Here is a 57,671-nt window from a genome sequence, read left to right on the forward strand (position 1 = left end):
CCTGGGCGGCGGCGCGACCCGGCGCGTCGAGGAGGCCCGCCGCCGCCGCCGCGCAGGCCTCCGCCGACCCCGCCGCGAGCGCGGCCCCGGCCGCCACCGCCTCGGCGTAGGCGGGGCCCTCGGCCACCACCGCCGGAATGCCCGCGGCCGCGTACTCGACGAGCTTGGTGTCCGCCTTGACGGCGTTGAACGGCGTCGGCCGGAGCGGCGCCAGGCCGACCGCCCAGCCGAGCCCCCGCATCGCGTCGAGGAAGGCGTCGTAATCGGCCACCGGCGGCCGCCGGGACACCCGGCCCGGGAACGCCTCCGCCAGCGCGGGCGGCATCGCGACGGTGCCGAAGGTCTCGAACCGCAGGTCCGCGCGGGCCCGCATCAGCGCCAGGACCGCCGGGACCCAGGCGGCGAGGTCGGCCTCGTGCCCGCTCGTGCCCATGTAGCCGATCGCGGGCGGGCGCCGGGGCGCGTAATCGGCGAACGGCTCGTGCGCCGCGCAGTAGACCGCGCCGTACACCGCGGGCGCGGGATACCCCGCCCGGCCGAGGCGCAGGTGCAGCGCCCGGGTCGAGGCGTAGATCAGGTCGGCCCCGCGGCAGGCCGCGTGCAGGCTGCCGCGGCGGGCGGGCGCGCCGTGCCGGGCGGCCTTCGCGGGCCCGAGCTCGTCGGGGACCTGGAACAGGTCGTCGTCGAGGTGGACGACGACCGGGCAGGCCGCCCGCGCGGCCTCCCGCAGCACCGGCCCGACGAGGGGACCGGCGAAGCGCGACATCACGACGGCGTCGGGCGCCAGGACCTCCATCAGGGTCCGCAACCCGGCCCCGGCGGCGCCCGGCGGCAGCACCCGCAGGGCGGCCTCGTCGAGGCAGGCGAACCGGACCTCGCGGCGGGCCCGCGCGGCCCGCAGCGGGCGCTCGAACGAGATCCGCCAGGTCGCGCCGGGCCCGTCGGCGAGGCACAGGATCGTCGTCGCCCCGGGCCGCGCGGGATCGAGCGTCAGGAACGGCAGGTCCGCACGCAGCTGCGCCCCGAAAGCGTCCTCGTCCATGCTCCCTCGTCTCTTCCGCCGCGTCTCGGGCCCGGGCGCCGGCCGGGGCGGGGCCGGCGCCCGTTGCCGTTGGGGCATGCCACCGCAGGGGGTAGCGCCGCCGCGCAGGGTTGAACACCCCTCCGGCCGGGAAAAACCGCGCGCGTGCCGCCCGGCCCGGACCTCGCGGGAGCGGCGGGAGCGCGGGTGTGCCGCAAAAGCCCCGCCCCCCGGGGATGCGGGGCTGCGTGGTCCGCCGGCGGTTCCCGTCCGTGGGAGTTTGTCCTAGACAAGGCCGCCTCGGGCGCGGGCACGGTCGATGAGCCATCGATTCCCGCGCGCGGCTCGCGCGGTGCGAGGCCCGGTGACGAGGCGACCGGCGCCGCGGGACGTGTCCGCAATGACGTGCATCCTCGGTCTCGCGAAACGGACGCCCGCGCGGCGCCGGCACCGCCCGGCTGCGCGGGCGCGATCGTCGCTGCTCGACTGTTCCATCCAAGGTTGCGACTGCGACCTGCTTTACGGGAAGCTCAGTGCCGGCCGTGCACGGGCCCCGCCTGATCGGCAATGCCACGCGCTGCGTGCTGGACATCCGGCCAGAATACATCTAGGATGTTCTCGTTTAAACCATATTACGTCAATTCGTCAAGTGTAGTCTTGACCTGGGGCGGGCGGAGATGAAGATCAGTTTTTCAAAGTCACTATTGAGGCGCTTTGCAGGCAGGAATTATTTGATCGTCGAGTCGGCATTTGATCGCGCATGGTACCTCGGCGCCTATCCGGACGTTGCCGAGACCGGGTTGGATCCGGTTGAGCATTATCTCGAATGGGGCGCCGCGAAGGGGCGACGCCCGACGGCCCTGTTCGACGCCGAGTGGTATCTACGTACCTACCCGGATGCACGCGAAGATGGTAGGCTTCCGTTTCTGCACTTCATGCAGAAGGGCGCGCGAGCCGGATGCAGACCCAACCCGCTGTTCGACGTCGACTGGTACGTGACCGAGCACGGGCTGGACGAGAACCAGCGCAGGAACCCCGTCGGGCATTACCTCTCGGAGGTGCGCAGCCGGACCCTGCGGACCTCAGCCATGTTCGACGCGGCGTGGTACCTCGCGCAGTACCGGCATGTGATCCACGATGGGCTCGATCCGCTGTCGCACTACCTCACCATCGGTGAACCCGCCGGCCACGGGCCGAACCCGCTCTTCGACGCCCACTGGTACGCGGACCGCTACGGCATCCCCGGGGGCGCCGCGGCGGCGTTCGCGGATTACCGCGACCACGCCGGCAGCCGGAGCCCGCACCCGCTCTTCGATGCGCCCTGGTACCTGAGCGTCTACCCGGAGGTGGCGCAGTCGGGGATGGACCCGCTCGCCCACTACCTGACCGAGGGCGCCCGCCGGGGCTACAACCCCCATCCGCTGTTCGACACCGCCTACTACCTGGCCCAGGGCGGCGGGCAGGCGCCGCGGGAGCACGAGACGCCCCTCGTCGACTACCTCGCCGACGGGCGCAACTGGAGCAGGCCCACCCACCCCCTGTTCCACGGCGGCTGGTACCTGCAGCACAACGGCGACGTCGCCGCCCACGGGATCAACCCGCTGCGCCACTTCGTGCAGTCGGGGTTCCGGGAGGGGCGCGACCCCTGCGCGCTGTTCCGGACCGCGTGGTACGCCGAGCGCTACCCGGACGTGCCGGCGTCGGGGCGCAACCCCCTCGTCGACTACGTGACCGGCGGGGCCTACGCGGGCCGCGACCCGAACGTCATCTTCGACAGCGACTGGTACCTGCTCCACAACGGCGACGTCGCCGACGCCAAGCTCGATCCCCTGTCGCACTACGTCACGTCGGGCTGGCGGGAGGGGCGCAACCCGAGCGCCCTGTTCGACGGCGCCTGGTACCAGGCCCGCTACCCCGAGACCAACCGGCCCGACATCGACCCGCTCGAGCACTACCTCACCATGGGGATGGCGGCCGGGTATCTCATCCGGCCGGCCGACCGCCTCACGCACGATTGCGACGCGCTCGACATCCCGTTCGAGATCCTGCGCTCGCCCGCGAGCCTGGTCGACCGCGAGGTCTGCCTCCTCGTCACCTACGCGGGCGACGGCCGCGTCGCCGACCACGTCCTGAGCCAGGTCAAGGCGCTGCGCCAGGCCGGGCTCGCGGTGGTGCTGGTCGTCGTCACGGAGGGCCTGAACGAGCCGCTCGCGCCGGTGCTCGACCGGGTCGACGGCCTCCTGGTCCGGCTGAACCACGGCTGGGACTTCGCCGCCTGGGCGACGGCCCTCGCGGCCTTCCCGGACGTCTGGCAGGCCCGCCTCCTGATCCTGGCCAACGACAGCCTCTACGGCCCGACGAGCCAGGAGCAGCTCTGCGCCATCCTGGACGCGGTCCGCGCGAGCGACAAGGACCTGGTGGCTCTGTGCGACAGCCATCAGGTCAAGCGCCACCTGATGAGCTTCTTCACCGCCGTCACGCCGGCCGGGCTGAAACAGAAGGCGCTGCGGGACTTCTGGAACGGGGTCCGCAGCAACCGCGACAAGCAGACCGTCATCAACGAGTACGAGGTCCGCTCGATCGAGCGCTGGGAGCACCTCGGCATCCGCTACGAGGTGCTGTTCCCGGACGAGCCGACGGAGAGCCCGCCGCTCAACCCGACCCTGCACGGCTGGCGCGACCTCCTGGTGCGGGGCTTCCCCTTCGTGAAGGCGCAACTCCTGCGCGAGCGCCCGCACCAGATCGAGATCGACGGCTGGGAGGAGGCCTTCGGCGGCAACCCGGGCCTCGTGCCCGAGATCGAGGCGCATCTCGCCCTGCGCCGCCGGCACGCGGTCGTGCCGATGCGGCCGGTCCCGAGCCCCAAGCAGCGCTTCGTCCAGGGCGACGCGCTCAAGACCTATTACGGCGCCACGACGAGTTGCCGGCCCGCCGAGGAGGTCGACCTCGCCCTTGAGGTGCCGTTCCGCCCCGTCGGCGGCGAGGCGCTCGCGCTGCCCGAGCGCGTGGCCGTGGTCGCGCACGTGTTCTACCCGGATTTCTGCGCCGACCTCGCGGCGCACCTGCGCCACATCCCGGTCCCGGCCGATCTCTTCGTCTCGACCGACACCGAGGCGAAGAAGCAGGAGATCCTGGACGCCCTCGCCGGCTACGCCAACGGCGCGCTCGAGATCCGGGTGCTGCCGAACATCGGCCGCGACATCGCCCCGATGCTCGTCGGCTTCCGCGACGTGTTCGCGCGCTACGACGTCTTCCTGCACCTGCACTCGAAGAAGTCGCCGCACGATCCCGTCTTCGCGCCCTGGCGCGACTACCTGCTCGCCAACATCCTCGGCTGCGACGCGACGGTGCGCTCGATCCTGCACCTGCTCACGGCCGAGGACGTCGGGATCGTCTTCTCGCAGCATTTCGGGCCGGTGCGGCACCTGCTGAACTTCGGCTACAACTTCGAGCGGATGAAGGACCTGCTCGCCCGCTGCGGCGTGGCGCTGTCGAAGGACCTCGTGCTCGAGTTCCCGTCGAGCTCGTTCTTCTGGGGACGCAGCGCCGCGCTCGCCCCCCTGCTGGACCTCGGCCTCGACTGGTCGGATTTCCCCGCGGAGGCCGGGCAGGTCGACGGCACCATCGCGCACGCGATCGAGCGCTCGCTGCTCTACGTGACCGAGCGGGCGGGCCTGCGCTGGGCCAAGGTGGCGCAGGCCGGCCGGGTGCCGGTCGAGACGCTGGTCCCGGTCCAGGGCGCCGCCGACGCGGCGCTGGCCCTCGCCCGCGTGCACCGGCCGCTCCTGCGCAACCGCATCCCGCGGCCCAAGGAGGCGCACCTCGTCTCGGAGATCAACCCGATCGCCACCCGGCGCGACCGCAGCGAGCGGCCCCGCCTCAACCTCCTGATCCCGACGCTCCAGCCCGCCAAGACCTTCGGCGGCCTGACCACGGCGATCCGCCTGTTCGAGGAGCTCGCCGCGGCGTTCGGCGACGCGGTCGACCTGCGCATCGTCAGCGTCTCCGAGCGGATCGACCTGAACTCGATGCTGCGCTTCCCGGGCTACCGCCTGCTCCCGATCTCGACCGCGAGCGACGCTCTGCCGAAAGTCGTACTCGACGCGAGCGAGCGCCAGCGCGGCTACCTCACGGTGCGCCGCAACGACGTCTTCGTGGCGACGGCCTGGTGGACCGCCCACAACGCCTACCAGTTCCAGGACGACCAGGCGATGCTGCACGGGCGCAAGCAGCCGGTCGTCTACCTGATCCAGGACCACGAGCCGGACTTCTACGGCTGGTCGTCGCAGTACGGGCAGGCCCAGCGCACCTATGCCCGGCCGGACGACACCGTCGCGCTCCTGAACTCGGAGGAGCTCGCCAACTTCCACCGCCACCGCTACGGCCTCGGCGAGGCCCGGGTGGTGCCGTTCCAGCTCAACGCCTCGATCGGCGCCGCCCTGTCGCCGCGGCCGCGCGAGCGCATCATCCTGGTCTACGGCCGGCCCGGCACGGCGCGGAACTGCTTCGGCCTGCTCTGCCGGGCCCTCGGCCTGTGGCAGCGCGCGGAGCCGGTGGAGGCCGACCGCTGGCGCATCGTCTCGGCCGGCGAGGATTTCGACCCGGTGGCGGTCTCCCAGGTCCGCAACCTCGAGGTCCGCGGCAAGCTCTCCCTGGCGGAGTACGGCGAGATGCTGAGCAAGGCCGCGGTCGGCGTCTCCCTGATGGCCTCGCCGCACCCGAGCTACCCGCCCCTGGAGATGGCCTACGCGGGCCTGCGCACGGTGACGAACGCCTTCGAGGAGAAGGACCTGTCGAAGCGCTCGCCGAACATCCTCTCGGTCCCGAGCCTGGACGCCGAGGAGATCGCCGCGGCGCTGGCCGAGGCCGTGCGGGCGGCCTCCCCGACGATCGGCACGATCGTGCCCGAGACCCCGCTCGCCACGATCCCGTGCGCGATCCCGCCCTACGATCCGGCCGAGCTCGCCGGGCGGATCCGGAACCTGTTCAGCTAGCGGGCGCGGCGGTCCGCGGGCGCGCCGGCCGGCGGGTTCAGTCCCCGTCCGGCCGGAACACGTAGCCGAGGCCCCGCACGGTCTTGATGAAGCGCGGGTTGGCGGGGTCGGGCTCGACCTTCTTGCGGATGCGGTTGATGCGCACGTCGATCGCCCGGTCGAAGGCGTCGGGGTCGCGGGCGTCGGCGATGTCGAGCAGGCGCTCGCGCGTCAGCACCCGCTTCGGGTTGTCCAGGAACGCCTTGAGCAGCGCGTATTCCGAGCGCGTCAGGATCTGCTCGGTGCCCGCCTCGTCGCGCAGGCGCAGGGTCTCGGTGTCGACGATCATGCGGCCGAAGCGGAACCCGCCTTCAGGGCGCGCCGCGCCGGCGGCCGGCTCGGCCGCCGGCCGGGCCTGGGCGGCCCGCCGCAGCACGGAGCGGACCCGGGCCACGAGCTCGCGCAGCTCGCAGGGCTTGGGCAGGTAGTCGTCGGCGCCGAGCTCCAGGCCCACCACCCGGTCGATCGGGCTCGCGGTGGCGGTCAGCATGATGATCGGGATCGTGCTGCGCGATTTGAGGTCGCGCACGATCGAGAGCCCGTCCTCCTCCGGCATGTTGAGGTCGAGGACGATCAGGTCCGGCGTCACCTCGGCGAGGCGTCGCCGCAGGGAGGCGCCGCCGTCGCACAGGCTGACCTCGAAGCCGTGCATCCGCAGGTAATCGCCCACCATCGCGCGGGCGTCGGCCTCGTCGTCGACCACGAAGATCTGCTGCGGGCTGCCCGTCATGGCGCCGTCGGCACCCGGGCGAGCGGGCCGTTCCCGGGGATCGTGGATCTCCGCCTCACCATCGACTCGCGATCTCGAGCACGCGACCGTCGCCACCCGTCGGACGGTGCGCGACCGACAATGCCGCGGCGAGGACGAACAGTCCATCAGTCGCGCGGCGGATTCGGCCGTCATCCCGGCCCTTTGCGGGCGCGGGAACCGTCACGGGGCCGGTGCGCCGCGGGCGCGCGCGCCGCGGCCGGCGCCTTACTGCGCCAGCACCCTGGCGAGGCGCTCGGCGATCCGCTCGCGCGAGGTGCGCGAGAGCGCGCCGGGCGCCTCGGCCTCGATCAGGGCGGCGATCTGCGCCCGGCTCGGGCCCCGCGGCCGCGAGTCCTGGAGCAGGGTGCGCAAGTCCTCGAGGTCGCCGCGCCAGGGCGCCTCGTCCCGGCCCGGGGCCGCCGCGTCGCGGTGACGTGCCTGGATTGCGTGGAGCATGGTCGCTCTCCCTGTCCGAGCCGATCGGTGGCAACAAGCGCGGCGGTTCTTAGGTCGCCCGTGTTGCATGGTGATTTCGTCCTGATCGCTCCCGTCCGGGATGTGCTCTCGCGCACAAGACGTCTCCTTGCCGACCTGCGGTTCCTTGTCCCGGCCGGCCGAATCGCCAAGATGCGGCCCGGTCCTCCGGGCCGCGCCGTCGCGACGTTTCCCGGCCGGCGGGCCGCCGCAGCTTGTTCCCCGCGGACGAGATCGCCAGGATGCGGGCGCGAGCTTGAGAAGTACCTGCGATGGACGGTCCATGAGCGACGACGACATTCTGTTCCTGGCCGACGACGAGCCCGCCGCGGCGACGGATGCCGCCGTCTGGACGGTCGTGGTGGTGGACGACGACCCGGCGGTGCACGAGGGAACCCGCTTCGCGCTCTCGGGCTACGCCCTCGACGGCGCCCGGCTCGAGATCCTGTCGGCCCACTCGGCCGCCGAGGCGCGCGCCCTGCTCACCTCGCGGCGCGAGATCGCCGTGATCCTGCTCGACGTGGTGATGGAGACGGAGGATGCCGGCCTGCGCCTCGTCGACTTCATCCGGCGCGAGCTGAAGGACGAGACCGTCCGGATCATCCTGCGCACGGGCCAGCCCGGCCAGGCGCCCGAGCGCCGGGTCATCGTCGACTACGACATCAACGACTACAAGGCGAAGACCGAGCTCACGGCCGACAAGCTGTTCACCAGCCTCACGGCGGCGCTGCGGGCCTACCAGCAGCTCAAGCGCCTGGAGGAGACCCGGCGGGGCCTCGAGATCATCATCGACGCCGCCCCGATGCTCCTCGACTACAAGTCGATGCAGCGCCTGGCGGAGGGCGTGCTGACGCAGGTGGCCTCGCTGCTCAACGTCGCCTGCGCGGGCATCCTGGTGCTGCGGGAGAATGCCGGGCCGCAGGACGCCGTCTGCGTGCTGGCGGGCTCGGGCTGCTACCAGCACCTCGTCTCCCGCGATCCGCCCCACCCCCTCGACGAGGAGGTCCGGGCGATCGTCGCCCAGGCCTTCGCGGAGCGGCGCCACACCTTCGGCGACCAGTGGTCGACGCTCTACGTCCACACCGCCAGCGGCAGCGAGATCGTCGCCCTCCTGAAGGCCGACCGCTCGCTCTCCGAGACCGACCGGGCGCTGATCGCGCTGTTCACGTCGCGGCTCTCGATCGCCTTCGACAACGTGATCCTGTACGAGCAATTGCAGCGGGCCAATGTCGGCCTGGAGCAGCGGGTGGTGGAGCGCACCGCCGAGCTGATGCGGGCCAACCGCCGGCTCGCCATGCAGCGCTCGGACCTGCGCCGCGCCAACCAGCTCAAGACCGAGATCCTCGGCACCGTCGCGCACGACCTGAAGAACCCGCTCGCGGTGATCATGGGCCGGGCCGAGATGCTGGGCGACCTCGTCGGCAGCCCGCCCCGGCCCGTGGAGGCGATGCAGGCGCAGATCGGGCACATCCGCGACTCCGCCCGGCGCCTCACCACCATGATCGAGAGCCTGATCGCCGACGCGATGAACGACGCGCTCGACATCTCGCTGCGCCGCGAGCCGGTGGATTTCGCCGCCCTCGCCCGCGAGGTGTCGCAGGCCAACGGGCCCCTCGCCGACCTGAAGCGGCAGACCCTGCGCTCCGAGATCCCCGACAGCCTCTACCTCTGCGGCGACGGCGAGCGCCTGCGGGAGGCCATGGACAACCTGATCTCCAACGCGATCAAGTACTCCCCGGCCGGCGCCGAGATCGTCGTCACGGTCGCGCAGGACGCGCAGGACACCGTCTACGCGGTGCGGGATTTCGGCCCCGGCCTCTCGCCCGAGGATACCGGGCGCCTGTTCGGCCGCTTCCAGCGCCTCTCGGCCAAGCCCACGGGCGGCGAGGGCTCGACGGGGCTTGGCCTCTCGATCGTCAAGCGCATCGCCGAACTGCACGGCGGCCGCGCCACCGCCGACAGCCACGCCCCGAACCCGGGCTCGACCTTCGCGATCCGGCTGCCGAACAGCGCCGTCGAGGTGATGTGAGCGCGCCGGCCGCGGGACCGGCTCCCCGCACCCTACCCGGCGTCGCTCGCCCCGAGCCCGCTCTCCTGCGGGTCCGTCACGGCGTCCGGGATCGGGCTCTTCGCCCGGGGCACGTCCGTCAGCGCCGTCACGACCAGCGGATCGAGGCCGTGATCGGCGCGGCCGGCCTGGGCGCCGAGCTGGTCGCGCATCCGCGGGGTCCAGAACGCCACGATGTGCTTGTGGATGCCCGCCACCGCCTCGTCCTCCGGATAGGACCGGAAGAAGGCGGCGATCTGGTTGGCCATGCGGACGAGCTTCTGGTTGGGGTCGGCGGCGCTCATGACGGGGCGGTGGCTCTCCAGGCTCAGGCGGGGGCGAGGCGGTCGCGCCCCGTGAAGACCGTGACCGTGTCGTGGCGGGCGATGGCCGCCAGGGTGAGGCCGTGCAGGCGCGCGCGCTCGACCGCGAGCGAGGTCGGGGCCGAGATCGCCACCAGCACCGCGGCGCCGTAGCGCGCCGCCTTCTCGACCATCTCGAAGGAGCAGCGGCTGGTGATGACGAGGAAGCCCTGGTCGGGCGGCGTGCCCGCCCGCATCAGCGCCCCGATCAGCTTGTCGAGGGCGTTGTGGCGGCCGACATCCTCCCGCACGGCGCCGATGGCGCCGTCGAGCCCCGCCCAGGCGGCGGCGTGCACCGCCCGGGTCTCCTGGTTGAGGACCTGGAGGTCGCCGAGGGCGTCGAGCGCCCGCGCGAGGGCCGCGGGCGCCACCCGCACCCCTGCGGCCGCCCGCGGCTCGGCCCGCGGGATGTCCTTCAGGTCGTCGATCCCGCAGACGCCGCAGCCGGTGCGGCCGCTGAGCGCCCGCTTGCGGGCGAGGTGCTCGCGCAGGCGCCCGGGCGCGAGGTCGACGAGCAGCCGCAACCCGCCCTCCCCGGGCTCGATTGCGGCGCCCCGGATCTCCCCGGCATCCTCCACGAGGCCCTCCGTCAGGCTGAAGCCGTACGCGAAGTCGACGAGGTCGGCTGGCGTCGTCATCATCACGGCGTAGGGCACGCTGCCGTAGACGAGGTTCACCGGCATCTCGACGGCGAGCGGGCGCGTGCCCGCCCGGTCCCCGGGCTCGGCGTAGGCGATCACCCGGGTGGCCGCCGGGACGCTGGTCCCGGCCGCCGCGCCGCTACTCGGCGGCATCGAGGGCCTGGGCGATGCGGGTGAGGGAGATGTCTTCCTCATAGAACCGGGCCTGCCAATCGGATGGCCGGTTGGTACGCCGAACCTGCACCGCCGTCACCTTGTACTCGGGGCAGTTGGTGGCCCAGTCGGAGTAGTCGGTGGTGATGACGTTGGCGCCGGTCTTGGCGTGGTGGAAGGTGGTGTAGACGATGCCGGGCTGCATCCGCTCGGTGACCCGGGCCTTGAGGGCGATGTCGCCCGACCGGCTCTCCAGGGCGACGAGGTCGCCGTCGACGATGCCGCGGGTCTCGGCGTCGAAGGGGTGGATCTCGAGGACGTCCTCCGGGTGCCAGAGCGAGTTCTCGGTGCGCCGGGTCTGCGCCCCCACATTGTACTGCGACAGGATGCGCCCGGTGGTGAGGACGAGCGGGAACTTCCAGGTCGTGCGCTCGTCGGTCGGCACGAACTCGGTGATCATGAACCGGCCGAGGCCGCGCACGAAGCGGTCGACGTGCATCATCGGGGTGCCGAGGGGCGCCGCCTCGTTGCAGGGCCACTGGATCGAGCCCAGCGCCTCGAGCTTCGCGTAGGACACGCCGGAGAAGCTCGGGGTCAGGGCGGCGATCTCGTCCATGATCTCGGAGGGGTGGGTGTAGCGCATCGGGTAGCCGAGCGCATTCGAGAGCAGCACCGTGCCCTCCCAGTCCCCGTAGCCGCCGAGGGGCGGCATCACCTTGCGCACGCGGCTGATGCGCCGCTCGGCGTTCGTGAAGGTGCCGTCCTTCTCCAGGAACGAGGCGCCGGGCAGGAAGACGTGGGCGTACTTCGCCGTCTCGTTGAGGAAGAGGTCCTGGACGACGATGCACTCCATCGCCCGCAGGCCCGCCGTGACGTGGTGCGTGTCGGGGTCGGACTGGGCGATGTCCTCGCCCTGGATGTAGAGGCCCTTGAAGGTGCCTGCGACGGCCTCGTCCAGCATGTTGGTGATGCGCAGCCCCGGCTCGGCCGCGAGCTTGGCGCCCCAGAGCGCCTCGAAGGTCTCCCGGGTGGCGTCGTCCGAGACGTGGCGGTAGCCCGTGAGCTCGTGCGGGAACGAGCCCATGTCGCAGGAGCCCTGCACGTTGTTCTGGCCGCGCAGCGGGTTCACGCCCGCGCCGGGCTTGCCGATGTTGCCGGTCGCCATGGCGAGGTTCGCCATGCCCATCACCATCGTGGAGCCCTGGCTGTGCTCGGTGACGCCGAGGCCGTAGTAGATCGCGCCCGCGCCCCCGGTCGCGTAGAGGCGGGCCGCCGCCCGCACCTCGGCCGGGTCGCAGCCGGTGATCTCCGCGACCGCCTCGGGCGCGTGGCGGGGGTCCGCGATGAAGCGGGCCCAGCCCTCGAAATCGTGCAGGTCGCAGCGGGCGCGCACGTAGGCCTCGTCCACCAGGCCCTCGGTGACGACGACGTGGGCGAGGGCGTTGACGAGCGCCACGTTGGCGCCGGGCCGCACCGGCAGGTGGTGGGCGGCCCGGATGTGGGGCGACTTCACGAGGTCGATCCGGCGCGGGTCGGCCACGATGAGCCTGGCGCCCTGGCGCAGGCGCTTCTTCATGCGCGAGCCGAAGACCGGGTGGCCGTCGGTCGGGTTCGCGCCGATGACCAGGATCACGTCCGCCTGCTCGACGGACTTGAAGTCCTGCGTGCCGGCCGAGGTGCCGAGCGTGCTCATCAGCCCGTAGCCGGTGGGCGAGTGGCAGACGCGCGCGCAGGTGTCGACGTTGTTGTTGCCGAAGGCCGCCCGCACGAGCTTCTGGACGAGGTAGGCCTCCTCGTTGGTGCAGCGCGACGAGGTGATGCCGCCGACCGAGTCGCGGCCGTGCTCCGCCTGGATGCGCCTGAACGCGGAGGCCGCGTGCGCGATCGCCTCCTCCCAGGTCACCTCCCGCCAGGGATCGGTGATCCGGTCGCGCACCATCGGGGTCGTGATGCGGTCCTTGTGGGTGGCGTACCCGTAGGCGAAGCGGCCCTTGACGCAGGAATGGCCCTCGTTCGCCCGGCCCTCCCGGGAGGGCACCATGCGCACCACCCGGTCGCCCTGCATCTCGGCCTTGAACGAGCAGCCGACGCCGCAATACGCGCAGGTCGTGATCGCCGCGTGCTCGGGCTGGCCCATGGCGACGACGGACTTCTCCTGGAGCGTCGCGGTCGGGCAGGCCTGCACGCAGGCGCCGCAGGAGACGCACTCGGAGTTGAAGAAGTCGGTCGGCCCCGCCGCCACCCGCGAGTCGAAGCCCCTTCCCGCGATGGTGAGCGCGAAGGTGCCCTGCACCTCCTCGCAGGCCCGGACGCAGCGGTTGCAGACGATGCACTTCGAGGGATCGTAGGCGAAGTACGGGTTCGAGTCGTCCGTCGGCAGGTACAGCTCGGAGTTCTTGCTGACGTGGTTGGCGCCGTCGGCGCCGTAGCGCACCGCGCGCAGGCCCACGGTGCCGGCCTGGGTCTGGAGCTCGCAATCGCCGTTGGCCGAGCAGGTCAGGCAGTCGAGGGGGTGGTCGGAGATGTAGAGCTCCATCACGCCTTTGCGCAGGCGCGCGAGCCGGTCCGACTGGGTGTGCACCACCATGCCGTCCTCGGCCGGCGTGGTGCAGGAGGCCGGCGTCCCGCGCCGCCCGTCGATCTCCACGAGGCAGAGGCGGCAGGAGCCGAAGGGCTCGAGCGAGTCGGTGGCGCAGAGCTTCGGGATCTGCGTGCCGGCCCGCATCGCCGCCGCCATCACGGAGGTGCCGGCCGGCACCGTCACGCGGCTGCCGTCGACCGTCAGCGTCACGCTCGTCGGCGAAACGCGGATCGGCGTGCCGTAATCGACGTCCTTGATCAGGGGCAAGGGTGCCTCCTCACTCGGCCGCCAGCGGCATCGCTGCGCCGCGGCCGGAAAAATCGTCCGGGAAATGGGTGAGCGCGCTCATCACCGGCACGGGGGTCAGCCCGCCCATGGCGCAGAGCGAGCCGTCGGTCATGACCTCGCAGAGGTCGGTCAAGAGCGCGAGGTTCTCCCGCGGCGATTCGCCGGCCAGCACCTTGTCGAGGGTCTCGACGCCCCGGACCGCGCCGATGCGGCAGGGCGTGCACTTGCCGCAGGATTCCGCGGCGCAGAACTCGAAGGCGAAGCGCGCTTGGCGGGCGAGGTCGACGGTGTCGTCGAACACCACGACGCCGCCGTGCCCGAGGAGCCCCTTGCGGGCCGCGAAGGCCTCGTAGTCCATCGGCGTGTCGAACAGCGCCTCGGGGAAGTAGGCGCCGAGGGGCCCGCCCACCTGCGCGGCCCGCACGGGCCGGCCCGAGAGGGTGCCGCCGCCGAACTCCTCGATCACCGCGCGCAGCGTCAGGCCGAAGGCGGTCTCGATCAGGCCGCCGTGCCGGACGTTGCCGGCGAGCTGGATCGGCAGGGTGCCGAGGGAGCGGCCCATGCCGTAGGCGGCGTAGGCCGAACCGCCGTGCTCCAGGATCCACGGGATCGCCGCGAAGGACAGCACGTTGTTGACGAGGGTCGGCTGCCCGAACAGGCCCTTGAGGGCCGGGATCGGCGGCTTGGCCCGGACGATCCCGCGCCGGCCCTCGAGGCTCTCGAGGAGCGAGGTCTCCTCGCCGCAGATGTAGGCGCCGGCCCCCAGGCGCGCCTCGAGGTGGAAGGCCTGGCCCGAGCCCATCACGTCCGGCCCGAGGAGGCCCGCGCCCTCGGCCGCCGCGATGGCCTCGTTCAGGGCCGCGAAGGCGTGCGGGTACTCGGAGCGGCAGTAGATGTAGCCCCGCGCGGCGCCGACCGCGAGGGCCGCGATGGTCATGCCCTCGACGAGGGTGAGGGGGTCGCCCTCCATCAGCATCCGGTCGGCGAAGGTCCCTGAATCGCCCTCGTCGGCGTTGCAGACCACGTATTTGCGCGGCGCCTGCGCGCCCATCACGGTGGCCCACTTGACGCCGGTCGGGAAGCCGGCGCCGCCCCGCCCGCGCAGGCCCGAGGCCTTGACCGCCTCGACCGTGGCGGCCGGGCCGAGGCGCAGCGCCGCCGCGAGCCCGCGGTAGCCCCCTTGCGCCCGGTACTCCGCCACGCTGACCGGGTCGATGACGCCGCAGCGGGCGAAGGTCAGGCGCTGCTGGCGCGCGAGGTAGGGGTGCGCCTCGGGCGGCCCGATCCGCAGTGCGTGTGCGCCGCCCGCCAGGAACCCGGCCTCGAACAGCGGCCCGACGTCGTCCGGCCGCACCGGGCCGTAGGCGATGCGGCCCGCGTCGGTCGCCACCTCGACCATCGGCTCGAGCCAGAGCATCCCGCGCGAGCCCGTGCGCACGATGCGGATGTCGAGGCCGCGCTCCCGCGCCGCCCGGGCGACGGCCGCGGCGACCCGCTCCGCCCCGAGGGCGAGGGCGGCCGCGTCGCGGGGGATGAAGACCGTGACGCTCACGGCCTCGGCTCCGCCAGCGCGTCCTCGAGCGCCGCGAGGTCGAGGCGCCCGACCGGCACGCCGTCGACCAGGGCCGCCGGCCCGCAGGCGCAGAGCCCGAGGCAGAAGACCGGCTCGACCGTCACCGCGCCGTCGCGCGTGGTGCCGTGCCAGGCGACGTCGAGGCGGGCCAGGATGCCGGCGTGGAGCGCGTCCGCGCCGACGGCCTGGCAGGCCTCCGCCCGGCAGAGCTTCACGGTGCGGCGGCCGGCAGGCTCCCGGCGGAAGTCGTGGTAGAACGTGATGCAGCCGTGAACCTCGGCCCGCGAGAGGTTGAGGGCGTCCGCGATCAGCGGCACGGCCTCGCCGTCGACGTACCCGAACGTCTCCTGGAGCGCGTGCAGGATCGGCAGGGTCGCGCCCTCCCGGTGCGCGTGGTCGGCGATGATCCCGGCCGCCCGCGAGGCGCTCCAGGGCTCCTGTCCCAACATGGTTTTTCCGCCCGAGACCGTTGTCGTTCTAAGCTGGAGCCTGGGGAGTCCGGGACCGGGAATCAATCGCGCGGATCGGTGGGACGACAAGGGATTTTTGTCGAAACGGCGTGGTGCGACGCGAAAGGCGGGACGATGCGCGGCCGCCCCGGCCTCACAGGGCCGCCACCTCGGCGGCGAGGGCCGGGGCGATCGCCCGCGCCTCGGCCAGGAAGGCCGCCACCAGCGGGGTCATGGGATCGCGCTCGGGCACCACCAGCCCGATCGTGTGGCTGACGTCCGGGTCGGTGATCGGCACGGCCCGCACCTTCTCGGTCAGCCGGAAGGTCTCCGCGAGGGCGGCCGGCATGATGCTCGCCCACTTGGCGGTCCGCACGTGGGTGACGAGGACGATCATCGAGTTCGACTCGAGGAGCGGCGCCGGCTCGGCCCCGGCGGCCCGCAACTGCCGGTCGATGATGCGGCGGTTCTGCATGTTCGGCGTGAGCAGGCAGAGCGGGATACGGCCGACCTCGGCCCAGGTCACGCGCTCCCGGCCGCCGTAGATGCCGTCGGCCGCGGTGAGCAGACGGTACTGCTCGCGGTAGAGCGGCAGGGTCGTGACCCGCCCGAGGGGCTCGTTCTCGAGGTAGGTCAGGCCGGCATCGAGCTCGAGGTTGGCGATCTGGCGCCCGATCTCGTGCGAGGTCGAGGACTGCACCGTGAAGCGCACGGCGGGGTGGCGGGCCCGGAACGGCGTCGTCAGCGCCGCCACCATCGGGGTCGCAGTCGGGACCGCGGCCATGCGCAGCATGCCCGAGAGGCCGCGCCTCAGGGCCGCCACCTCCTGGCGCATGGCCCGGGTGTCGCCGACGATGCGCCGCGCCCAGTCGAGCACGCGCTCGCCCTCCGGGGTGAAGCCCTGGAAGCGCGAGCCGCGCTGGACCAGCAGCACGCCGAGCCGCTCCTCGAGCTGCTTCACGCCGGCCGAGAGCGTCTGCTGCGAGACGCCGCACGCGAGGGCGGCGCGGCCGAAATGCTGCTCGCGGGCGAGGGCGAGGATGAATTCGAGGCGTTCGATCATGGCCGGGCCGCGGCGCCGGTCCGCCGGCGCCTCTGTGCGGAATCATTCGAGCCTCCGGACGAATGTCCAGTGCCCGCAGGCGGATCCGGGCGCGGATGCGACGCCAACGCCGTTGCGCTTGCGTCCTCGTTGTGGTGAGAGACGCCGACCGACCGGGTCTCGGCCGGGTCTCGTGTCGACTGGATCTCGGGCGGTCCGGCGGCCGGCCGGCTCAAGCGGCGCCGGGACGTGACGCGGCTCCGCCACGCGGAGCGCGCACGGGCCGGCGAGCCGCCTCTTTGGGAGCATCGAGGGCATCATGGGGATGGCGAGGGCGCAACATCGGCCGGCGAGCCGGGGGGTCTGGGGGCGCGCCGCGGGGCTGGCGGCGGCCGGCCTCGCGATCGCCGGCCTCCTGGGCGGCGCGACGGCCGCGAGCGCGGCGGGCATCGGCCAGCCGGTGCCGTGGCAGATGGACCTGCAGCAGCCCGTGACCGAGGTGGCGACGGAGATCTACAATTTCCACCACCTGTTGAACTGGATCATGCTGGTCATCGTCCTGTTCGTGCTGGGGCTCCTGATCTACTGCATCGTGCGCTTCAACGAGCGCGCCCAGCCGACGCCGTCGCGCACCACCCACAACACCACGCTCGAGGTGGCCTGGACCATCGTCCCGGTGCTGATCCTGGTGGCGATCGCGATCCCGTCCTTCCGGGTGCTGCGCACGCAGCTCTCCGACCCCAGGGCCGACCTGATGGTCAAGGTCATCGGCCACGCCTGGTACTGGTCCTACGAGTACCCGGAGGACGTCGGCGGCTTCAAGTTCGACGCCAACCTGCTCGAGGGCGAGGACCAGGTGAAGTCCGGCCAGCCGAAGCTCCTCGCCACCGACAACGAGGTGGTGGTGCCGGTGAACAAGATCGTGAAGGTCCAGGTCACCGCCGCCGACGTGCTGCATTCCTGGGCCCTGCCGTCCTTCGGCTTCAAGATCGACGCGATCCCGGGCCGCCTGAACCAGTTCTGGTTCAAGGCGGAGCGCGAGGGCACCTATCACGGCCAGTGCTCGGAGCTCTGCGGCCAGCGCCACGCCTACATGCCGATCACCGTGAAGGTGGTGAGCCAGGAGGCGTTCCAGGCCTGGACCGCCGAGGCGAAGACCAAGTTCGCCCGCACCGACGGGGCGTCCCGGTTCGCGGACGCGCGCTGAAGGAGCGCGCCCGCAAAGCGCGGCCGGGCTCCCGCCGGGCCGCTTCACCCCTTGAGAGACAACGCGAACACCCCTCGAAGAGGCTGACCCAATGGCTCAAGCCGCGACGGCCGGGCACGACGACGCCCACGCCCACACGCCCCCATTCTTCCAGCGCTGGTTCAACTCGACCAACCACAAGGACATCGGCACGCTCTACCTGCTGTTCGCCTTCTCGGCGGGCATCGTGGGCGCCTTCCTGTCCTTCGGCATCCGGATGGAGATGGAGCAGCCCGGGCTGCAGTACTTCTCCAACCCGCAGACCTACAACGTGTTCGTGACCGGCCACGGCCTCATCATGGTGTTCTTCATGGTGATGCCGGCGCTGATCGGCGGCTTCGGCAACTGGTTCGTGCCGCTGATGATCGGGGCGCCCGACATGGCGTTCCCGCGCATGAACAACATCTCGTTCTGGCTCACCGTGGCGGGCTTCGCGAGCCTCGTCTGCTCGCTGTTCGTCGAGGGCGCGCCCGGCGCGGTCGGCGCCGGCACGGGCTGGACCGTCTACCCGCCGCTCTCCACCGTGGGCCATCCCGGGCCCGCCGCCGACTTCGCGATCTTCGCCCTGCACCTCGCCGGCGCGGGCTCGATCCTCGGCGCCATCAACTTCATCACCACCATCCTGAACATGCGCGCGCCGGGCATGACCCTGCACAAGATGCCGCTGTTCGCCTGGTCGATGCTGGTGACGGCGTTCCTGCTGCTGCTGTCGCTGCCGGTGCTCGCCGGCGCCATCACCATGCTGATCACCGACCGCAACTTCGGCACCACGTTCTTCGATCCGGCCGGCGGCGGCGACCCCATCCTGTACCAGCACCTGTTCTGGTTCTTCGGCCACCCCGAAGTCTACATCATGATCCTGCCGGCCTTCGGCATCGTCTCGCACATCATCTCGACCTTCTCGCGCAAGCCGGTCTTCGGCTACCTGGCGATGGCCTACGCGATGGTGGCGATCGGCGTCGTCGGCTTCGTGGTCTGGGCCCACCACATGTACACGGTCGGCCTGACCCTGCAGACCCAGTCCTACTTCGTGTTCGCCACCATGGTGATCGCGGTCCCCACCGGCGTGAAGATCTTCTCCTGGATCGCCACCATGTGGGGCGGCTCGATCCGCTTCACCGCCGCCATGCACTGGGCGGTCGGCTTCGTCTTCCTGTTCACGGTCGGCGGCGTCACCGGCGTGATCCTGGCCAACGCGGCCGTCGACCGCTACCTGCACGACACGTACTACGTCGTGGCGCACTTCCACTACGTGCTGTCGCTCGGCGCCGTGTTCATCATCTTCGCGGGCGTGTACTACTGGTTCCCCAAGATGACGGGCCGGATCATCCCGGAATGGGCCGGCAAGCTGCACTTCTGGCTCGCCTTCATCGGCGCCAACGTGCTGTTCTTCCCGATGCACTTCCTCGGGCTCGCCGGCATGCCGCGCCGCTACGCCGACTACCCGGACGCGTTCGCGGGCTGGCACTACGTCGCCACCATGGGCGGGCACATCTTCGCCCTCGGCATGGTGGTGTTCGTGATCGGCGTCGTCCTGGCCTTCCGCTCCAAGGAGCGCGCGGCGGACAACCCCTGGGGCGAGGGCGCGACGACGCTGGAATGGACCCTGTCCTCCCCGCCGCCGTTCCACCAGTACGAGACCCTGCCGGTGATCGTGGACGAGCCGGCCCACGCCCACTGACCACGCCGGCACCCGGCCCCGGCAGCGCCCGCGAGGGCGCGCCGGGGCCGGGCGGGAGGCCGCCGCCGGTCCGGCCGGACCGGGCGCGGCGCCCTCCGATGAGGCCCGGCCGGGGATCCGCCGACGCGGCCCCCGCCGGTACGACGCGCAGGGCCGCCCCCGGGGCGGTCCTCGCTCGTCCCCCGGGCGCCCGGCGCGTCCGGCGCCCGGGGGACGAGCGGCGCCCGATGACCCGCACCGGACAGCGATCGCCATGACCACCCTGTCGAACAGCGTGAACCCCGCCCAGCCCTTCGCGGCCGCCTCGGCGCCGGCCGGCGACGTGGCCGATTACTTCGCGCTCCTGAAGCCGCGGGTGATGGCGCTCGTGATCTTCACGGCGCTCGTCGGCATGACGGTCTCGCACGCCCACGTGAACCCGGTCGTCGGCGCGATCTCGCTCTTGATGATCGCGGTCGGGGCCGGCGCCTCGGGCTGCCTCAACATGTGGTGGGACGCCGACGTGGACGCGGTCATGACCCGCACCCGCATGCGGCCGATCCCGGCCGGCCGGATCCGGCCCGGCGAGGCCCTGTCCTTCGGGCTGACCCTGTCGGTCGGCTCGGTGCTGGTGCTCGGCCTGGCGGCGAACTGGCTCGCCGCGGGCCTGCTCGCCTTCACGATCGCGTTCTACGCCGTGATCTACTCGATGTGGCTCAAGCGCGCGACGGCGCAGAACATCGTGATCGGGGGCGCCGCCGGCGCCCTGCCGCCGGTGATCGGGCAGGCCGTGGTGGCGGGCCATGTCGGCATCGAGAGCACCGTCCTGTTCCTGATCATCTTCATCTGGACGCCGCCGCACTTCTGGGCGCTTGCCCTCGTCAAGGCGAGCGAGTACGCCCGCGCCGGCATCCCGATGATGCCCAACGTGGCGGGGCCGGACTCGACCCGGCGCCAGATCGTCGGCTACTCGGCGCTGCTCGCCCCCCTCGGCCTCGCGCCGGTGGCGCTCGGCTTCGGCGGCCTGATCTACGCGCTCGTCGGCCTCGTCTGCGGCCTCGCCATGCTGGCCCTCAGCGTGCAGGTCCTGCGCACCCGCGAGGGCGAGCGCGCGAACCGCGCCGCCATGAGCCTGTTCGCCTTCTCGATCCTCTACCTGTTCCTCCTCTTCTCCGCCCTCCTGGCGGAGCAGGGGCTCGGGCTGTTCCGGCCCGTCCTCGGTTGATCCCCGTGATGAGTGCGTTGCCCCAGCTGACCCCCGACGAGATCCGCCGCCGGCGCAAGCGCTCCGTCGCGATCGCGCTCGTGCTCGCCGCCCTGGTGGCGATCTTCTACGCCCTGACCATCGCGAAGCTCGGGCCCCAGGTCCTGAACCGGCCGCTCTAGGCGGCGCGCTAGTAGGCAGCCCCATGAGGTCGCGGATGACCCCGAGCCGCACAGCACCCCCCCTGCCCCGCCGGGCGCGCAGCACGCTGCTCGCCTGCCTCGGGCTCGTGGCCGGCATGACCGCCCTCGCCTTCGCGTTCGTGCCCCTCTACAGCCTGTTCTGCAAGGCGACCGGCTACGACGGCACGCCGCTCACGGGCGCGGCGCGGACCGGGCCGGTGAGCGAGGCCAGCCTGGTGGTGCACTTCGACACCAACGTGGCCCCGGGCCTGCCCTGGCGCTTCCAGGCGGAGACGCCCCGGATCGAGGCGCGGCTCGGCGAGACCAAGACGGTGTTCTTCCGCGTGCGCAACACCGGCACGGTGGCGAGCACCGGCATCGCCGCCTTCAACCTGCAGCCCGGCCTGACCGGCGGCTACTTCGTGAAGGTGCAGTGCTTCTGCTTCAACGAGCAGACGCTCCAGCCCGGCGAGACCATGGACTTCCCGGTGGTGTTCTACATCGAGCCCGGCATCCGGACCGACCCGAACACCCGCGATCTCACCGAGATGACGCTGTCCTACACCTACTTCGCGTCGAAGAACGGCCAGCCCACGGCCGCGCTCGCGACGCAAGGGGCGGGGGCGTCGCGGCCGAACTGAGCGCCCGCCCGGTGACAAGCGCGCCGGGCAGGCGCTAAAGCGTGACCGTGGGGCCCCCGGGGCGGGGCCGCCGACCGCGGTGATGCGACGCAATCCACGACGGCCGGCGCGGGGCGCGCCCGGTCCCAGAGAGGCAGGAGACCCGATTCGATGGCCGAGGCGCACCCGAAGCACCACGACTACCACCTCGTCAATCCGAGCCCGTGGCCTCTCATCGGCTCCATCAGCGGCTTCCTGATGACCTCGGGCGGCGTGCTGTGGATGAAGAGCATGACGATCGCCAACATGGCGATCGGTCCCTACGTGTTCTTCACCGGCGTGGCGGGCGTGCTCTACACCATGCTGAGCTGGTGGCGGGACGTCGTTCACGAGGCGAACACCGGCGACCACACCCGCGTGGTGCAGCTCTCGCACCGCTACGGCATGATGATGTTCATCGCCTCCGAGGTGATGTTCTTCGTCGCCTGGTTCTGGGCCTACTTCGAGGCGGCGCTGTACACGGCCGACCCGATCCAGGCCTCGCGGGTCGACTTCACCGGAGGCCTGTGGCCGCCCAAGGGCGTCGAGGCCTTCGACCCCTGGCACCTGCCGCTGCTCAACACGCTGATCCTGCTCACCTCGGGCACCACCGTGACCTGGGCCCACCACGCCCTCCTCAACAACGACCGCAAGGGCCTGAAGTACGGCCTGTGGCTCACCATCGCCCTCGGCCTGCTGTTCTCCTGCGTGCAGGCCTACGAGTACGGCCACGCCCATTTCGGCTTCTCGGGCAGCATCTACTCGGCGACGTTCTTCATGGCGACGGGCTTCCACGGCGCCCACGTCATCATCGGGACGATCTTCCTGGCGGTCTGCCTCTACCGGGCCTATCTCGGCCAGTTCACGCCGCGCCAGCACCTCGGCTTCGAGTTCGCCGCCTGGTACTGGCACTTCGTCGACGTGGTGTGGCTGTTCCTGTTCGCGGCCGTCTACGTCTGGGGCTCCGGCATCGGCCACGGCGCCGCGCACTGAGCGCGCCGCCGCCCGGCCTGGCGCCCGGACGCGACGAAACGACCCGAGGGGCGGCGAGTGCCGCCCTTTCTCTTTGGCGCGCCAAGGCCCCATATCGCGCTCACGGCCCCCGGAGCGTTCAGGAGCAACCCCCACCGTGGATGAGATCCGCACGACCGACTCGCCGGCGCTGTCCGGCCTGCGCGGGCGCTGCCCCCGCTGCGGCGAGGGCCACCTGTTCGCGGGCTACCTCGGCTTCCGCCCCGCCTGCGAGGTCTGCGGACTGGACTTCAAGTTCATCGACTCGGCCGACGGTCCCGCCTTCTTCGTGATGTCGATCGTCGGCATCGTGGTGGTGGGCCTCGCCATGTGGGTCGAGTTCACCTACGAGCCGCCGATGTGGGTGCACGCGGCGCTCTGGGGCCCCCTCGCCATCGTCCTCAGCCTCGTCCTCGTGCGTCCCCTCAAGGGCATGATGGCGGCGCTGCAATACACCAACAAGGCCGCGGAGGGGCGCTTCCGCTGATGGAAGCGGGGATTGCCACGGCGGAGCGGCGCTCCGCCCTGCGCGACCTCCTGGCGCCCGGGCTCGCGGCGCTGGCCTGCCTCGGCATCCTGGTCGCCCTCGGCACCTGGCAGCTCGAGCGCAGGGCCTGGAAGGAGGCGCTGATCGCGCGCATCGTCGCGCGCTCCCGCGCCGAGCCGCCGATGGCCCTGCCCTCGCCCGCGTCCTGGGATCCGGCCCGGGACGAGTTCGAGCGCGTGCGCGCCGCCGGCCGCTTCCTCCACGACCGCGAGACGCTGGTCCACGGCCTCGCCCCGGGCGAGACGCCGGGGCGGGCGCTCCAGGGCTACTACGTGGTCACCCCGCTGCGCCTCGACGACGGCCGGGTCGTGCTGGTCAACCGCGGCTTCGTGCCGACCGAGCTGAAGAATCCGCGCGACCGCGCCGCGGGCCAGGTCGAGGGGGCGGCGACCGTCACCGGCATGCTGCGCCAGAGCGAGGCGCGCGGGATGTTCGTGCCCGCCCCGAATGCCGCGACCGGCGAGTGGTTCAACCGGGACGTGGCCGGCATCGCCGCCGCCCGGGACCTTCCCGGGGCCGCCCCCTACCTGATCGAGGCCGACGCGACGTCCAATCCCGGCGGCTGGCCCCGCGGCGGCCAGCTCCGGGTCGACCTGCCGAACAACCACCTGCAATACGCCTTCACCTGGTACGGGATCGCGCTCTGCCTCGTCGGCGTGTTCGGCGCCTTCGCGTGGCGCCGGGTGCACGGCGACGAGGGCGCCTGATCCCGGGCGGCCCATCAAAAACGGTAGGCAAAACCGGGGCAGCGGGTACTCTCGACGCCGATCGCGGACCCTCTCCAGCGCGGAGTCTCCCTGCCGATGCGCGCCATCCTCGCCCTCCTGACCCTGATGGCCTTCCCGGCGCTCGCCACCGAGGCGCCCGACCAGGAGGCGGCCCGGGCCGCGATCGTGCGCCAGCAGGAATCCTTCCGCCGCGACGACGCGGCCGGGGCCTACGCCCAGGCCGCGCCCGCCATCCAGCGGATGTTCGACACGCCGGAGCGCTTCATCGGCATGGTCCGGGACGGCTACGCGCCGGTCTACCGCAACCGCCGCTTCGACTTCGACCGGGCCGAGGACCTGCCGGACGGGAGCTTCGCCCAGAGCGTGCGCATCCAGGACCAGGACGGCACCGACTGGGTCGCGCTCTACACCCTGGCGCGGGAGCCGGACGGAAGCTGGCGGATCACCGGCTGCCAGCTGCGCAAGGCGGCCGGCATCGCCGCGTGAGCCGGCCCGCGCCGCCGGACCGCGCCGGCTGACGGCGGCGCCGGATTCGTGTAGGGCGTCGGCAGCCTCAGGACGGATTCACCGTGCTCCATGTCTCGACCCGCGGCGGCGCCGCACCGCTGACCTTCACCGACGCGCTGCTCGCCGGGCTCGCCCGCGACGGCGGCCTCTACATCCCGCAGGCCTGGCCGCGCCTCGCCCCGGAGGTCATCGCGGGTCTCGCCGGCAAGCCCTACGCCGAGGCCGCCAAGACCGTGCTGGCCCCCCTGGTCGACGGCGAGATCCCGGCGCGCGACCTCGACCGGATGATCGAGGGCGCCTACGCGACCTTCCGGCACCCGGCGGTCTGCCCGCTGACGCAGCTCGACGACAACCTGTTCCTGCTCGAGCTCCACCACGGCCCGACGCTCGCCTTCAAGGACGTGGCGATGCAGCTCCTCGGCCGGCTGATGGACTACACCCTGAGGGCGCGGGGCTCCCGCGCCACCATCGTGGGGGCGACGTCGGGCGACACCGGCAGCGCCGCCGTCGAGGCCTTCCGCGGGCTCGACAACGTCGACGTCTTCATCCTCTACCCGCACGGGCGCGTCTCGGACGTGCAGCGCCGGCAGATGACCACGGTCGCGGCCGGCAACATCCACGCCCTCGCGGTCGAGGGCACCTTCGACGATTGCCAGGCCATCGTGAAGGCGCTGTTCCAGCATCCCCGCTTCGCCGAGGACGTGCGGCTGTCGGGGGTGAACTCGATCAACTGGGCCCGGGTCGCCGCGCAGGCGGTGTACTACTTCACGAGCGCGGTCGCCCTCGGGGCGCCCCATCGCCGGGTCTCGTTCTCGGTGCCGACGGGCAATTTCGGCGACATCCTGGCCGGCTGGGCGGCCAAGCGCATGGGCCTGCCGGTCGGGCGGCTGATGATCGCCACCAACGCCAACGACATCCTGGCGCGCACCCTCGCGACCGGCGCCTACGAGCTCCGGGGCGTCTCGCCCACCACCTCGCCCTCGATGGACATCCAGGTTTCGTCGAACTTCGAGCGCCTGCTGTTCGAGGCCCTCGACCGCGACGCCGGCGCGGTCGGCCGCCTGATGGCGGGCCTGAAGCAGTCGGGCACCTTCACGCTCGAGCCCGGCGCCCTCGCGCGCATCCGGGCGGAGTTCGACGCCGAGGCGGTGCCCGAGCCGGACGTGGCGGCGGAGATCCGCGACGTCCACGCCCGGACCGGCGTCGTGCTCGATCCCCACAGCGCCATCGGGGTCCGGGCCGCCCGCCGGCTCGTCGCCGACGACCCGGCGACGCCCGTCGTCGCCCTCGCCACCGCGCACGCGGCGAAGTTCCCGGACGCGGTCGCGGCCGCGACGGGCCTGCACCCCGCGCTGCCGCCCCACCTCGCCGACCTGATGGGCCGGCCCGAGCGCTTCACCGTGCTGCCGAACGACGAGGCCGCGGTCGAGCGCGTCATCCGCGAGCGCGCCCGCATCGTGCGGGGGGCCGCCGCGTGAACCAGCACTTCGCCACCCTGGGCGCCTCTCCGGACCTGAAGATCACCCGCCTCGCCAACGGCCTCACGGTCGCCACGGAGGCCATGCCGGGCCTCGCCACCGCGACGCTCGGCGTCTGGGTCGGGGCCGGCTCCCGGCACGAGCGGCCGGAGGAGCACGGCCTCAGCCACCTCATCGAGCACATGGCGTTCAAGGGCACGGCGACGCGCTCGGCCCGCCGCATCGCCGAGGACATCGAGAACGTCGGCGGCGAGATCAACGCCGCCACGAGCGCGGAGCAGACCAGCTACACCGCGCGGGTGCTGGGAGAGGACGCCGAGGTCGCCCTCGACGTGCTCGGCGACATCCTGACCCGCTCCGCCTTCGACGCCGAGGAGCTCGCCCGCGAGAAGGGCGTCATCCTGCAGGAATACGCCGCCGTCGAGGACACGCCCGACGACGTGGTCTACGACGCCTTCACGGAGGCCGCCTTCCCGGACCAGCCGATCGGCCGGCCGATCCTCGGGCGCCCGGAGACCATCCGCAGCTTCGACCGCGCGGCGATCGAGGCCTACATCGCCCGCGAGTACACGCCCGGCCGCATGGTGCTGGCGGCGGCGGGGGCCGTGGAGCACGAGGCCCTCGTGGCCGCGGCCGAGCGGCATTTCGGCGCCCTCCCGGCTGGCGATCCGGGCGAGTCCGTGCCCGGCCGCTACCGGGGCGGCGAGCGCCGGATGGCGCGCAAGCTGGAGCAGGCGAACCTCGTCCTCGGCCTGCCCGGCCTGTCCTTCCGGGACGACGGCTACTACGCGCTCCACCTCTTCGCGCAAGTGCTCGGCGGCGGGCTGACCTCCCGGCTCTGGCACGAGGTCCGGGAGACCCGCGGCCTCGCCTACGAGATCCACGCCTTCCACTGGCCCTTCAGCGATTGCGGGCTGTTCGGCATCGGTGCCGGCACCGCGGGCGCGGACCTGCCGGCCCTCGTCGACGTCACGCTGGAGTGCCTCCGGCAGGCCGCCGGCACCGTCGACGCGGCCGAGCTCGCCCGCGCCAAGGCGCAGCTCAAGGTCGCGCTCCTCTCCGCGCTCGAGACGCCGGGCGGGCGCATCGAGCGCACGGCGCGCCAGCTCCTCGCCTGGGGCCGGGTGATCCCCGCCGCCGAGGTGATCGCCAAGGTCGACGCGGTGACGCCCGACGACGTCCGGGCCGCCGGCCGCACGCTCCTGGCCGGCGCGCCGACGCTCGCGGCGATCGGGCCGATCCGCAAGCTCCAGAGCCTCGACGCGGTGGCGGCCGCCCTCGCGGCGGACTGAGCGCCCGCGGGCCGGCTCGCGGTCCGGTCGCGGACTACGCCGCGGCCACAACTTGATTTGGCCGCAAAGCGGAGCGATCGAAGCCGTCGTCAGCGGCGGAGCCGGTGCGCGCGGCCGGGGGGCCACGGCCTCCGCGCCTTGCTCCCGAGCGTGACCGTCAGTACCGTTCCGTGGGCCTTCGACCTGCCTCGGGCCCGCGGCCATTCCCGTTTGGTCGGAAGACCCTCAAGCTTGCGCCACGCCTCACTCGTCCTCGCGATCCTCGTCGCCCTGCTCGGGGTCACCCTGTCCGCGCCGGCGGCCCTGGCGGTCGAGGCCGTGCGGGTCGGGCTCGATTCCCAGGCAATCGACCTCACCCCGGCGATCGAGCGCTACCGCTCCGACGGCGACCTGATCCAGATCTCGACGGCGCCCGGCAAGGACGGCATCGTGCGCCGCATCGCCGTGAAGGCGCGGGAGACCGGAGCCCGCCCGGACTGGATGGTGTTCGCGCTGACGAACGACACCGACGAGCAGATCGACCGGCTGCTCGTGGCGCCGCACTTCCGCCTCGTCGGCTCCGGGGTGATCTGGCCGGACCTCGGCGGCTCGCGCATCGCCGCGATCACGGCGAGCCAGGGCATCCGGCCCGAGCGCGACGAGAGCCCGGACGCCGACCAATTCGTCATCACCCTCGACCCCGGCACCACCGTGACCTTCGTGGCTGAGCTGCGCACGCCCAACGTGCCGCAGGTCTACCTCTGGGACCAGGACGCCTACCGCAAGAAGGCCACCGGGCTCACGCTCTACAAGGGCATCATCATCGGCATCGCGGGCCTGCTGGCGCTGTTCCTGACCATCGTGTTCGTGGTCAAGGGCGCGATCATCTTCCCGGCGGCAGCCGCCCTCGCCTGGGCGGTGCTGGCCTACGCGTGCATCGATTTCGGCTTCTTCCAGCGCGTCTTCCCGGTCACGGAGGCGGCGGAGCGGGTCTACCGCGCCTCCGCCGAGGCGGTGCTGGGCGCGACCCTGCTGGTGTTCCTGTTCGCCTACCTCAACCTCGCCCGCTGGCACGTGCGCTACAGCCACGTCGCCCTGATCTGGCTCCTGTTCCTCGCCGGCCTCGTCGGCCTCGCGGTCATCGACCCGCCGGTGGCGGCGGGCGTCGCCCGGATCTCGGTCGCGACGGTGGCGGGCGTCGGCCTGCTGCTCGTGGTCTACCTCGCGGCCCACAACGGCTACGACCGCGCCATCCTGCTGATCCCGACCTGGCTCCTGCTGCTCGCCTGGGTGGTGGCGGCGGGCTTCGCCATCACGGGCCAGCTCCGCAACGACCTCGTGCAGCCCGCGCTCATCGGCGGCCTCGTGCTGATCGTGATGCTGATCGGCTTCACGGTCCTCCAGCACGCCTTCGCGGGGGGCGGCCTCACCACCAGCCTCGTCTCCGACACCGAGCGCCGGGCCCTCGCCCTCACGGGCGCCGGCGACGTGGTGTTCGACTGGGACGTGCCGGGCGACCGGGTTTTCGCCGGCCCCGAGATCGAGGGCCAGCTCGGCCTGAAGCGCGGCGCGCTCGAGGGCCCGCAGGCGAGCTGGCTCTCGCTCCTCCACCCCTTCGACGTCGACCGCTACTCGGCGGCCCTCGACACCGTGATCGAGGAGCGCCGCGGCCGGATCGCCCAGGATTTCCGCCTCCGCTCGGCGGCCGGCCCCTACTACTGGTACCGCCTGAAGGCCCGGCCGGTGATCGGCAGCGACGGCGAGGTGGTGCGCATCGTCGGCACCATCGCGGACGTCACCGAGAGCAAGATCGCCGAGGAGCGCCTCCTGCACGACGCGGTGCACGACAACCTCACGGGCCTGCCGAACCGGGAGCTGTTCCACGACCGCCTGGACGCGGCGCTCGCGCTCGCGACCCAGGACCCGCGCTTGAAGCCGACCCTGTTCGTGCTCGACATCGACCGCTTCAAGCAGGTCAACGACGCGATCGGGCTCTCGGCCGGCGACTCGATCCTGCTCACCCTGTCGCGCCGCCTCGGCCGCCTCCTGCGCCCGCAGGACACCCTGGCGCGGGTCGCCGGCGACGAGTTCGCGGTGATCCTGCTCTCCGAACGCGACCCGGACCGCATCATCGCCTTCGCGGACATGATCCGGCGCGCCATCACGACGCCGATCACCTACGCCGACCGCGAGATCTTCCTCACGACCTCGATCGGCGCGGTGCTGCACGAGAGCGGCGCCAGCCCGAAGCGCGACGACGTGTTCAAGAACGCCGAGCTCGCGATGATCAACGGCAAGCGCCAGGGGGGCGACCGCATCGAGGTCTACCGCCCGACCATGCGGGCCGACCGCGGCGAGCGCATGATGCTCGAGAGCGACCTGCGCCGGGCCCTCGAGCGCAACGAGATCAAGGTGCTGTTCCAGCCCATCGTGCGCCTCGAGGACCGGACCGTGGCGGGCTTCGAGACGCTGCTGCGCTGGGACCATCCCAAGCAGGGGCGGATCGCCCCCCAGGTCCTGATGGCGCTCGCCGAGGAGACCGGCCTCGTCGTCAACCTCGGCGTCTTCGCCCTGGAGCGCACGGCGGCCGAGCTCGCGGCCTGGCAGCAGGCGCTGGTGGTCGATCCCCCGATCTTCGCCTCCGTCAACGTCTCGTCCCGCCAGATCCTGCGGCACGACCTCCTGCACGACGTGAAGACCGTGCTCGCCCGCACCGGCGTCGCGCCCGGCTCGCTCAAGCTGGAACTGACCGAGAGCCTGGTGATGGAGAACCCCGAATACGCCGCCCAGATGCTGGCGCGCATCCACGAGCTCGGCGCCGGTCTCTCGCTCGACGATTTCGGCACCGGCTACTCGGCCCTGGCCTACCTCCAGCGCTTCCCGTTCGACACGATCAAGATCGACCAGTCCTTCGTGCGCCAGATGGCGAACGGGCGCACGGGCATCCTGCGCTCCATCGTCCGGATGGCGCAGGAGCTCGGGCTCGAGATCGTCGCCGAGGGGGCCGAGTCCGAGGCCGACGCCCGGGCGCTCGCCGAGCTCGGCTGCGACTACGCCCAGGGCTTCGCGTTCGGCGAGCCGATGTCGGTGCTCCAGGCCCGCCAGCTCGTCGGGGCCGCGCCGGAGGCCGCCTGAGCGGCCGGCGCGGAGCGCGGGCCCGGGCACCCCGCCGGCCCCGCGCGCCCTCGTGCGCTCCCGATGAGCGCGAATGCCGCCCTCAGGCGTCGATCCTGCGCCCGCCGGCCATCTCGGCCTGCCGGCAGAGCGCCCCCAGCACCTCGACCAGGCGCTCGGGATTGAGGGGTTTGCGCAGGATCGGCAGGTCGGGCCACATCAGGCGCATCGCCCGCGGCAGCACGCCGCCGGTGCAGATCAGGACCGGGACGCCCTTGGCGATCAGGCATTCCGCCGTCGGGGTCGCCTCGCCGTCGGCGAGGTTCAGGTCGAGCACGGCGACGTCCACCACCTCGAGGTCGAGCAGCGCCAGGGCCTCGCGGTTGGTGCGGGCCGGGCCGATCGCCAGCCCGTCCGATCCGGTGACGATCTCGGTCAGCTCCAGGGCGATCAGCGCCTCGTCCTCGACGATGAGAACCCGCCGGCCGCTGAGCATGAGGATCTCCGTCGGTTCACCGGGCCGCCGGGGCACCGAATCGTCAAGGTTGGAGGATGGGTCGGCGGGGCCGGCCGGTCAATCGGCGCGAATGCGGTGCGGCCGCTTAAACGCTCCTTAACCATGACGGCGGCATGGTCGAGCTCGGCCGAAGCGGGTCCCGGGCGTCCCTCCCGGGGCTCGCCGGCCGAGAGCGTCCAGGCATGGAGAGGCGGACGATGGCCGAGGCGGCGTTGGACATCGCGCGGGAGCGGGGCGGCGGCACCGATCTGGTGCGCCGGCTGCTGGTCCGGCCCGACTGGGTCTCGAGCCACAGCGACGCCCGGCCCGACAACGAGGATCGGGACGACGACGTCGTGGCCCACCTCGAGGCCGAGAACCGCATCGTGAAGGCGGTGCTCCGGTCGGAGCGCCAGCAGACGGCCGCGCTGCGGGCCCGCCTCGCCGCCCTGACGGGCGGGCCGCTGCCCGACGACGTCCGGGCCGACCGCGACCGCTGGGCCTCGCTCGTCGAGCGGCTCCTCTTCGCCGGCCGCTGATCCCGGCCCAGCCCCCACACCCGTCCCGGGCGGCCCGCCCGCCGGGCGGCCTCGCCAAGGACGCACGGAGACGGCCATGCGCTCCCGCTGCTCGCTCGTCGTCAACGGCAAGACCGTCCGGGTCGCAACCGGGGACACGCCCTTCGAGGCCGCCCTGCCGGGCGGCGTGGCGGCGGGCCGGGACGGCACCGTGCAGGACGCGGTGCCGCGCCTGCGCAACACCAGCCGCACGCGGCCGCGCCTCGGCGACGGCGCGGGCACGCGGCCGAGCCCCGCCCCCACCCCCCTCTCCGCCCTGCGCACGGTCAAGCGCGCCGGCACGCTGCTCTGCGCGACCCCGCTCGGGGGCGCCGTGGTGGAGCTCGTCGTGACCGTGTCGCGCCCCCTCGACGTGGCGCCGGGCCAGGCCGTCGAGGTCGCCTTCGCGGGGCTGCCGCCGCGGCCCTACTGCCCGACCCAGCGCATCGACGGCACCACCGAGCTGAACGAGCTCGTCTTCCACGTCCGCGCCGATTGCGGCGCCGTCGGGCCCGCCCTCGGCGGCACCGTCCGGCCGGGGCACGTGGTCCGCGTCAAGGGGCCGGCGGGCGGCACGCCCTACCGGCCGGGCCCCGGCCGCCTGGTCCTCGCCGCGGCCGAGACGGGCTTCGCGCCGATCTGGGCCATCGCCCGCGCGGCGCGCTATCTCGAGGCCGGCCGCGAGATGGTGCTGGTGGTGGGCGCGCGCGACGCGGACGACCTCTACATGCGCCCGGCCCTGGACTGGCTGCGCCAGACGGGCGTGCAGCAGATCACGCTGGCGGCGAGCCGCGAGAGGCGGGGCCTCGCCGACGTGCGCTCGGGGCCGGTGACCGCCTACCTGTCGGGTCTCCGGCCGAGCGACACGGTCCACGTCGCCGGCCCGCCGGACCTCGTGCGCGGCGTCGAGATGCTGTGCGCGGGCGCCGGCGCCACCTGCATCGGCCTGCCGTTCCTGCCGACCCGCAGCCGGGCCCGCAGCCTCGTCACCCCGGGCGACGCCGGGGCGCAGCGCGGGATGTAGGCCGGGGATCCCCGCCGGACGACGCGGGCGCCCCGCCGATCGGCCCGCCACCGTGGACGCCCCGCCGAGGACATCCGCTCGCGCCCCCGCGCGACGCGGGATGTCGCGCCGCCGCGCCCGCGCGCTTCGTTAACTTCCGCCCGAACTCCGCCCGCCGAGCCCGCGCGCCTCGCCTGCGACGCGCAAGGCCCGTTCCGGGCTCGCGGCCCGCCCCGGCGAGGCGGCGGGAGGTCAGCCGACCCGCACCCGCCAGATCTCCTCGGCGTATTCCCGCATGGTGCGGTCGGACGAGAACCAGGCCGTGCGGGCGGTGTTGAGGATCGCCGCGCGCCACCAGCTGCGTCGGCGCACCCAGGCCGCGTCGACCTCGCGCTGCACCCGCCAGTAATCGTCGAAGTCGGCAGTGAGCAGGAAGCGGTCGCCGCGGGTCAGCTCGTCGACCAGGGGACGGAAGCGGCCCGGCTCGCCGGGCGAGAAGCCGCCGGCGCCGATCACGTCGAGCGCCGCCCGCAGGCGCGGCGAGGCCGCGATGGCGCGCTCGGCGTAGCCGTCCTGCGCCTTCGTGCGCTGCACGCCCGCCGCGTCGAGGCCGAAGATGAAGATGTTGTCGGCCCCGACGTGGTCCTTGATCTCGATGTTGGCGCCGTCGAGCGTGCCGATGGTGAGGGCGCCGTTCAGCGCCAGCTTCATGTTGCCGGTGCCGGACGCCTCGAGACCCGCGGTCGAGATCTGCTCCGACAGATCGGCCGCCGGGATGATCGCCTCGGCGAGGCTCACCGAGTAGTTCGGCACGAACGCCACCGTCAGGCGGCCCGCCACGTCCGGGTCGGCGTTGACGCGCTTGGCCACGTCGCTGGCGAGGCGGATGATCAGCTTGGCCTGGTGGTAGCTCGGCGCCGCCTTGCCGGCGAAGAGCTTGACCCGGGACGGCCAGTCGCGGTGCGGCTCGGCCTTGATCGCCTGGTAGAGCGCCACGGTCTCCAGGATGTTCAGGAGCTGGCGCTTGTACTCGTGGATGCGCTTGATCTGGACGTCGAACAGCGCCTCGGGGTCGAGGGTGATGCCGGTCCGGTCCTGCACCACCCGGGCCAGGGCCTCCTTGCGCTCGCGGCGCACCGCCGCGTAGCGGTCCTGGAAGCCCGCATCCTCCGCGACGGCGGCGAGGCCCGCGAGGTGGGACGGATCGTCGAGGACCCGCGGCCCCACCGCCTCGACGGCGAGCCGGGTCAGGCCCGGATTGGCGTTGTGGAGCCAGCGCCGGAAGGTGATGCCGTTGGTCTTGTTGACGATCTTGTCGGTGTCGAGGGCGTGGAGCGGCGCGAACACGGTCTGGCGCATCAGCTCCGTGTGCAGGGCCGAGACGCCGTTCACCCGGCGTGCGCCCAGGAAGGCGAGGTGGCCCATCCGCACGCGCTTGCCGTGGCTCTCCTCGATCAGCGAGACCTCGGCGAGGTAGCCCGCGTCAGTGCCGCGGTGCCGGGACACCTCCTCGAGGTGCATCCAGTTGATCAGGTAGATGATCTGCATGTGGCGCGGCAGCAGCCGCTCCATGAGCTCGACGGGCCAGGTCTCCAGCGCCTCGGGCATCAGGGTGTGGTTCGTGTAGCCGAGCGTGTGGGTGGTGACGTGCCAGGCGTCCTCCCAGGAGAGGCCGTGCTCGTCGACGAGGAGGCGCATCAGCTCCGGCACCGCGATGGCCGGGTGGGTGTCGTTGAGCTGGATCGCGGCGTGGTCGGGCAGCGAGCGCAGGTCGCCGCGCTCGGCGACGTGGCGCCGCACGAGGTCCTGGAGCGACGCGGAGGTGAAGAAGAACTCCTGGCGCAGGCGCAGCTCCTGCCCGGCCGGGGTGCCGTCGCTCGGGTAGAGCACGCGGGAGATCGCCTCGGCCCGGGCCCGGTCCGACACGGCGCCGACGTGGTCGCCGGCGTTGAAGCGCGCGAGGTCCACGGGCTCGCAGGCCCGCGCCGACCACAGCCGCAGGGCGTTGACGTGCCGGCCCCCGCGGCCGACCACCGGGGTGTCGTACGGCACGGCGCGCACGGCCTCGGCCGGGCGCCAGGCCCGGCGCAGCGAGCCGTCGGCCTGGACGGTCATCGCCACCTCGCCCCCGAAGCCGACCGTGCAGGCGGACTCGATCCGCTCGAACTCCCAGGGGTTGCCCTCGGCGAGCCAGGTCTCCGGCACCTCCCGCTGCACGCCGTCGTCGATCAGCTGCCGGAACAGGCCGTGATCGTAGCGGATGCCGTAGCCGTAGGCCGGGATGGCGAGGCTCGCCATGCTCTCCATGAAGCAGGCCGCGAGCCGGCCGAGGCCGCCGTTGCCGAGCGCCGCGTCGGGCTCGGCGTCCGAGACCGCGTCGAGGTCGACGCCGAGGCCCGCCAGCGCCGCCCGGGCGGTCGCCACGAGGTCGAGATTGCCCATCACGTCCGAGAGCAGGCGCCCGATGAGGAACTCGAGGGAGAGATAGTAGACGCGCTTGTGGGGGAACGGCGCCGTCTCCAGGCTCGCGTCGACCACGCGGTCGCGCAGCGCCAGGGCGGTGGCGGCGAACCAGTCGCGGTCCCGCGCCGTGGCGGGCGACTTGCCCAGGCCGTAGGCGAGCTTGCCCAGGATCGCGGCGCGCAGGGTCGCGACCGGGTCGGATTGCGGGACCGCGGCGGCCGCCGGCGGCTTCCATAGGGTTCGCGGCGCCTCGTCGGGCTGGGGAGCGTCGTCGCGCCGATGTCCGGCCAGGAGAACTTCGTTGAGCACCTTGGAACCCCCTTCGCTGCCGCTGGTCATCGTGTGCTGCTCCGCGCTCTGACGTCGCGTATGGCGCAGCAAACCTTTGGCCAAGTGCAGCATCGTGTGACTGCTTTGCGACTATGTCGAGACGGCCGAAGCGCTCCGGACGGAGTCTTCCGGCGTGTGGCCCCCGCGACACGTCGCACGCGAACGAGACTTGAGTTTGACGGGTCGGCCTGAAGCGAATGTGAACCGAACGCGCCCAATTGGCACCGGCATCGATCGGAGCCATCCGTCCGGAGGATGTGCACCGCTTTTCGGCGGAGCGGTTAGCGCTTCTCCACCAGGCCGTCCCCCGGGCGGCCGATCCCGTCACGCTCCGGTCGCGCGGATGCGCGAACCTCGCGGCGACCCGGCGCCGGAACTTCCGGCCCGGAAGGCCGCTTGCCTGCCGGCACGGCTCCCCGCCCGAACCGGCATATGGGTGCGGCGGCCCCCCGGCTCAACCCTCGGCCCGCCCGGAGACACGCATGCACGCTGACGTCTGGTGGAAGGCCGGAACGGTCTACCAGGTCTACCCGCGCTCGTTCCAGGACACGGACGGCGACGGCGTCGGCGACCTGCGGGGCATCGCCGCCCGGCTCGACTACCTGGCCTGGCTCGGCGTCGACGCGCTCTGGCTGTCGCCGGTCTGCCGCTCCCCGATGGCCGATTACGGCTACGACGTCTCGGATTACCGCGACATCGACCCGCTCTTCGGCACGCTCGCGGATTTTGACGCGCTGGTGGCGGAGGCGCACCGCCGGCGCCTCAAGGTGATCATGGACTTCGTGCCCAACCACACCTCCGAGGAGCATCCCTGGTTCGCCGAGAGCCGCTCCTCGCGCACGAATCCCCGGCGCGACTGGTACATCTGGCGCGACCCCGGGCCCGGCGGCGGTCCGCCGAACAACTGGATCAGCAATTTCGGGGGACCCGCCTGGACGCGCGACCCGGCGACCGGCCAGTACTACCACCACGCCTTCCTGCGCGAGCAGCCCGACCTGAACTGGCGCAACCCGGCCGTGCGGGCGGCGATGGCCGACGTGCTGCGGTTCTGGCTCGACCGCGGCGTCGACGGGTTCCGGGTCGACGTGATCTGGCACCTGATCAAGGACGCGGCGTTCCGCGACAACCCGCCGAACCCCGGCTACGTCGCCGGCGAACCCGAGATCAACCGCCTGATCCAGCTCCACTCCGCCGACCAGCCGGAGGTGATGGACGTGATCGCCGGGATGCGCGCCGTGCTGGAGGAGTACGACGACCGCGTCCTCATCGGCGAGATCTACCTGCCGCTGGAGCGCCTGGTCGCCTATTACGGCGTCGACCTGTCGGGCGCCCACCTGCCGTTCAACTTCCAGCTGATCCAGACCGCCTGGCACGCCCCCACGGTGGCGGCGCTGGTGGCGGAGTACGAGGCGGCGCTGCCCGAGGGCGGCTGGCCGAACTGGGTGCTCGGCAACCACGACCAGCCGCGCATCGCCGCCCGCGTCGGCCCGGCCCAGGCCCGGGTGGCGGCGGTGCTGCTCCTGACGCTGCGGGGCACGCCCACGCTCTACTACGGCGACGAGATCGGTCTCGGCCGCGTCCCGGTCCCGCCCGGGCGGGTGCGCGACCCCTGGGAGCGCAACGAGCCCGGCCGCGGCCGCGACCCCGCGCGCACGCCGATGCAGTGGGACCCCGGGCCGCGGGCGGGCTTCTCCACGGCGGAGCCCTGGCTCCCCCTCGACCCGCAGGCCGCGAGCCGCAACGTCGAGATCCAGAGGGACGACCCCGCCTCGATCCTGACGCTCTACCGGCGGCTCCTGTCCCTGCGGCGCGAGCACCCGGCCCTCAGCATCGGCGCCCACCGGCCCGTGGAGGTCCGCGGCGACGTCCTGGTGTACGAGCGCGTCCACGCGGACGACGTGATCCGGGTCCTGCTCAACTTCGGGCACGAGGCTTGCTTCATCCCGGCCGGCCCCGAGTGGCGCGTGCTCCTGTCGAGCGCCAGCGGCCGGATCGGCGAGACGCGGGACGGGGATCGCTTCGCACTTGCGGGAGACGAGGCCCTGGTGCTCGTCCGGGTGCCCGACCGTTCGCCCGGCTGAGACCTTGAACGTTTCCAGTACTTGCCACTTTCATGCCGGAGCTTGAGCGTCTTGTGCCGATGCGGGCGCATTTTCTCGCGCGATCGGGCGTTTTTTCTTGTGAATGACCCCCGGCGTGATATTGTGCAGTGCGGTGGAACCCGACGGGGATTCGTGCGTTGCGAGATCACGTGTACGCCGCGGCTTTGTCCGCCAGCATCCCGTCCGGCGGGCGGCATGGGGACCCATCCATGATCCTACCGGCGTCGGCGCGATCGGCTTCCCTCACGCCGGTCGTGCCGCAGGAGCGGCCCCGCGCCAGGGCCGCCGAGGCGATGCGCGGGTCGCTCAAGCCGCGCGTGCTCTACGCGACGCCGGAGATGGCGGACTTCCTCAAGACCGGCGGCCTCGGCGAGGTCGCGGCCTCCCTGCCCCGAGCCCTGCGCCAGGGCTTCGACGTCCGCATCCTGATCCCGGGCTACCGTCAGGTCGTCGAGCGCTTCGCCGAGATCCCGGTCGTGGCCCAGCTTCCCGGGGTCGCGGGCCTGCCGCCCTGCGCCATCGGCCTCGTCGAGACGGCGGACGGCCTGCCGGTCTACGTCGTCCTCAACCCCGACCTCTACGAGCGCGACGGCTCGCCCTACGGCGACCAGGGCGGCGACTTCCCCGACAACGACCTGCGCTTCGGCCGGCTCAGCCTCGCGGCGGCGGAGCTCGCCCACGGGGCCGACCCGGACTGGCGCGCCGACCTCCTCCACCTCAACGACTGGCAGACCGCCCTGGCGCCGGCCTACCTCGCCTGGCGCGGCCAGCGCACGCCGTCCGTGCTCACCATCCACAACCTCGCCTACCAGGGCCTGTTTCCCTGGGAGAACCTCGGCCGCCTCGGCGTGCCGGAGAGCGCCTTCCAGATCGACGGCGTCGAGTTCTACGGCAAGCTCTCGTTCCTGAAGGCCGGCCTGTTCTACGCCTCGCACGTCACCACGGTGAGCGAGACCTACGCGCACGAGATCACCACCCCGGAATTCGGCTGCGGCCTCGACGGCCTGCTGCGCACCCGCGCCCACCAGGGCCGGCTCGCCGGCATCCTGAACGGCATCGACGAGGTCTGGGATCCGCGCACCGACCCGCACCTCGCCACCCCGTTCGAGCCTGACGACTGGAAGGGCAAGCGCGCCAACGCCGACGCGGTGCGCCAGCGGTTCGGCCTCGGCGTCTCCCGCGGGCCGCTCTTCGCCATCGTGTCCCGCCTCGTCCACCAGAAGGGCGTCGACCTGACCCTGGCGGCGGCGGAATCCATCGTCGCCGAGGGCGGCCAGCTCGTGGTGACGGGCCAGGGCGAGAGCCGGTTCGAGGCCGCGTTCCTCGACCTCGCCCGGCGCCACCCCGGCGCCGTCGGCGTGCGGGTCGGCTTCGAGGAGACCGACGCGCACCGCATGTTCGCGGGCAGCGACTTCCTGCTGATGCCCTCGCGCTTCGAGCCCTGCGGCCTCGCCCAGATGTACGCCCAGCGCTTCGGCTCGCTGCCGATCGTCCACCGCACCGGCGGCCTCGCCGACACCGTCGAGGACGGCGTCACCGGCTTCACGTTCGGCGAGGCCTCCCTCAAGGGGCTCACCGGCGCGGTCCGGCGCGCCCTGGAGACCTTCACCTCCAAGCGCCGGCTGAACGCGATGCGGCGCAGCGCCATGGCGCGCAGCTTCGGCTGGGACAAGGCGGCCCACAGTTACGGCCTGCTCTACACCCGCTCGATCGGCAACGGCGCCGAGGTCCTGCGCTCGCGCGCGGCCTGAGGCTCTCCCGCGGCGGGCCCTCCGCCGCACCCGGCGATCGGCCGGCCGCGCCGCCCCCTATCCACTCCCCCGCGGGAATGCCGTACACAGCGCCGTGCGGGCCGGGCGCCGACCCGGCGCGAGGGAGCGGTGGCGGGCGATGATCGCGGGCTGGGCGGTGGTGCTGACGGCGCTCGTCTACATCTGCGCCCTGTTCGCGGTCGCCCATTGGGGCGACGTCTCCGGGCGCCGGCTGATGCGCGACGCACGGGTGCGTCCCACCATCTACGCCCTGTCGCTCGCGGTCTACTGCACCTCCTGGACCTTCTTCGGCTCGGTCGGCCTCGCCAGCCACACCGGCCTCGACTTCCTCACCATCTACGTCGGCCCGGTGCTGGTGATCGGGCTCGGCCACCGGCTGGTGGCCCGGGTCGTGCGCATCGCCAAGGCGCAGAACTCGACCTCCGTCGCCGACTTCGTCGCCGCCCGCTACGGCAAGAGCGAGCGCATCGCCGCCCTCGTCTGCCTGATCGCCATGGTCGGGGCGATCCCCTACATCGCCCTGCAATTGCGGGCGGTGGCGGCCTCGCTCCAGGTCTTCCTGCACACCACCGACGGCAGCGGCGCCCAGGCCGGGATGGCCGGGGACCTCGGCCTGTTCGTCGCCCTGGTGCTCGCCGGGTTCGCGGTGGCGTTCGGCACCCGCCACGCCGACGCCACCGAGCACCAGGACGGGCTCACCCTGGCGGTCGCCCTCGAATCGCTGGTCAAGCTCCTGGCCTTCCTGACCGTGGGCGGGTTCGTGGTGGGCTGGATGCTGCGCGACACGCCGCCCCTCGCCTCCCTCAGCCTCGCCCGGGACGCCGCGGCGCTCGCCGCCAACACCTCGGGCCCCGCGACCCTGCTGGTGCAGACCCTGCTCGCGGCCGCGGCCGTGCTGCTGCTGCCGCGCCAATTCCACATGGCGGTGGTGGAGAACCGCGCCGTGGCGGATGTGGGCCGCGCCGCCTGGACCTTCCCGCTCTACCTCGTGCTGATCAACCTGTTCGTGGTGCCGCTGGCCCTCGCCGGCCTCGCCCTGTTCCCGGACGGGACCGTGCAGCGCGACATGACCGTCCTGGCGCTGCCCCTGAGCGAGCGGGCCGACGGGGTCGCCCTCGTGGCCTTCATCGGCGGCCTCTCGGCCGCGACCGCGATGGTCATCGTCGAATCGGTGGCGGTCGCCATCATGATCTCGAACCACCTCGTGATCCCGGTGACGCTGCGGCGCCGGGCCGGCCGCTCCGGCGGGTCGGACCTCGGCAACCACGTCCTCGTCGTGCGGCGCATCGCCATCGTGGCCGTGGTGCTGGTGGCCTACGCCTACTCGCAAATCGCCGGCGAGGTCGCCCTGGCGTCGATTGGGCTCCTGTCCTTCGCGGCGGTCGCCCAGATCGGGCCGGCCTTCGTGGGGGCGCTGTACTGGCGCCGGGGCACGGGGCTCGGCGCGGCGGCCGGGCTGTCCGTCGGCCTCCTGGTCTGGGTCTACACCCTGCTCGTGCCGAGCCTCGTCACCGACGGCGGCGGCTGGGCCGCCCGCCTCCTCGACGAGGGCCCGTTCGGCGTCGCGGCCCTGAGCCCGACCGCGCTCATGGGCCTCGAGGACGTGCCGCGCCTCGTCCACGGCACGCTGTGGAGCCTCGGCCTCAACGTCCTGGCGTATGTCGGCCTCTCGCTCGTGCGCCCACCCAGCGCCATCGAGTGCCTCCAGGCCGAGGCCTTCGGCCATGCCGCGGGGCCGGGCGCGCCGAGCTTCCGGCTCTTCCGGGCCGTGGTCACGGTGGCGGAATTGCGCGCCACCGTGGCGCGCTTCCTCGGCGAGGAGCGGGCCGCCCGGGCCTTCGAGGAGTTCGCCCAGGCGCAGGGGCGCGGCCCGGTCCCGGCCGCGGCGGTGGCCGGGCTGCCGGAACTGCGCCACGCCGAGCACCTCCTCGCCTCGGCGATCGGGGCCGCCTCGGCGCGGCTCGCCCTGTCGCTGCTGCTGCGGCGGCGCAACGTCTCGCCCCAGGCCGCGCTCAAGCTCCTCGACGACGCCTCGGCGGTCTTCCAGTACAGCCGCGACATCCTCCAGCACGGGCTCGACCACGCGGGTCAGGGCATCACGGTCTTCGACCGCGACATGAAGCTGATCGCCTGGAACCGGGCGTTCGCGGACCTCTACGACCTGCCCCCGGACATGATCCAGACGGGGATCGGGCTCGAGGAGATCGTGCGCTTCAACGCCGGGCGCGGCGCCTACGGCGACCGCGACGCCGACGCGCTGGTGCGCGAGCGCATCGCCGCCTTCCGGCAGGAGGCCGGGCCCCAGCGCCTGCGCCTGCACCCGAGCGGCCGGGTGATCGAGATCCGCGCCAACGTGCTGCCGAACGGCGGCGTCGTCGCGACCTACACGGACGTCACCGAGTCCGTGGCCGCCGAGGAGGCGCGCACCCGCCTCAACGAGGAGCTGGAGAGCCGCGTCCGGGAGCGGACCGAGGAGCTCACCCGGCTCAACGCCGCCCTCACCCGGGCCACGACCGCGGCCGAGGCGGCCAACGCGTCGAAGACCCGGTTCCTCGCCGCGGCGAGCCACGACATCCTGCAGCCCCTCAACGCGGCCCGGCTCTACGCCACGGCCCTGGTCGAGCGCGACCGCGCCACCGACCCGACCCTCGCCGAGAACGTCGACGCCTCCCTGGACGCGGTCGAGGAGATCCTGACGGCCCTCCTCGACATCTCGCGCCTCGACAGCGGGGCCCTGAAGCCGCAGCTCTCGATCGTCCCGGTGGCGGAGCTGTTCCGCCAGGTCCAGCGCGAGTTCGGGCCGACCGCGCGGGAGAAGGGCCTCGTCCTCAAGGTCATGCCCTGCTCCCTCGCCATCCGCTCGGACCGCTCGCTCCTGCGGCGCCTGCTCCACAACCTCGTGTCGAACGCCATCAAGTACACGCCGCGGGGCCGGGTGCTCGTGGGCGCGCGCCGGCGCGGCGGCCACGTCGTCCTGACGGTCTGCGACACCGGGCTCGGCATCCCGGCCTCGAAGCAGAAGGTAGTGTTCCGGGAGTTCCAGCGCCTCGACCAGGGCGCGCGGGTCGCCCGCGGCCTCGGCCTCGGCCTCTCCATCGTCGAGCGGACCGCCCGCCTGCTCGACCATCCGGTCGCGCTCGCCTCGCGGCCCGGCCACGGCTCGGCCTTCTCCGTCACGGTGCCGCGCACCCAGGCCAAGCCCGCCCCCGAGGCCGCCGGCGAGGCGCCGCGGCCGGAAGCCGTCACGCTCGCCGGGCTCACCGTGCTGGCGGTCGACAACGAGCCCGCCATCGTCGACGGGATGCGGACGCTGCTCGCGCGCTGGGGTTGCGCCGTCCACACCGCCGGCTCGCTCAGCGAGGCGGTCGCGCGGGTGCTCGCCGGCGCCTGCCGGCCGGACGTGATCGTGGCCGACTACCACCTCGACCAGGGCCAGGGCCTCGACCTGATCGCCTCCCTGCGCGCCGCCCTGGCGGCCGACATTCCGGCGGTGCTCCTCACCGCCGACCGCTCGCCCGCCGTGCGGGAGGCGGCGGCGGCGCAGCGGGTGCACGTGCTGAACAAGCCGCTCAAGCCCGCCGCCCTCCGGGCCCTGATGACGCAGTGGCGCGCCCTGCGCGTCGCCGCCGAGTGAGGCCGGTCGGGGTTTGCGGCGCGCTCCCCCGCGCCGGACCGGCGGCGAGGTCGGAGCGCCCCTAGAGCATTGTCCGGCGAAGTGGACACCGGTTCGCCGCAGACAATGCGGCGGAATCAACAACCTGGAGCAGCGGCCGATTGCAGCGTGATTTGATGCTGCTCTAGTGGCGCACCCACATCACCCGCGCCATCCAGGCGACGTCGGTGGCGAGCAGCACGCGGTCGGGCCCGCCCGGCCCCGGCACGCGGAGCTCGGCCGCCCGGGCGGTGCCGCGCCCGAGCTCCGCCGCCAGGATCGCGCCGCCGTCGAGGCACGCCACCACCCGGTCGCCCTCGCGCAGGCGCGCGGTCGCGCAGACCACCAGCACGTCGCCGTCGCGGTAGAGCGGGTTGAGCGAGCCGCCCTGGACCGCGATGGCGAAGCAGGGCTCGCGGCCGAGATCCGGAAACTCCATCGCCTCCCAGCCCCGGCCGCCGCCCGGGAGCCCGTCGGCGCCGATCCGCCCGACCGCGTGCGCGCTGCCGATCAGCGGCAGCGCGGTGCGGGCGCTCCGGTCCCGCGGCTCGACGAGGCGCAGGAACTCGTCGAGGCTCGCGCCCGTGGCGGCCAGGACCTTGGCCAGCGATTCCGTCGAGGGCCAGCGCTTGCGCCCGTCGCGGCCGACGCGCTTTGAGCGATTGAAGCTGGTCGCGTCGAGCCCGGCCCGCCGGGCGAGCCCGGAGGCCGTCAGGTTGTGGCGCTCGGCCAGGTGGTCGATGGCCGACCAGATCCGGTCGTGGGACAGCATGATGACAGGACCTGAAGCCCGTGGCCTTCCTGGTGAGACTAACAAATGTAAACTACCTGACGTTCGCGGAAAGGCAACGCCGTTGCGGGTCCGGGCGGGCGCGGCTATCCGGTCCCGGCTGGGCGACTGCCGCCACCCGCCGGGCCCCTCGCCCCGATCCAGGAATCCCGCCATGACCCTCGTCTACAAGATCTGCCCGGCCGCTTCCTGGCGCGACGCCGAGGCGGCCGGCCGGTTCGCAGGCGCCCCGGTCGACCTCGCCGACGGCTACATCCACCTCTCGGATGCCGGGCAGGTGCGCGAGACCGCCGCCCGGCACTTCGCCGGCATGGACGACCTGGTCCTGGTCGCGGTCGCCGCCGAGGCGCTCGGCGAGGCCCTGCGCTACGAGCCGTCCCGCGGCGGCGCCCTGTTCCCCCACCTCTACGGAGTGCTGCCGCTCGCGGCGGTGCGGGCGGTGTCGCCCCTGCCGCGGGGGCCGGACGGCGTGCATCGCTTCCCCGAGAGCCTCGGGGCCTGACCCGCCGTGCTCGCCGCCCTGTTCCCCCTCGCCCGGCCGCTGCTCCACGCCCTCGACGCCGAGACGGCCCACGCGCTGACGCTGCGGACCCTCGCGCACCTGCCGCCGGGCCCGGCCCGGCCCGACGACCCGCGCCTCGGCGTCGGCGTCCTCGGCCGGCACTTCCCGAACCCGGTCGGGCTCGCGGCCGGGTTCGACAAGGGCGCCGAGGTGCCCGACGCGCTCCTGCGGCTCGGCTTCGGCTTCGTCGAGGTCGGCGGCGTGGTGCCCCGGCCGCAGCCCGGCAACGCGCGGCCCCGGGTCTTCCGCCTGCCGGCGGACGGCGCCGTGATCAACCGCTTCGGCCTCAACAGCGAGGGACTGGAGGTGGTGCGCGCCCGGCTCGCCGCCCGGCGGGGCCGGCCCGGCCTCGTCGGGGTGAATATCGGCGCCAACAAGGATTCCGCCGACCGAATCGCCGACTACGTCGCCTGCACGCGGAGCCTGGCCGGCCTCGTGGACTTCCTCACCGTCAACGTCTCGTCGCCCAACACGCCCGGCCTGCGCGACCTCCAGGGCGAGGCCTTCCTCGACGACCTGCTCGCCCGGGTGATCGAGGCCCGCGACGCGGCGGCCGGGGCGGCCCGGCCCGCCGTGCTGCTCAAGATCGCCCCCGACATCGGCCTCGACACCCTCGACGCCATCGCGGCGACGGCCCTGCGGCGGGGCATCGACGCCCTCGTGGTCTCGAACACCACCGTGGCGCGGCCGGCGAGCCTCACGGGGGCCGCGCGGGCGCAGACCGGCGGGCTGTCCGGCCGGCCGCTGTTCTCGCCCTCGACGCGACTCCTCGCCGAGGCCTACCGCCGGGTCGGGGCGGGGCTGCCGCTGGTGGGGGTCGGGGGCATCGACTCGGCGGAGGCGGCCTGGATCAAGATCCGCGCCGGCGCGAGGCTGCTGCAGCTCTACTCCGCCCTCGTCTACGCCGGCCCCGGCCTCGTCGCCGACATCAAGGCGGGCCTGCTGCGGCACCTCGCGCGCGACGGCGCCCCCGACCTGTCCGCGGCGGTCGGGCGGGACGCCGAGGTCCTGGCGCGCACGGCGTGAGGGGAGCGCCCGCGCGTGCGCATCCCCGGCGTACGGGACCCGGCCCGCCACCCTAGCCGCGCGGGTTCGTCGGTTCGGTGCGGCGGCCGACCACCGTGTAGCAGAGCTGCCGGCGGCCGAGGACGAGCTGGTGGTGGTAGGTCACCGCCGATTCGCCGAAGCCCAGGATGCGCAGGAATTCCTGGATCGTCGCGGGCGCGAACACCCACCAGGCCTCGAAGCGGGCCCGGCTGGCCGCCCGGGGCAGCAGGAACATCGGCAGGCCGACGCGCCGGCGCAGGTAGCGCACGAACCGGTAGGGCCGCGGCAGGATCTCGGTCACCACCAGGGTCTCGCGCGTGAGCCGGGCGGCGCTCTGGAGGACGCTGAACGGGTCGCGCATCCGCACCAGCGTGGTGCCGAACACCGCGACGTCCACCGGGCCGAGCGCCAGGGGGATCGCGTAGAACGAGCCCCGCGCGAGGCGCGCCCGCGAGCCGAGGGCGGCGTGGGAGAGCCAGTAGGCGTCCTCGATCCGGTCGAGGTGGTTGCGGAGCTCCCCCTCGAAGTCGCCGCGGTCGAGGCCCGGGAACGGCACCACGTCCCAGGGCTCGGACTGCGCCAGGTCGTAGGAGACCACCTCCGCCCCGGCCGCCTCCATGGCGAAGCTGAGGAAGCCGCTGGTGGTGCCGACGTCGAGCGCGCGCTTGCCCGCGAAGGCGACGTGGCCGAGATAATCCACGATGCCGGCCCGGAGGTCCCACCCGCCCGGGACCGCGCCGTAGCCCGGAAGGTCGATGGCGTGGTGGAACACGCAGGAACCGAGGTCCGTGACCGGCCGGGGCACCGCGTAGAGGCCGTCCCCTCTGGGGTGCGCCGCATCCATCCCGTCGCGTCTCCGCCGCCCGGGCTCCCGCGCCCGCCGCGGCCGTTCCTAATCACCATTCCAGCCCGTCACAATCCGGGCGGCGTCCCGGACGCGTCCGGGGGGCGCCCCTCCCGGTAGGCGGGCAGGCCGTCCGGGATCGTGACCCAGGCGAGCTTGCGCGAGACCCAGGTGTGGTCCCGCGGCGGCAGGCTGTCGGGCGCGTCGAGGCTCGCGGTCGTGACGTCGATCGCGTCCGGCTGGGCGTCGCTCACGAAGGCGAGCTGCGTGCCGCAGGTCGGGCAGAAGCTGCGCGTCCCGACCGCGCTCGAGCGGAAGCGCGTCGGCGTGCCGGCCGTGAAGCGGAAGCCCGTGCGCGGCAGCGTGATCCAGCCGACATGCGGCGCCCCCGTGGTGCCCCGGCAGGCCCGGCAGTGGCAGGCGGTGAGGTGCCGGGGCGTCCCCTCGGCGGCGTAGCGCACGGCCCCGCAGTAGCAGCCGCCCTGGATCATCGCGTCGCCTCCGAAGGCCTGGAGAGGGAGAGGTCGGCGGAACGCCGCGGCGGGAAGGTCGCGGCGGCGAGCCGCGGGTAGAGGGCCGCCTGCCCGATCCCCCGGGCGGCCAGGAAGGCCAGCATCGCCAGCCACAGGCCGGTGTTGCCGTAGCCGCGGGCGACCAGGAGCACGGCGACGTCCGCGGCGAGCGCGGCCAGCATCAGGTTGCGCATCGGCCGCGTCCAGGTCGCCCCGATGTAGACGCCGTCGAACGCGAAGGCCGCCGCGGCGACGAGGGGCGTGAGCGCCGCGAAGGGCAGGTAGTCGCGCGCGAAGGCCCGCACCTCCGCGTGGGTGGTGACGGCGTCGATGAACGCCGCCCCGCCGACGAGGAAGACCGTCGACACGGCGAGGCCGAAGCCGACGCACCAGCGTAGCGCGAGGCGCACCGCGGTGCGAAAGCCCGCCTCGTCCCGGGCGCCGAGGGCCTGCCCGCACAGGACCTCGGCGGCGGTCGCGAAGCCGTCGAGGAAGAAGCTGCCGACGAGGAAGAGGTTCTGAAGCACCGCGTTGGCGGCCAGCGGCACGTCGCCGGCCCGCGCGCCGAGGGCCGAGAACAGCCCGAAGGCCGCGATGATCGCGAGCGTGCGCACCATCACGTCGCCGTTCACCGCCAGCATCCGCCGCAGGCCCGCCCGCTCGAGGATGTCGGCCCGCGCCACCCGCCAGGGCCGGGCGCCGAGGCGGCGCAGCACCGCGAGGCCGAGCACGGTGCCGGCCACCTCGGCCAGCACCGCCGCGAGGGCCGCCCCGGCGATCCCGAGGTGCAGCCCGAGCACGAGGCCGAGGGTCAGCGCCACGTTCACGAGGTTGATGGCGACCTGGAGGCCGAGGCCGAGGTCGGTGCGCCCCCGCCCCAGGGTCGAGCCCAGGATGGCGTAGTTCGCGAGCGTGAAGGGCGACGAGAGGATCCGGACGCCGAAGTAGCTCGAGAGCGCCGCCGTCACGGCCGGGCTGGCGCCCGCCAGCGCCAGGGCCCCCGCGCCCAGCGGCGCCTGGAGCGCCACCAGGGCGAGGCCGACCGCCACCGCGACGGCGAGCGCCCGGGCGAGGGTGCGGTCGACCTCGCCCGTGTCCCCCGCCCCCGCCGCCTGGGCGGTGAGACCGGCGGTCGCCATCCTGAGGGCGCCGAAGGTCCAGAACAGGTAGTCGAAGATCACGGCGCCGAGGGCGAGGGCGCCCAGGAGGGCGGCGTCCCCGAGCCGCCCGATCACGGCCGCCCCGACGATGCCGAGGAGCGGCGTCGTGACGTTCGCCAGGGTGATCGGCAGGGAGAGCGCGAGCACGCGGCGGCTCGTCACCGCCGGGGCGGCCGGGGCGTGAGGCGGCATCGCGGGCGCCGTCAGCGGCCGTTCGCGAACAGGCGCGACAGCAGCCAGAGCGGCAGCACCACCACGGCACCGGCGGCAAACCAGCGCCCGGCGTCGTGGAAGGTCGAGAGTCCGAGGTCGATCAGCGTCCGCGCGGTCTCGTAGGCGTGGGCGAACAGCGTCGTCGGCGTGACGCCGACCATCGCCATGCCGGCGCCCACGAGCAGCGACAGGAACACGAGGCGCACCAGCACGCCGGCGGGGGAGCCGCCGAGGAAGCGGTGCAGCTCGGAGGTCCGCCGCTGGGGCCGGAACGGATGGGCGGCCTCGGGATCGACGTCCGCGCGCGGATCGTGCGGGCCGCCGGGCGGGCGGCGGAATCTCGGATCGCTCATGCTTCCTCGCGGATGACCGTTGCGGATTTGCCACATTCACCCGAAAGCCGGGCCGGCCTGACGCATTGCACGGTTTGGCAACGCGCGCGTGAGATGGCAACCTCCGCCGGGCATCCCAAGATGCGAGGGTCGGAACTCCGCCCGGATCGTGACGCCGAGGCACCCTGCCGCACCCCTGCGGCCGGGTGGCGACGAGATGAAGTAGAATGATCGATCACGCGCTCTTCGACCCCGCGAAGGCCGACCCCGACGCGGAGCGGCTCAACCAGTCCATCATCGCCGCCCAGGCGCAGGCGCCGGACCCCTGGTCCATGCCCGTCGCGGAGGTGCGCGAGCGCCGCCGGCGCGGCAGCATCGCCTACCCGGCCATGCCCCGCAGCGCCCGGGCCGAGACCATCACGATCCCGGGACCCGGCGGCGACCTGGCGCTCCGGGTGATCCGGCCGCAGCGCAAGGCCCGGGGCGCCTACCTGCACGTCCACTCGGGCGGCTGGGTCTGGGGCGCGGCCGACGAGCAGGATCCCTGGCTCGAGCGCATCGCCGACCGCTGCGGCTTCGTCTGCGTCTCGGTGGCCTACCGCCTCGCGCCCGAGAACCCCTACCCGGCGCCCATCGACGATTGCGAGGCGGCCGCGCTCTGGCTGCACGCCGAGGGCCGCAAGCTGTTCGGGGTCGAGGCGCTGACGATCGGGGGCGAGTCCGTCGGCGCGCACCTGAGCGTGATGACGCTCCTGCGCCTGCGCGACCGGCACAACCTGCGGAAGGCCTTCCGGGGCGCCAACCTGTTCTCGGGCCTCTACGACCTCGGCGTCACGGCGAGCGCCCGGATCTGGGGCGAGGAGCGCCTCGTGCTCAATTCCCGGGACGTGCGCCGCTTCGCCGACGGCTTCGTGCCCGAGGGCGTGGCGCGCCGCTCGCCCGACGTCTCGCCCCTCTACGCCGACCTCAAGGGCCTGCCCCCGGCCCTGTTCTCGGTCGGCACGCGGGACCCGCTCCTCGACGACACCCTGTTCATGTCGATGCGCTGGGCCGCGGCCAACAACGGCGGCTACACCGCCGTCTACACCGGCGGCTGCCACGTCTTCATCCGCTACCCCATCGCCATGACCCAGCGGGCCCTGGAGCTGATCGAGCGCTTCCTGATGGCCCTGGCGTGAGCCGGGCCCGGCGCCCGGCCGCGGGCTCGTGCCGCGCCGCACCCGGCGGCGCGCGATGACGCGGCCGGCTCCCGCCGGCACGCCGCCGGATGCCGGGTCGCCGCGGGCCGCCTACGCGCTCCTCACCCTCACGGCGCTCCTGTGGGCCGGCAACGCCGTGGCGAGCAAGTGGGCGGTCGGCGCGGTCTCGCCCCAGGCCCTGACGGGCCTGCGCTGGGCGATCGCCTGCACGCTGCTCGCGGGCCTCGCCGGCCGCCAGATCGTGCGCGAGTGGAGCGCCCTCGCGCCCCACTGGCGCCGCATCCTCCTGATGGGCGGCTTCGGCTACACCCTGTTCAACGGCCTCTACTACGCGGCCGGGGCGTACACGAGCACGGTCAACCTCGTGCTCTTCCAGGGCTCGATCCCGGTCCTGGTGATCCTCCTGAACTTCGCGGTCTACCGGCACGCCGTGAGCCTCGGCCAGGCCGCCGGCGTCACCCTCACGCTCGCGGGCGTCGTCCTGGCGGCCAGCCACGGCGACGGCGCCGTGCTGCGCGAGCTCGCGTTCAACCGCGGCGACCTCCTCCTCGTCGTCGCCTGCCTGCTCTACGCCGGCTACACGGTCGCCCTGCCGTCGCGCCCCCGGGTGTCGGGCCTCGTGTTCTTCTCCGCCATGGCGGTGGCGGCCTGGCTGACCTCGCTCCCCCTGATGGCCGCCGAATGGGCGAGCGGCCGGCTGGTCTGGCCCGGCGCGACGGGGTGGGCCCTCATCGCCTTCACGGCCCTCGGCCCCTCGCTCGCGGCCCAGCTCGCCTTCATGCGCGGCGTCGAGATGATCGGGCCGAACCGCGCCGGCCTGTTCGTGAACCTGGTTCCGGTGTTCGGGGCGCTACTCGCCGTGCTGCTGGTCGGAGAGCCGTTCGGGGCGACCGAGGGCCTGGCGCTCGCGCTCGTCGTGGGCGGCATCGCGGTCGCCGAGGCCTTCGGGCGCCGCCGCGCCGGATAGGGCGGGAAGCCGCCCTATCCCGGTCGGGCGCCGGCACGGCCCCGTCCGGCGCCGGCCGGTCCCTACTCCACGCCGGCCGGCGGCCTGAGGGTCGCGCCGATGCGCGAGGACGCGATCACCGCCTGGGTGCGGCTCTCGACGCCGAGCTTCTGGAGGATGGCCGAGACGTGCGCCTTCACGGTGGCCTCGGAGACGCCGAGCTCGTAGGCGATCTGCTTGTTGAGCAGCCCCTCGGAAAGCATCATCAGCACCCGCACCTGCTGCGGCGTCAGGGTGGCGAGGCGGCGCATCAGGTCGGCCGTCTCCTTGTCCTCGGAGGCGGAGAGCTCGATGTCCGGCGGGACCCAGGTGCCGCCGGCCAGCACCTGCCGGATCGCCTCGCCGATCTGGTCGATGTCAAGGGATTTCGGGATGAAGCCCGCGGCGCCGAAATCGAGGGCGCGCCGGATCACCACCGGGTCCTCGTTGGCCGAGACGATCACCACGGGCAGCGCCGGGTGCTGCGCCCGCAGGTAGATCAGTCCCGAGAAGCCCTGCACGCCCGGCATGGTGAGGTCGAGGAGCACGAGGTCGACCTCCGGCTCCTGGTCGAGGTGCGCCGTCAGCGCCTCGAGCCCGCTCGCCTCGACGATGCGGGCGCCGGGCAGGAGCGTCGTCACGGCGCCCCGCAGGGCGCCCCGGAACAGCGGGTGGTCGTCCGCAACGACGATGGTGGTCTCGGAACCCAACGAAGCCTCACGCGCCGGACTGTTCTCGCGGCCGAACCGGGCCACTCCACGCGGTCGGCACCCCGGCCGCAAGAGCCGGTCGCCGGCGATCAACAGCGAACTCCGCCGCGAGCTTAGACCCTCGCACGGCCGCGGACAATTTCGCCCGGGGCGCCGCGCGGGCGGATGCCTCCGTCCGCGCCCCCGGGCAGGCTGCCCCGGCCGGAATCAGACCGCGAAGCTGACGCCGGACACGATCAGCAGGATGTTGATCATCATCGAGAAGTGGGCGTCGGACAGCCGCCGGTAGACCTCCATGCCGAGGGCCGTTCCGATGAGCGAGCCCGGCACGCAGAGCAGACCGGCCCAGTCGGACCCCGGGTTCCCGCCCGGCGAGGCGTGGACGAGCGTGATCGCCAGCAGCGCCGCCACCTGCATGATCAGGATGAACGGCTGGAACACGGCCCGCTGCCGGCTCTTGCTCCACCCCTTGAAGCTGCACCAGATCGTCACGAAGGCTCCGGGGAAGCCGAGGGCGCCGCCCGTGATCCCGCCGAGGAAGCCCGACGCCACGTCGAGGGCGACGGGCTGGCGCCTGATGACCACGGGCCGCCGCACCAGCATGAAGCCGCCGTAGGCGATCAGGAAGATGCCGAGCCCGTGCACGTAGCTGGCGCGCGCGACGTTGAGCAGGAGCCAGACCCCGAGGGGCAGGCCGGCGAGGCCGCCCAGCAGGAACGTCGAGACGGTACGCCAGTCGACGTCCCGGCGGATCGCCCAGACCATCAGGGTCTGGTTGGCCACGCTGCAGAGGATCATCGCCTCGACGAGCTGCACCTGATCCGTCGCGAGGTGGAAGACGATCGCCCCGCAAATGGCCGAGAAGGCGAAGCCCGCGATGCTGGACACCGCCGAGGCGAGCGCCATCGCGATCAGGACGGACGCCGTGAGGGTCTGCCCCCGGCCCGCCACGACGAGGCAGAGGCAGAACGCCGCCAGGAGGACCGCGAGGAGGCGGCGCGACCGCGCCGGCGGAGCGGCGCCCCCGGCCGCGGGGGCGGCCCTCGGGGCGCTAGCCATGATCAGGGCGGAGCCGCGCCGCACGAGGTCCGGGGGATGCGAGGCCCGCCCGCGGCCCGAGGCCCGCCGACGGCGCGAGAGCGGCGGGCCGGCGAGGCTCTGCCCGCGGTCCCGCGGAGGGTTCCGGATCCGCGCTGGTGACGAACCAAGGTCGCATCGGCTCGATCCTCCTCGCCGGGGCCGGCGCGTCGGGACGGGCGCGGCCCGCCGGCGCCCTCGCCGCGCGCCGAGAGGGCGCGGGCGGACGCCGGCCGGCGCCGGCACGCGCCCCGGGCGGTCCGTCCGCCCGCGTCGCATCCCCGACAGAATGCGCCGATGCCCGGGCCCGCGCCTCCACCGAACGGTGGAGGCGCGGGCGACGGCGGGGAAGGCGGCGGGTTTCCCGTGGGCCCGTCCCGGTCGCGGCCGGCGCGCCGGCGCCGGGGCCGGGCTCAGCAGCCGAGGACGTGCAGGACGATCTCCCGGCGATGCGGCCGGTCCCGGTGCTCGATCAGGTAGAGGCCCTGCCAGGTGCCGAGCGCGGGCCGGCCCTCCACGACGGGGAGCGTCAGCGCGGCGTCGGTGACCATCGTGCGGATGTGGGCCGGCATGTCGTCGGGCCCCTCGGAATCGTGGACGTAGGCGGCCCCGCGCGGAGCCATCCCGTCGAGGGCGGCGAGGAGGTCCGTGCGCACGTCCGGGTCCGCGTTCTCCTGGATCGTCAGGGACGCCGAGGTGTGGCGGCAGAAGACCGTCAGCAGGCCGTGGCGGACGCCGCTCTCGCGCACGAAGGCGCCGGCCTCGGCGGTGAACTCGGTGAAGCCCTGGCCCCGCGTCTCCACGACGAGGCGGCCCGTCGCCTGCCGGGTCGGCGCCCCGTCCGCGATCCGCTCCACGCGCCTCATGATGCGACCTCCCGCCCGGGGTGGATCTCGCGCTCGCCGCGCTCCAGAATGCGCTCCAGCACCGCCAGGCGGTCGGCCTCCGCCGGGGGCTTGTCCCAGCGGATGCGGCTGACGCGGGGGAACCGCATGGCGACGCCGGACTTGTGCCGGGTCGAGCGCTGGATGCCCTCGAAGGCGATCTCGAGGACGAGGCCCGCCCGCACCCCGTACTCCACCTCCCGCACCGGGCCGAAGCGCTTGACGGTGTGGTTGCGGACGTAGCGGTCGAGCCGCATCAGCTCCTCGTCCGTGAAGCCGTGATAGGCCTTGCCGACCGGCACCAGCTCCTCGTGCCCGTCCGGCGCCTCGCGCCAGACGCCGAACGTGTAGTCGGAGTAGTACGACGACCGCTTCCCGTGCCCGCGCTGGGCGTACATCATCACGGCGTCGACCCGGTAGGGCTCGCGCTTCCACTTCCACCACGGCCCCTTGGGGCGGCCCGGCACGTAGGGGCTGGCCAGGCGCTTCAGCATCACGCCCTCGATCGCCTCGGCGTCCGGTCCGGCGCCGACGCCGGCCGGGTCGGCCCGGGCGGCCGCCAGGGCGTCCCAGTCGCCGAACGCCACCAGGGGCGAGAGGTCGATGCGGGCATGGTCGAGGCGGGCCACGAAGGCCTCGAGGCGCGCCCGGCGCTCCCGGAACGGCAGCGGCCGCAGGTCCTCGCCGCCCTCCGCGAGCAGGTCGTAGGCCCGCACGTGGGCGGGGAAGTCCTCGAGGAGCTTCGGGGTCACCGCCTTCCGGTTCAGCCGCTGCTGGAGCACGTTGAAGCTCTGCACGCGGCCCTCGCGCAGGATCAGGAGCTCGCCGTCGAGGGCCCCGTCGAACCCGATCGCCTCGGCGAGGTCCGGGAACGCGCCGGAGATGTCCTCCCCGGTGCGCGAGAAGATCCGCCGGACCTGCTCCCCGGCGCGGTCGCGCCCGCCGACGAGCTGGACGCGGATGCCGTCCCACTTCCACTCGGCCGAGAACGCCTCCGGGTCGAGCTTGGCGAAGTCGCTCTCCTCCTCGATCGGGTGCGAGAGCATCGGCGGCCGGAACGGGGCCGGGTTGCGGGATTCGGGCCGCTCCGCCCCGCCCTCGACCCAGGCGAACAGGGCCGCGTAGGGCGGCTCGAGGCCGTGCCAGACCTCCTCGACGGCGTCCGCCTCGTGCCCGCCGAGGCTCGCGACGGCGGTCTTGGCGAGCCGCGCCGAGACGCCGACCCGCAGCGCGCCGGTGATGAGCTTGAGGAGCGCCCAGCGGCCGGTCTCGTCGAGGGCGTCGAGCCACGCGGCGATGCGGGCCGGGAGCTCGGCCTTGCCGATCGTGCCGAGGGTCTCCACCACCTCGGCGAGGGTCGGCACCGGGGCCGGCGGGTTGTTGTGGCCGAGCCCCGGCGGGGCGTCGGCGGGCCGGGCCGGCCAGATCAGGGCCGTCGCCTCCGCGAGGTCGCCGACGTAGGAGTGGGACATCCGGAACAGCACCGGATCGACCCGCTCCTCCACGAGGCCGCGGATCAGGTTCGGCTTGGCCTCCCGGAAGCTCAGACCGCCCGTCATCGCGGCGAGCGCGTAGCCCCGGTCGGGATCGGCGGTGTTGCGGAAGAAGTCCTGCAGCAGGCGCAGCTTGGCGTTGCGGCGCGGCTCGTAGGCGAGGCGGTCGAGGAGGTGCGCGAACGCGTTCACGCCGCGGCCTCCGGGAGCCGGTCGCCCGGCGCGGCATCGGGCTCGGCCTCGCCCTCGTCGCCGTAGCCCAGCATGTGCAGGGGCCTGGCGCGGATCCCCTGCGTGCCGCACCAGTGCACCAGGGCGTCCTCCTGCCCGTGGGTGACCCAGACCTCCCCGGCGCCGGTGTCGCGGATGGTGCGGCAGAGCGCGTCCCAGTCCGAGTGGTCGGAGATCACGAGCGGCAGCTCCACCCCCTTCTGGCGCGCCCGGGCCCGCACCTGCATCCAGCCCGACGCGAAGGCCGTGACCGGGTCCGGGAACTTGCGCGACCACAGGTCCTGGATCGCCGAGGGCGGGCAGATCACGATCCGCCCGCCGAGCTTCGGGCGCTCCGCCGCCGCGACCTTGATGGTCTCGCCGACGGGGATGCCCTCGCGCCGGTAGAGGTCGGTCAGCTTCTCCATGGCGCCGTGCAGGTAGATCGGCGCCTCGAACCCCTCCTCCCGCAGGAGCGCCATCACCCGCTGCGCCTTGCCGAGGGCGTAGGCGCCGACGATGTGGGTGCGCTCGGGGAACAGCCGCACGGAGGCGAGCAGGCGCCGCACCTCGGCGCGGGCGTCCGGATGGCGGAAGACCGGCAGCCCGAACGTGGCCTCGGTGATGAACACGTCGCAGGGCACGACCTCGAAGGGCAGGCAGGTCGGGTCGGGCGCGCGCTTGTAGTCGCCCGAGACGACGATGCGGCAGGCCGCCCGCTCGATGGCGATCTGGGCCGAGCCGAGGACGTGCCCGGCCGGGGCGAAGCGCACCGCGACGTCGCCGAGCCGAAGCGTCGCCCCGAGGGCCGCCTCCTGGCGGGATTCGCAGAACGCCTCGCCGTAGCGCACCGCCATGATGCGGAGCGTCTCCGCCGTGGCGAGCACCCGCCCGTGGCCGGCCCGCGCGTGGTCGGCGTGGCCGTGGGTGATCAGGGCCCGGGGCACGGGGCGGACCGGATCGACGTGGAAGTCGCCGCCCGGGCAGTAGAGGCCCTCGCGGGTCAGGGTCAGGAGGTCGGTGGGGCGCGGCGCCATGGCTCTCGTCGGATCGGGAGCCTCGTATATAGGGAGGACCGCCCGCCTGTCCCGCACCGCCATGACCGTGCCCGCCCGATCCTCCGGCGACCTCCTCGCCGACCGCCGCTACGCCTGGGCCGAGGCCGCCCTCGCGGACGGGGACGCGGCCGCCTGCGCCGACCTCGCCGAGCAGGTTCTGGAGCGGGCGCCCGCCTTCGCGCCGGCCTGGCTGCTGCTCGGCCGCGCCCGCGAGGCGATGGCGGGCGAGGATCCGTCGGCCCGGGCGCGGGCGGCCGAGGCCTTCGCGACCGTCCTCGCCCTCGACCCCGCCGATCCCCTCGGCGCCGGCCTGCGCCTCGCCCGGATGGGCCGGCCGGGCGGCGGGACGGCGATCTCCCCGGCCTACGTGCGGGCCCTGTTCGACGGCTACGCGGCGCGCTTCGAGCACCACCTCGTCGAGGGCCTCGGCTATCGCGGCCCGGCGCTCCTGCGCGAAGCCCTGGTCGAGGTCGCGGCGTCGCGCGGCCGGGCGCCGCCCTTCGGCCGGGCGCTCGATCTCGGCTGCGGCACCGGCCTCGTCGCCCGGGCCCTCGGCGGCCTGGTCGGGCCGCTCGCCGGGGTCGACCTCTCGCCCGGGATGCTGGCGGCGGCGCGCCGGACCGGGCTCTACGCCCGCCTGGTCGAGGGCGACCTCCTCGCCTTCCTGGCCGCGGAGCCCGCGGGCGCGGCCGATCTCGTGGTGGCGGCGGACGTGTTCATCTACCTGCACGACCTCGCGCCCGTGCTCGGGGCGGCGGCCCGCGCGCTGGTGCCGGGCGGCCTCTTCGCCTTCACGCTCCAGGCCCACGAGGGCGAGCACGGCGCCGTGCTGGGCCCGGACGGGCGCTACGCCCACGGGGCCGGCACGGTGCGGGCAGAGGCCGCGGCGGCGGGCCTCTCCGTCGCGCGCTTCGCGCCCGCGGCGATCCGCCGGGAGCGCGGCGCGGACGTGCCGGGCTGGCTCGTGGTGCTGGAGCGGGAGCGCCGGGCGAGCGCGGCCTGAACCCCGGCTCCCGCCCCGTCCCCCGCGCTCCTCCCCTCCTGCTCAGCGCTTGCGCGGGGCCGGGTCGCCGGCCTCGGAGACGAGCCGCATCAGGGCACGCTGGTCGAGCTTCGCGCCCGGTGCGGGCTCGGGACGCGCCTCGGACCGGCGGCCCGGCAGCGCGCCGGTCGTCGGGGGATCGAGGGTGGCGGCGAGCGCCGGGCCGGGCGCGCGGCGGTCCTTGGCCCGCAGGGCGACCCAGTTCGCCGCGGTCGTCAGCGCCGCCACGGCGATGATCACCTTGATACCAGCCGTGAGGAGGCGCCACATCGTCGGAAGCTCGCGGTCGTGAGACGGGGCCGCGGCAGGTGCGGGCGGCCCGTGTCCTGACGTTAGGACCGCGTTCCTTAACGAGCGGGCCGGCGCCCCCCGGCCGCGGCGTCTCACAATGGCGCGGCGCCTACCGGCTCCCGGCCGCCCGGCCCCGGATCGGCCTGGGACCGGACGATTCTGGTGGGCCATGTGCCAGGGTCGCGGTTCCTGTTCCCCGAACCCGTGACACTCCTGCGACTACCCGGCCCACTGAGCCTCACAGGAATGGGTTGCAGAGAACTGGTCCGCCCCATCCCGTCATCGCCGACCTCTCTGCCGCGCAGCCCGGACGGGTTCCGGAAGCCTCCAGGCGCGCCGACAGCCAGGACGGCCCGTGTAGCAGACCGTGGCTGCGGGGCAACCCGCATGCTCGCCGCGGGGTTGCGTCGAAACGCGTCGCGCAGGACAGCTTGACGGAGCGCCCCCAGCGCCAGCGCCGCGCGGCCGCGATCCCGCGGGCGCCGCCCCGACGAGGCCGGATCGCCCGTTCTCCGAGGCCGCCCGGTCCCGGCCGGGAACGCTTCGCGCCCGCCCGGCACGCCTCGGGGCGTCGGCGGGGCGCGGCCGGGTCCCGCCCTCAGCGCAGCGCGCCGCAGAAGCGCTGGATGCGGGTGCAGGCCTCTTCCAGGAGCTGGTTCGAGGTGGCGTAGGAGATGCGCAGGTTCGGCCCGAGGCCGAAGGCCGAGCCGTGCACGGTCGCGACGCCCTCCGTCTCGAGGAGGCCGAGAACGAAATCCTCGTCGGTCTCGATCACCTTGCCGTCCGGCAGCCGGCGGCCGATCAGCTCGGCGCAGGACGGGTAGACGTAGAACGCGCCCTCCGGCGTCGGGCAGCGCAGGCCGTT

The 57,671-nt window shown here is 73.4% G+C and carries 47 protein-coding genes (1 of these 47 running past the window's edge); 24 read left to right on the top strand and 23 right to left on the bottom strand.

Going from position 1 to position 57,671, the window contains the following annotated elements; translation table 11 throughout:
* The coding region (locus DT057_RS13480) for a glycosyltransferase family protein (protein WP_128562621.1) at positions 1–1,042 on the bottom strand (1,042 nt) is incomplete at its 3' end.
* A 779-nt stretch (positions 1,043–1,821) separates the two neighbouring features.
* On the opposite strand from DT057_RS13480, the gene DT057_RS13485 reads away from it, so the two are divergent.
* On the top strand, positions 1,822–6,015 hold the full coding sequence (locus tag DT057_RS13485) for a rhamnosyltransferase WsaF family glycosyltransferase (protein ID WP_162501397.1): 4,194 nt from the start codon (positions 1,822–1,824) through the stop codon (positions 6,013–6,015).
* 37 nt (positions 6,016–6,052) lie between these two features.
* Here DT057_RS13485 and DT057_RS13490 read toward each other — a convergent pair whose 3' ends face one another.
* Together DT057_RS13490 and DT057_RS13495 are read right to left on the bottom strand one after the other, a co-directional pair.
* Complete coding sequence (locus tag DT057_RS13490) at positions 6,053–6,784, bottom strand: response regulator (protein ID WP_128562623.1); 732 nt, start codon at positions 6,782–6,784, stop codon at positions 6,053–6,055.
* A 246-nt stretch (positions 6,785–7,030) separates the two neighbouring features.
* Positions 7,031–7,261 (bottom strand): hypothetical protein, encoded by a 231-nt coding sequence (locus DT057_RS13495; RefSeq protein WP_128562624.1) that lies wholly within the window; start codon positions 7,259–7,261, stop codon positions 7,031–7,033.
* A gap of 301 nt (positions 7,262–7,562) precedes the next feature.
* On the opposite strand from DT057_RS13495, the gene DT057_RS13500 reads away from it, so the two are divergent.
* Positions 7,563–9,308, top strand: coding sequence for an ATP-binding response regulator (locus DT057_RS13500; RefSeq protein ID WP_128562625.1), 1,746 nt, complete (start codon positions 7,563–7,565; stop codon positions 9,306–9,308).
* Positions 9,309–9,340: 32 nt separating this feature from the next.
* Here DT057_RS13500 and DT057_RS13505 read toward each other — a convergent pair whose 3' ends face one another.
* From DT057_RS13505 to DT057_RS13530, 6 genes are all read right to left on the bottom strand, one after another.
* The gene (locus DT057_RS13505; RefSeq protein ID WP_128562626.1) at positions 9,341–9,631 is read right to left on the bottom strand and encodes a formate dehydrogenase subunit delta; all 291 of its coding nucleotides are present in this window, start codon (positions 9,629–9,631) and stop codon (positions 9,341–9,343) included.
* Positions 9,632–9,654: 23 nt separating this feature from the next.
* On the bottom strand, positions 9,655–10,482 hold the full coding sequence (gene fdhD / locus DT057_RS13510) for a formate dehydrogenase accessory sulfurtransferase FdhD (RefSeq protein ID WP_128562627.1): 828 nt from the start codon (positions 10,480–10,482) through the stop codon (positions 9,655–9,657).
* Entirely contained in the window at positions 10,469–13,330 is a 2,862-nt protein-coding gene (gene fdhF, locus DT057_RS13515) for a formate dehydrogenase subunit alpha (RefSeq protein WP_128562628.1), read from the bottom strand. The genes fdhD and fdhF overlap by 14 nt, the downstream gene beginning before the upstream one ends.
* Positions 13,331–13,340: 10 nt before the next feature.
* Positions 13,341–14,903, bottom strand: a complete 1,563-nt coding sequence (locus tag DT057_RS13520; RefSeq protein ID WP_128562629.1) for a formate dehydrogenase beta subunit — start codon at positions 14,901–14,903, stop codon at positions 13,341–13,343.
* Positions 14,900–15,373, bottom strand: coding sequence for a formate dehydrogenase subunit gamma (locus DT057_RS13525; RefSeq protein WP_128562630.1), 474 nt, complete (start codon positions 15,371–15,373; stop codon positions 14,900–14,902). The genes DT057_RS13520 and DT057_RS13525 overlap by 4 nt, the downstream gene beginning before the upstream one ends.
* 154 nt (positions 15,374–15,527) lie before the next feature.
* A complete protein-coding gene (locus tag DT057_RS13530) occupies positions 15,528–16,436 on the bottom strand; it encodes a LysR family transcriptional regulator (protein ID WP_128562631.1) in 909 nt (302 codons plus the stop codon).
* A 298-nt stretch (positions 16,437–16,734) separates the two neighbouring features.
* Here DT057_RS13530 and coxB point away from each other — a divergent pair, with 298 nt between their 5' ends.
* The 12 genes from coxB (at position 16,735) to DT057_RS13585 (ending at position 30,043) form a co-directional block, all read left to right on the top strand.
* Positions 16,735–17,622, top strand: a complete 888-nt coding sequence (gene coxB, locus DT057_RS13535) for a cytochrome c oxidase subunit II (protein ID WP_128562632.1) — start codon at positions 16,735–16,737, stop codon at positions 17,620–17,622.
* A 91-nt stretch (positions 17,623–17,713) separates the two neighbouring features.
* The gene (ctaD, locus tag DT057_RS13540; RefSeq protein WP_128562633.1) at positions 17,714–19,342 is read left to right on the top strand and encodes a cytochrome c oxidase subunit I; all 1,629 of its coding nucleotides are present in this window, start codon (positions 17,714–17,716) and stop codon (positions 19,340–19,342) included.
* Between the two features lie 253 nt (positions 19,343–19,595).
* Positions 19,596–20,546, top strand: coding sequence for a heme o synthase (locus tag DT057_RS13545; RefSeq protein WP_128562634.1), 951 nt, complete (start codon positions 19,596–19,598; stop codon positions 20,544–20,546).
* An 8-nt stretch (positions 20,547–20,554) separates the two neighbouring features.
* Positions 20,555–20,707 (top strand): hypothetical protein, encoded by a 153-nt coding sequence (locus tag DT057_RS36145; RefSeq protein WP_203236270.1) that lies wholly within the window; start codon positions 20,555–20,557, stop codon positions 20,705–20,707.
* A 35-nt stretch (positions 20,708–20,742) separates the two neighbouring features.
* Positions 20,743–21,348 carry a cytochrome c oxidase assembly protein gene (locus DT057_RS13550; protein ID WP_128562635.1) on the top strand — a complete coding sequence of 202 codons (606 nt, stop codon included), beginning with the start codon at positions 20,743–20,745 and terminating at the stop codon, positions 21,346–21,348.
* A 150-nt stretch (positions 21,349–21,498) separates the two neighbouring features.
* Complete coding sequence (locus tag DT057_RS13555; protein WP_128562636.1) at positions 21,499–22,359, top strand: cytochrome c oxidase subunit 3; 861 nt, start codon at positions 21,499–21,501, stop codon at positions 22,357–22,359.
* A 136-nt stretch (positions 22,360–22,495) separates the two neighbouring features.
* Positions 22,496–22,864, top strand: coding sequence for a DUF983 domain-containing protein (locus tag DT057_RS13560; protein ID WP_128562637.1), 369 nt, complete (start codon positions 22,496–22,498; stop codon positions 22,862–22,864).
* Positions 22,864–23,631, top strand: a complete 768-nt coding sequence (locus DT057_RS13565) for an SURF1 family protein (protein WP_128562638.1) — start codon at positions 22,864–22,866, stop codon at positions 23,629–23,631. Before DT057_RS13560 ends, DT057_RS13565 begins: the two co-directional genes overlap by 1 nt.
* Before the next feature lie 96 nt (positions 23,632–23,727).
* Positions 23,728–24,138 carry a DUF4864 domain-containing protein gene (locus tag DT057_RS13570; RefSeq protein WP_128562639.1) on the top strand — a complete coding sequence of 137 codons (411 nt, stop codon included), beginning with the start codon at positions 23,728–23,730 and terminating at the stop codon, positions 24,136–24,138.
* A gap of 83 nt (positions 24,139–24,221) precedes the next feature.
* Entirely contained in the window at positions 24,222–25,637 is a 1,416-nt protein-coding gene (thrC, locus tag DT057_RS13575) for a threonine synthase (protein WP_128562640.1), read from the top strand.
* Positions 25,634–26,929, top strand: coding sequence for a M16 family metallopeptidase (locus DT057_RS13580; protein ID WP_128562641.1), 1,296 nt, complete (start codon positions 25,634–25,636; stop codon positions 26,927–26,929). The genes thrC and DT057_RS13580 overlap by 4 nt, the downstream gene beginning before the upstream one ends.
* A gap of 231 nt (positions 26,930–27,160) precedes the next feature.
* On the top strand, positions 27,161–30,043 hold the full coding sequence (locus DT057_RS13585; RefSeq protein WP_128562642.1) for an EAL domain-containing protein: 2,883 nt from the start codon (positions 27,161–27,163) through the stop codon (positions 30,041–30,043).
* A gap of 82 nt (positions 30,044–30,125) precedes the next feature.
* On the opposite strand, the gene DT057_RS13590 is transcribed toward DT057_RS13585, so the two are convergent.
* The gene (locus tag DT057_RS13590) at positions 30,126–30,518 is read right to left on the bottom strand and encodes a response regulator (RefSeq protein WP_128562643.1); all 393 of its coding nucleotides are present in this window, start codon (positions 30,516–30,518) and stop codon (positions 30,126–30,128) included.
* Between the two features lie 203 nt (positions 30,519–30,721).
* Between DT057_RS13590 and DT057_RS13595 the strand changes: the two genes are divergently transcribed.
* Positions 30,722–31,057, top strand: coding sequence for a hypothetical protein (locus DT057_RS13595; RefSeq protein ID WP_238313545.1), 336 nt, complete (start codon positions 30,722–30,724; stop codon positions 31,055–31,057).
* A gap of 76 nt (positions 31,058–31,133) precedes the next feature.
* Positions 31,134–32,099 carry a ferredoxin reductase domain-containing protein gene (locus DT057_RS13600; RefSeq protein ID WP_128562644.1) on the top strand — a complete coding sequence of 322 codons (966 nt, stop codon included), beginning with the start codon at positions 31,134–31,136 and terminating at the stop codon, positions 32,097–32,099.
* A gap of 231 nt (positions 32,100–32,330) precedes the next feature.
* Here DT057_RS13600 and DT057_RS13605 read toward each other — a convergent pair whose 3' ends face one another.
* Positions 32,331–34,850 carry a glycogen/starch/alpha-glucan phosphorylase gene (locus DT057_RS13605; RefSeq protein ID WP_128562665.1) on the bottom strand — a complete coding sequence of 840 codons (2,520 nt, stop codon included), beginning with the start codon at positions 34,848–34,850 and terminating at the stop codon, positions 32,331–32,333.
* A 503-nt stretch (positions 34,851–35,353) separates the two neighbouring features.
* Here DT057_RS13605 and DT057_RS13610 point away from each other — a divergent pair.
* The 3 genes from DT057_RS13610 to DT057_RS13620 all read left to right on the top strand — a co-directional run bounded on the left by DT057_RS13610 (position 35,354) and on the right by DT057_RS13620 (position 42,379).
* The gene (locus DT057_RS13610; RefSeq protein ID WP_128562645.1) at positions 35,354–36,952 is read left to right on the top strand and encodes an alpha-amylase family glycosyl hydrolase; all 1,599 of its coding nucleotides are present in this window, start codon (positions 35,354–35,356) and stop codon (positions 36,950–36,952) included.
* A 230-nt stretch (positions 36,953–37,182) separates the two neighbouring features.
* Positions 37,183–38,724, top strand: a complete 1,542-nt coding sequence (gene glgA, locus DT057_RS13615) for a glycogen synthase GlgA (RefSeq protein ID WP_128562646.1) — start codon at positions 37,183–37,185, stop codon at positions 38,722–38,724.
* Between the two features lie 139 nt (positions 38,725–38,863).
* Positions 38,864–42,379, top strand: coding sequence for a PAS domain-containing hybrid sensor histidine kinase/response regulator (locus tag DT057_RS13620; RefSeq protein WP_128562647.1), 3,516 nt, complete (start codon positions 38,864–38,866; stop codon positions 42,377–42,379).
* A gap of 163 nt (positions 42,380–42,542) precedes the next feature.
* Here DT057_RS13620 and DT057_RS13625 read toward each other — a convergent pair whose 3' ends face one another.
* Positions 42,543–43,169: a S24 family peptidase gene (locus DT057_RS13625; RefSeq protein ID WP_128562648.1), complete on the bottom strand. Its 627-nt coding sequence runs from the start codon at positions 43,167–43,169 to the stop codon at positions 42,543–42,545.
* 172 nt (positions 43,170–43,341) lie between these two features.
* Between DT057_RS13625 and DT057_RS13630 the strand changes: the two genes are divergently transcribed.
* On the top strand, positions 43,342–43,689 hold the full coding sequence (locus tag DT057_RS13630; RefSeq protein ID WP_128562649.1) for a DUF952 domain-containing protein: 348 nt from the start codon (positions 43,342–43,344) through the stop codon (positions 43,687–43,689).
* A 6-nt stretch (positions 43,690–43,695) separates the two neighbouring features.
* Positions 43,696–44,775, top strand: a complete 1,080-nt coding sequence (locus DT057_RS13635; protein WP_128562650.1) for a quinone-dependent dihydroorotate dehydrogenase — start codon at positions 43,696–43,698, stop codon at positions 44,773–44,775.
* A 52-nt stretch (positions 44,776–44,827) separates the two neighbouring features.
* Here the strand turns inward: DT057_RS13635 and DT057_RS13640 are convergent, their stop codons facing one another.
* The 4 genes from DT057_RS13640 to DT057_RS13655 form a co-directional block, all read right to left on the bottom strand.
* The gene (locus DT057_RS13640; RefSeq protein WP_128562651.1) at positions 44,828–45,640 is read right to left on the bottom strand and encodes a class I SAM-dependent methyltransferase; all 813 of its coding nucleotides are present in this window, start codon (positions 45,638–45,640) and stop codon (positions 44,828–44,830) included.
* Positions 45,641–45,708: 68 nt separating this feature from the next.
* The gene (locus DT057_RS13645) at positions 45,709–46,131 is read right to left on the bottom strand and encodes a GFA family protein (RefSeq protein WP_128562652.1); all 423 of its coding nucleotides are present in this window, start codon (positions 46,129–46,131) and stop codon (positions 45,709–45,711) included.
* The gene (locus DT057_RS13650; protein WP_128562653.1) at positions 46,128–47,504 is read right to left on the bottom strand and encodes an MATE family efflux transporter; all 1,377 of its coding nucleotides are present in this window, start codon (positions 47,502–47,504) and stop codon (positions 46,128–46,130) included. The genes DT057_RS13645 and DT057_RS13650 overlap by 4 nt, the downstream gene beginning before the upstream one ends.
* Before the next feature lie 11 nt (positions 47,505–47,515).
* Entirely contained in the window at positions 47,516–47,878 is a 363-nt protein-coding gene (locus DT057_RS13655) for a DUF6460 domain-containing protein (protein ID WP_128562654.1), read from the bottom strand.
* Between the two features lie 206 nt (positions 47,879–48,084).
* On the opposite strand from DT057_RS13655, the gene DT057_RS13660 reads away from it, so the two are divergent.
* Both DT057_RS13660 and DT057_RS13665 read left to right on the top strand, forming a co-directional pair.
* On the top strand, positions 48,085–49,035 hold the full coding sequence (locus DT057_RS13660; protein ID WP_128562655.1) for an alpha/beta hydrolase: 951 nt from the start codon (positions 48,085–48,087) through the stop codon (positions 49,033–49,035).
* 55 nt (positions 49,036–49,090) lie between these two features.
* Positions 49,091–50,023, top strand: a complete 933-nt coding sequence (locus DT057_RS13665) for a DMT family transporter (RefSeq protein ID WP_128562656.1) — start codon at positions 49,091–49,093, stop codon at positions 50,021–50,023.
* A gap of 62 nt (positions 50,024–50,085) precedes the next feature.
* On the opposite strand, the gene DT057_RS13670 is transcribed toward DT057_RS13665, so the two are convergent.
* The 5 genes from DT057_RS13670 to DT057_RS13690 form a co-directional block, all read right to left on the bottom strand.
* Complete coding sequence (locus DT057_RS13670) at positions 50,086–50,751, bottom strand: response regulator (protein WP_128562657.1); 666 nt, start codon at positions 50,749–50,751, stop codon at positions 50,086–50,088.
* A gap of 207 nt (positions 50,752–50,958) precedes the next feature.
* Complete coding sequence (locus DT057_RS13675; protein WP_162501398.1) at positions 50,959–51,810, bottom strand: sulfite exporter TauE/SafE family protein; 852 nt, start codon at positions 51,808–51,810, stop codon at positions 50,959–50,961.
* Positions 51,811–52,241: 431 nt separating this feature from the next.
* Positions 52,242–52,694 (bottom strand): secondary thiamine-phosphate synthase enzyme YjbQ, encoded by a 453-nt coding sequence (locus DT057_RS13680; RefSeq protein ID WP_128562659.1) that lies wholly within the window; start codon positions 52,692–52,694, stop codon positions 52,242–52,244.
* A complete protein-coding gene (locus DT057_RS13685) occupies positions 52,691–54,397 on the bottom strand; it encodes a cisplatin damage response ATP-dependent DNA ligase (protein WP_128562660.1) in 1,707 nt (568 codons plus the stop codon). The genes DT057_RS13680 and DT057_RS13685 overlap by 4 nt, the downstream gene beginning before the upstream one ends.
* Complete coding sequence (locus DT057_RS13690) at positions 54,394–55,452, bottom strand: ligase-associated DNA damage response exonuclease (protein WP_128562661.1); 1,059 nt, start codon at positions 55,450–55,452, stop codon at positions 54,394–54,396. Before DT057_RS13690 ends, DT057_RS13685 begins: the two co-directional genes overlap by 4 nt.
* Before the next feature lie 61 nt (positions 55,453–55,513).
* Between DT057_RS13690 and DT057_RS13695 the strand changes: the two genes are divergently transcribed.
* Positions 55,514–56,476 (top strand): class I SAM-dependent DNA methyltransferase, encoded by a 963-nt coding sequence (locus DT057_RS13695; RefSeq protein WP_128562666.1) that lies wholly within the window; start codon positions 55,514–55,516, stop codon positions 56,474–56,476.
* 42 nt (positions 56,477–56,518) lie between these two features.
* Here DT057_RS13695 and DT057_RS13700 read toward each other — a convergent pair whose 3' ends face one another.
* Entirely contained in the window at positions 56,519–56,785 is a 267-nt protein-coding gene (locus DT057_RS13700; RefSeq protein WP_128562662.1) for a hypothetical protein, read from the bottom strand.
* A gap of 619 nt (positions 56,786–57,404) precedes the next feature.
* Positions 57,405–57,671: the final stretch of a pyridoxal phosphate-dependent aminotransferase gene (locus DT057_RS13705; RefSeq protein ID WP_128562663.1), read on the bottom strand. 936 nt of this gene lie beyond the right edge of the window; 267 of the gene's 1,203 nt are visible here — the last part of the coding sequence; its start codon lies beyond the right edge, outside the window; it ends in the stop codon at positions 57,405–57,407.

Origin of the sequence: Methylobacterium crusticola (assembly GCF_003574465.1) — a bacterium.
In the GTDB taxonomy this organism is placed as follows: Bacteria; Pseudomonadota; Alphaproteobacteria; order Rhizobiales; family Beijerinckiaceae; genus Methylobacterium; species Methylobacterium crusticola.

Excerpts from the sequence above, each read along its gene's own strand:
- DT057_RS13590 (WP_128562643.1), bottom strand. The coding sequence starts at position 30,518 with ATGCTCAGCGGCCGGCGGGTTCTCATCGTCGAGGACGAGGCGCTGATC.
- DT057_RS13650 (WP_128562653.1), bottom strand. The coding sequence starts at position 47,504 with ATGCCGCCTCACGCCCCGGCCGCCCCGGCGGTGACGAGCCGCCGCGTG.
- DT057_RS13545 (WP_128562634.1), top strand. The coding sequence starts at position 19,596 with ATGACCACCCTGTCGAACAGCGTGAACCCCGCCCAGCCCTTCGCGGCC.
- DT057_RS13690 (WP_128562661.1), bottom strand. The coding sequence starts at position 55,452 with ATGGCGCCGCGCCCCACCGACCTCCTGACCCTGACCCGCGAGGGCCTC.
- DT057_RS13610 (WP_128562645.1), top strand. The coding sequence starts at position 35,354 with ATGCACGCTGACGTCTGGTGGAAGGCCGGAACGGTCTACCAGGTCTAC.
- DT057_RS13595 (WP_238313545.1), top strand. The coding sequence starts at position 30,722 with ATGGAGAGGCGGACGATGGCCGAGGCGGCGTTGGACATCGCGCGGGAG.
- DT057_RS13700 (WP_128562662.1), bottom strand. The coding sequence starts at position 56,785 with ATGTGGCGCCTCCTCACGGCTGGTATCAAGGTGATCATCGCCGTGGCG.
- DT057_RS13695 (WP_128562666.1), top strand. The coding sequence starts at position 55,514 with ATGACCGTGCCCGCCCGATCCTCCGGCGACCTCCTCGCCGACCGCCGC.
- coxB (WP_128562632.1), top strand. The coding sequence starts at position 16,735 with ATGGGGATGGCGAGGGCGCAACATCGGCCGGCGAGCCGGGGGGTCTGG.
- DT057_RS13550 (WP_128562635.1), top strand. The coding sequence starts at position 20,743 with ATGACCCCGAGCCGCACAGCACCCCCCCTGCCCCGCCGGGCGCGCAGC.
- ctaD (WP_128562633.1), top strand. The coding sequence starts at position 17,714 with ATGGCTCAAGCCGCGACGGCCGGGCACGACGACGCCCACGCCCACACG.
- DT057_RS13495 (WP_128562624.1), bottom strand. The coding sequence starts at position 7,261 with ATGCTCCACGCAATCCAGGCACGTCACCGCGACGCGGCGGCCCCGGGC.
- DT057_RS13645 (WP_128562652.1), bottom strand. The coding sequence starts at position 46,131 with ATGATCCAGGGCGGCTGCTACTGCGGGGCCGTGCGCTACGCCGCCGAG.
- DT057_RS13565 (WP_128562638.1), top strand. The coding sequence starts at position 22,864 with ATGGAAGCGGGGATTGCCACGGCGGAGCGGCGCTCCGCCCTGCGCGAC.
- DT057_RS13640 (WP_128562651.1), bottom strand. The coding sequence starts at position 45,640 with ATGGATGCGGCGCACCCCAGAGGGGACGGCCTCTACGCGGTGCCCCGG.
- DT057_RS13675 (WP_162501398.1), bottom strand. The coding sequence starts at position 51,810 with ATGGCTAGCGCCCCGAGGGCCGCCCCCGCGGCCGGGGGCGCCGCTCCG.
- DT057_RS13620 (WP_128562647.1), top strand. The coding sequence starts at position 38,864 with ATGATCGCGGGCTGGGCGGTGGTGCTGACGGCGCTCGTCTACATCTGC.
- DT057_RS13530 (WP_128562631.1), bottom strand. The coding sequence starts at position 16,436 with ATGATCGAACGCCTCGAATTCATCCTCGCCCTCGCCCGCGAGCAGCAT.
- DT057_RS13505 (WP_128562626.1), bottom strand. The coding sequence starts at position 9,631 with ATGAGCGCCGCCGACCCCAACCAGAAGCTCGTCCGCATGGCCAACCAG.
- DT057_RS13680 (WP_128562659.1), bottom strand. The coding sequence starts at position 52,694 with ATGAGGCGCGTGGAGCGGATCGCGGACGGGGCGCCGACCCGGCAGGCG.
- DT057_RS13600 (WP_128562644.1), top strand. The coding sequence starts at position 31,134 with ATGCGCTCCCGCTGCTCGCTCGTCGTCAACGGCAAGACCGTCCGGGTC.
- DT057_RS13630 (WP_128562649.1), top strand. The coding sequence starts at position 43,342 with ATGACCCTCGTCTACAAGATCTGCCCGGCCGCTTCCTGGCGCGACGCC.
- fdhD (WP_128562627.1), bottom strand. The coding sequence starts at position 10,482 with ATGCCGCCGAGTAGCGGCGCGGCGGCCGGGACCAGCGTCCCGGCGGCC.
- DT057_RS13500 (WP_128562625.1), top strand. The coding sequence starts at position 7,563 with ATGAGCGACGACGACATTCTGTTCCTGGCCGACGACGAGCCCGCCGCG.
- DT057_RS13660 (WP_128562655.1), top strand. The coding sequence starts at position 48,085 with ATGATCGATCACGCGCTCTTCGACCCCGCGAAGGCCGACCCCGACGCG.
- DT057_RS13525 (WP_128562630.1), bottom strand. The coding sequence starts at position 15,373 with ATGTTGGGACAGGAGCCCTGGAGCGCCTCGCGGGCGGCCGGGATCATC.
- DT057_RS13490 (WP_128562623.1), bottom strand. The coding sequence starts at position 6,784 with ATGACGGGCAGCCCGCAGCAGATCTTCGTGGTCGACGACGAGGCCGAC.
- DT057_RS13665 (WP_128562656.1), top strand. The coding sequence starts at position 49,091 with ATGACGCGGCCGGCTCCCGCCGGCACGCCGCCGGATGCCGGGTCGCCG.
- DT057_RS13625 (WP_128562648.1), bottom strand. The coding sequence starts at position 43,169 with ATGCTGTCCCACGACCGGATCTGGTCGGCCATCGACCACCTGGCCGAG.
- DT057_RS36145 (WP_203236270.1), top strand. The coding sequence starts at position 20,555 with ATGAGTGCGTTGCCCCAGCTGACCCCCGACGAGATCCGCCGCCGGCGC.
- DT057_RS13555 (WP_128562636.1), top strand. The coding sequence starts at position 21,499 with ATGGCCGAGGCGCACCCGAAGCACCACGACTACCACCTCGTCAATCCG.
- DT057_RS13570 (WP_128562639.1), top strand. The coding sequence starts at position 23,728 with ATGCGCGCCATCCTCGCCCTCCTGACCCTGATGGCCTTCCCGGCGCTC.
- DT057_RS13655 (WP_128562654.1), bottom strand. The coding sequence starts at position 47,878 with ATGAGCGATCCGAGATTCCGCCGCCCGCCCGGCGGCCCGCACGATCCG.
- glgA (WP_128562646.1), top strand. The coding sequence starts at position 37,183 with ATGATCCTACCGGCGTCGGCGCGATCGGCTTCCCTCACGCCGGTCGTG.